Origin of the sequence: uncultured Phenylobacterium sp. (genome assembly GCF_902826855.1) — a bacterium.
Lineage (GTDB): Bacteria > Pseudomonadota > Alphaproteobacteria > Caulobacterales > Caulobacteraceae > Phenylobacterium.
In genome coordinates, this window is sequence record NZ_CADEGK010000012.1 from 1 (window position 1) to 44519 (window position 44519).

Sequence of the window (44519 nt, forward strand, 5' to 3'; positions counted from 1 at the left end):
GAGGAACAGCGGGCCCTCGACCGCGTCGGCCAGAGCGGCCACGTCATGGCCCGCCAAGTGCAGCCGCCCGTCCACGAACCTAAGGTCCGGCCGGGTCCACCAGAAGTCCGCGCCCGGCGCCGGCCCAACGCTCATTCCAGGCTCGCCAGATAGGTCCGGCCGTCCTCGTCGGGCTCCTCCGCCCGGCCGGTGATCCAGTGGCGGCAAGCCGCCGCGCCGCAGTGGCAGGCAAACTGCCGAAAGAGCACGTCCTCGGTCGCCGCGTAGTCAATGGTCAGGAGGTCGCCCGCCGCGATGTCCCGCAGCGCCACCAGTTCGGAGCGCCCCATGTCCAGCCGGCAGTCCGGGTCGCAACTGTGCGACAGGAAGCCGATCACCTTGGTTTCGGCGATATGCCGCCCTGGCGCCACCTGCAGGGTGTGCTGTTTCAGGTCCGGTCCGACCACCCCGGTGAAATGGTGGATCACCTCGCCGGCCCGCCGCGCGACAAGCGTGCGGACGCCCCGGCCGTGGGGCCCGGAGGTATGCCACACCTGAAGCTGGTCGATTTCATCCATGACGTGTGTTGTCCCACCGCCGCGCCCCCGCGGCTCTCGACTCTCTGCGACCGGAAGATGTCTGATCGGCGGTTCGTCAGGAAGCCGACCCGGGCGAATAGGTCCTCGAAAAGCGCAAGTGATTGCGCCCGGCGCTGTGCTCGTAGGCCACGGTGTCCATCAGCGTCCTGACCAGGTGGATCCCCAGACCGCCGATGGGCCTGTCCTCGACCGAGCCGGTAGTGTCCGGGACGGGCGCCGCGGTGGGGTCGAAAGCCCGGCCATCATCGCTGACCTCGACGGCGATCCGGCCGTCGGAGACTTGCAGATCGACCTTCACCGCTGGTGCGGTCCCGCCCTCGCCGCCGTGGTTCAGGAGGTTGGCCAACACCTCGTCGAGGGCGATCAACACCGGGGCGATCGCGGTGAGGGGCGCGCCGGCGGCCTCCAGGTGCGCCTCGATGGCGTCCATCAGCGCAGATAGGCCCGCGCGACCGTCGGAGAGCGTTCCGGAGAAGTCCGATTCCATACCGCCCGCCTGCCACGGGACCTTGCGGGAAGCCACCGCACAAGCTTAGTCAGGTGGCCGGATATCTCAACGTCTGGCGACGAGGTCTGGTGAGATGGACATCCGTGAAGAGACCCGCGGCGATGTCCTGGTGGTGACCGCCGCCGGTCGCCTGGATTCCAACACCGCCGCGGTGCTGGAGGCCGTGCTGCCGGCCCGCGCGCAGGCCACCCCCAAGCTCGTGCTCGATCTCTCGGGCGTGCCCTACGTCAGCTCCGCCGGCTTGCGCATCCTGCTGATGGGCGCCAAGGCGGCCCGTGCGGCGGGCCACAAGCTGGTCCTTGCGGGCCTCTCGCCCTCGGTGCGCGAGGTGTTCGACATCTCCGGCTTCACCAGCATCTTCGCCATCGAACCGGACGTGGACGCGGCCCTAGCCGGGCTGGGCTGAGGCCGCCTTCAGCACCGCCAGGACCCCGTTCGCCGCCAGCAGCGCCGCCAGGTCGTCCGCGATCGCCGCGGCCGAGAGCCCGGTCGCCTGCGCCACATAGGCGGCCGCCTTGCCGTCGTTGTCGCCATCCAGCAGGGCCAGGTTCGTCACCGGCGGTTCGCCGGCCCAGTCCGTCCAGGCCACCCGGCTGAGCGCGAAGGCGGCCTGTCCCTGCGCCACCCGCGCCCCCGCAACGCCGTCCAGCAGCGCACGTTCGAAGAACCGGCGCGCGGCCAGCGCCCGCGCCAGGGCCTCGGCCGGGGTCGCCCCGGCGCACTCGCCCAACACCAGGCCGGCGCGCCCGCCTGCGCTCGCCAGCGCGTAGAATGTTCCCGCCGGGGCCGTCCCCAGCATCCGAACGGCCAGGTCCGCGCCCCCGGCCTGCGTGGCCAGCGGCGGGAAGGCGGTCTCGCGGAACGCCGCCACCGCAACGGCCTCGTCGCGCCTGCGGTCGCGCATGGCCAGCTCGCGGGCTCCCCGGGCGAGGCGGCCGTCGACGCCGGTCCTCATCAACCGGACCGCGTGGGCCAGGTCGCGGGTCTCCCGGATGCCGAACGCGGCGTCGCTCTCCGCCACCGCTCCTTCCAGCCGGCCGTTCGCCTGGATCGCATCGATCGCGGCCCGGTTGCGGCCGAGCTCGCCGCGTATGCGGCCGGCCACCATCCAGGCGAGACCGAAGCCTACGATGGCCGCGGCTGCCACCAGGCCGGCGATCAGCCGCTCCAGGCCCGCCACCTGGGCGTACAGCGGTTCCGCGTCGATCTGGGCGATCACATAGCGGCCGCCGGAAGCCGGGGCGACGGCGGTCGCCAGGTGGCGGCCCGCGGCGTCCGTGGTGATCGGCAGAGCGGTCGGCCTGACCGGATGCGGGAGGCGGGGGGGCCCGACTGCGCCGCCACGCCCGGCGATGCGCACCGGCGGTCCTTCGCCGGCCACCACGTAGAGTCCCACCAGGCCGGCGACGTTGGTCCCGGCGGCCACGAACGCCGCATCGCGCCGTGGGTCGGCGAGGATCTTCGCCAGGTCATCGTATCCGGACGCGAAGGCCGCCGTGGTCACCGCCGCGGCGACGGCCTGATCCTCCAGGCCCTGCGCGGCCTCCGCCCGCTCCCAGAAGTAGAGCAGCGCCCCGTTGATGCCGGCCAGCAGCAGGAACAGTGGGGCCACCAACAGCAGGAAGGTCTGGCGCAGGCTCATGTCGCCGCCGCCGGGTCGCGCAAACCGACCACGAACTCCGGGCATTCGCGCGCGATGGTGAAGACGTGCGGCTTGGCGATGACGATGGCGCTCAGGCCCTGCGGTCCCGCCACGTAGTCGTCCCCCGCGGCGAGGCCGAACAGCAGCCCCGGCGCGTCGAACACCGCCGGGGCGGCCCGGCCGGCGGTCTCCGCGACGCCTTCGATCACCACGAACAGGTGCTCGGCCACCTGTCCGCCCGCCAGGATCACCCGGCCCGGCGGATAGTCGCGCAGCCGCGCGTGGCCGGCGATCAGCAGCAACTCGAGGTCGTCCAGCCGCGTGAACGGCTCGACGGTCCTCAGCGCGAAGAGGGTGCGGACGGTCTCGGCGCCGATCATCGACCGGCCTCCCAGGAGAACACCCGCTGGCCGACCTCCACGCCCCCGGCGGTCTGCGTCAGCACGACGGGCCGTTCGCCCAGCACACGGGCCGTGCGCGCCCTGCGGTCCAGCACCACCACGGTCCCCTCGGCTAGCGCAGTCCAGTCCTTGGCCAAAGCCGGTTCCGCCTCGATCCGCTCGGCGAGCGCGCGCATGGCCCGTCGCTGCAACAGCGCCGCCGCGTCGGTCCCCTCCGGCGAGATCCACACCGCCAGCAGGTCCTCGGTGTCGACCAGGGTGACCATGTCCGGTTCACCGGCCAGCACCTCGGCCAAGACCGCGAAATTCCGCCTCCGGTCCTCCGCCAGCATCTCCCCCCAGGCGGTGCGCATTCGCGCGATGAGGGCGGTGGCGAGGTCGGCCAGCGCCTGGCGCAGACCGGTCACTTCGCGCGGCGCCGCGCCGCGGCCGGGCGGGTTACGGTCGCCGGCCGCGATCCGCAGCGCATCGGCCTTCAGGGCCTCGATCGGCCGGGCCACGCCGCGCATGATCGCCAGCGTCACCAGGGCGCAGGCGAGCAGCGAACCGACGCCGATCAGGGCGCTGGCGAACAGCGCGTTCTGGGTGGCCACCTGGATGACGCCGATGTTCACGTCGGCCCCCACCGTGGCCACGATCCGCCCGTCGCTCCCGCGGGCGGGGGCCGCGGCGGTCTTCAACAGGCCCCATTGCTCCTGGTACTGGATCGGCGAGGCGTAGATCGCCCCTCGGGCGGTGACGGCGCGCAGGCCCGCCATGGTGTCGGCCGGCAGCTCATCCTCTGTGCCGATCGGCGAGTGATCCTCGCCCTGGGTGGAGTCGAGCACATAGATGACGCCCTTGGTCCCGCCGATCACCTGGGAATAGAGGTAGGTCAGGCCGAGCTCGCGGCGGATGCGCCGCATGGGTTCCACGTTGCGGAGGTAGCGCGGATCCTTCTCCACCACGTCGGGCGGCGCGCCCGCGCGCGCCTGAGCGATCAGCCAGTCATGATCGGCCGGGTCGATCAGGGCGGCGGTGAGCGCGCTGGTGGTGGTCAGCTTGCGGGCGAAGCCGTCCAGGATGGTGTCGTAGAGGCGGTTGTAGACCACCGCCCCCAGCGCGATCGCCACCACCACGATCGCCGGGGTGAACGTGCGCCACAGGAGGGCCTGGATCGTGATCCCTTCAGGCCGCATAGGCCCGCCCGTCGCGCGCCCGCAGCATGGTGAGCGCCAGGTCCGGATAGCGCGCCGCCACGTCGTCGATGTCCGCCTTCGAGAGCCACATCGAAGGGCCGGGCAGGACCAGCTCGACAGGCCGGCGGCCAAAAGGCTGCGGCATCGCCCGCTCGGCCAGCACCACCAGCGCCTCCAGGGAGGCGCTGGCGAACTCCGGGATGGCGCGGAGCGCGGCTGCCAGGTCGACCACGGTGGGACCGGCCTCCAGGGACAGGAGCGCAGCCAGGCTGTCCCGGTAGACGGCCGCCAGGCCGGGCTTCAGCGCGCCGCGCAGATGCGCGGCCAGCGCCTCGGCGGGCAGGTGATCCCGCAGCGCCTGGGCTGCGGCGACGGCCTCCAGCGCATTGCCCTCCTCGATCGCCGCTTTCAACAGCGGCGCGACGTCTCCCCCGCCCGCGAAGGCCTCCGTCGCCGGCCGGCGGGCGATCAGCGGCTCCAGGCGGTGGTAGGTGGCGTTGTCGACGCCGCTGGCGATGGCCTCAATGGCGTTGCCGCGCACCTTGGGGTTGGCGGAGTGCAGCGAGACGATCAGGAGGTCGAAGTCGGGGACCAGGCCGCCCAGGGCCAGCAGTTCCAGGGTGAAATCGACCGAGCCGGCGATCCGCTCGCGGTAGGCCCGGGCCAGCAGGGACATCGCCGGCGAGGGCTCCGGCTCGGCCTCCAGCCGCTCGGCGATACTCAGGCGCGGGCCGGTCTCGCCCAACTCCTCGTCCACCAGCCGCGAGAGCTGCGACAGGAATTGGGCGTGGCTGAGAGCGCTCAGCGCGCGGGCCGCCACGGCCCGCGCCCGATACGGCGCCTGGTAGGCGCTCAGCACCTGCATCAGGCGGGGGATCGCCGCCTCGCCGAGATCGACCATCAGCGCTTCGACGGCCCGCAACTCGCGGGGGCTGAGCCGCGCCGCCGCCGCCAGCACCTGCGGGATCGCCTCGACGTCGCCGATCTGGGCCAGCAGTTGCAGGATGGTCTGGCGGCTCTCGCGGTCCATGCGCGGGAGGTTGTCGATCAGCGGCGCCACCAGGCCGATGTCCCCCGGCCCGACCACGCTGACCAGCGCCTGCAGGGCGTACTTGCGCTGCGAGATCGACGGATCGGCGAGCTTGGCGGCGAAGGCGGCGGTGGCGTCCGACGCATCCGTCTCGATGGCGTCATGGACGCTCGGCCGCTCGGACTGCCGGTGCAGCAGGGCCCGCGCCGCCGCCGCAGTGGCCGAGTCCGTCTCGGCCGCCTTCTCGCGCAGCAGCGCCTGGCCGTCGGCGTCGAAGACCGGCGTACGCAGGTCGGCCTCGCCGAAGTTGAGCCAGCCGCGGCGCATGTTGGCCTCCATAGCCGCCGGGTAGACGGCCCGCAGCGCCACGACCACGGCCACCAGGCCCGCGGCCGCCAACAGCCCGATCCCCGACAGCTCGCGGATGTCCAGCTGCCTGGCGAACAGCAGCAGGAATGCGCCGGACACCAGGCTGGCCAGGGGCTCGCCCATGCCCTCGACGATGGTCCGGAACGGCCGCTTCACCTGGCTGGGCGCGGCGTTGAACATCAGGTTCTGGTTGTTGTAGTCGATCGAGGTCAGCACGCCGTGGTAGGCGAAGAAGGCCCCCAGCGCCGCGCCCGTCCCGCCCTGGAGGAAGAAGAACGCGAACACCGCGAAGTAGGTGACCGGCAGGATCAGGGCGACGTTCCTCACCCCCAGCCGCGTGACCAGCCGGTTGAACAGGAACAGGCAGACCAACAGGTTGAAGATGCTGGCCGCGCCGTAGAGCCGGCCGAACAGCGCCGCCAGCTCCGCCTCCGAGCGCCCGGCCTGCAGCACCGAGGAATACTGGAACTCCGCCAGGTTGGTGAGCAGCAGGGTCATGAACAGCGCCAGGGTCAGCAGCGAGGCGTAGCGCGAGGTGCGGAAGGTGCGGATCACCAGCACGAGCTGGCTCTTCACGTCGCGGACCTCGTCCTCGAGGTCGGTGTCGCTGTCGGCGATCCGCTTCCAGCGTCGCCGGATCAGCCGCGCCACCGGCAGGGTCGCCGCCGCCACGCCGGCCCAGACCAGCAGGAAGACCGGCATCGGGATGAATGCCGCGAAGCTGCCGACCACCAGCGCCCCGATCGCCGTGCCGAGGGCGCAGAAGGCGGCGAACAGCGGGAACAGCCGCTTGGCGTCCTGGATGTCGAAATAGGCGTCGGTGAAGGTCCAGAACAGCGAGTAGAGGCCGATGTACCACATGGCCAGGTACAGCTTCAGCGCATAGTAGCCGTAAGTCTTCCACTCCGCCGGCAGCGGCGCCGAGAGCAGCGCCCAGCCGATCAGCCCGCCCGCCCCCAGCAGCACCAGGGTCAGGTCGATCACCCGGCCCGGCGAAAAGCGCACCTGCAGGTAGGAGAAGATCGCGGTGTAGACGACCATCACCACCGGCGTGAGCAGGAAGATGATCGGCAGCTTGCCCGGGCCCACATTGCTCAGGAACGCCGCGTCCCCGGCGCTGAAGCCGATGCCCAGGCCCACCTGCAGCATCAGGCCGAACAGCCCGAACTGCAGCAGCTTAGGCCACTCGCCGGCCTCGACCTTGAAGAGGCGATTGAAGAGGATGTGGGCGCCCTCCGCGGGCTTTATGGACTAGCCTGGATTCGCGGATGATTGGGGCGGGCGCGCAAGCCGGATGAACGAGCTCACCGGAGAAAACCCCCTCGCAGGCGAACAGCCGAGCCACCGTCGCCGGTTCGGCTTGAAGTCCCAGCTCCTGCTCCTGCTGTTCACACTGAACGTGGTCGCCGCCGGCGCCTACTCGGCCGTGCTCTACGAGGTCGACCGCACCGAGATCATCGCCGGCATCGACGGGCGGCTGAAGACCGCGGCCCTGGCGGTCGCCGAAATGGCCCCCGGCGCCTACCACGTGCGGGTCACCGGCCCGGGCTCGATCACGACCGACGAGTATGACCGCCTGCAGCGCCAGCTCTCGCGCTTCGCCGACGGCGCGGAGCTGCAGTACGTCTACACCTACATGCGCTTCGGACGGGAGATCCGCACCGTCTCGACCAGCGCCACGCCGCGGGAGTGGCAGGCCAACACCCGCATCCGGTTCTTCGCCCACTACCGGGAGGCGCCCCCCAAGCTCCACCAGACGTTCGCCGACGGGCGGCCGAGGTTCGACGAGTACAAGGACGAGTTCGGCGCCTTCCGCTCGATCTACCTGCCCATGAAGGCCCCCGACGGGCGGACCTACGTGGTGGGCGCCGACATCCCCCTGGGCACCGTCCGCGAGCGCCTGAGTGACGCACTGAGGACCTCGATCGCGGTCGGCGTGGCCATGTTCGGCCTCTCCATGGCGCTGGGCTGGCTGCTGGTCGACCGCATCATCGGGCCGCTCATCCGGCTCACGGCCTTCACCCGCAATATCGGCCAGCGCAACTTCCAGCCGGACGAGACCGAGACCGCGGCGCTCAGCAAGATCAGCCGCAGCCGTCCCGACGAGGTCGGTAGCCTGGCCGAGGCCATGACGGCGATGATCGCGCGCCTGCAGCGCTACCTGGTGGAGATGCAACAGGCCACCGCGGCGCGCGAGCGGGTCGAGGGCGAGTTGTCCGCCGCACGCGACATCCAGGCCGGCATGCTGCCCCGGACCTTCCCGCCGTTCCCCGACCGGCGGGACGTGGACGTCTTCGCCCTGCTGGAATCCGCCAAGCAGGTGGGCGGTGACCTCTACGACTATGCCCTGATCGACCGCGACCGGCTGTTCTTCGTGGTCGGCGACGTGTCCGGCAAGGGCGTGCCGGCGGCGCTTTTCATGGCCATGACCACCACGCTGTTCAAAGCCGCGGCGCTGGGCGCGCTGACCACGGGCGAACTCATGGCCCGGGTGAACGCCGAACTGGCCCGCGACAACGCCGCCCAGATGTTCGTCACCGCCGTCTGCGGCATCCTCGACCTTGCGACCGGCGACGTGCAGTACTCCGACGGCGGCCACGAGGCGCCCTTCGTCCGCCGCGCCGATGGCCGGCTGGAGCGGCTGCCGAAGCTGCCCGGCATGGCGCTGGGCATCTTCGACGACACCACCTTCGAGACCGGCCGCTTCCAGCTCGCGCCGGGCGACGCCCTGGTCCTGTTTACCGACGGCGTCTCCGAAGCCGCCAACCTCGACGACGACCTGTTCACCGTGGGCCGCATCGAGACCGCGCTCGCGGCCACCCGCCCGGTGATCGACGCGCGCGGCCTGGCGCAGGGCCTGGCCGAGGACGTCAGGGTGTTTGTCGGCGAGGCCGCCCAGTCCGACGACATCGCCATACTGGTGGTGCGGTACGAGGGGCCGGCGCGGCGTGGCCCCTGATCAGCGGTAGATGGCGCTGCCCCGCGCTCATCAGGAACGACGCCGAGCCGCTGCTGCCAGAGGGAGAGATGCGGACCTGGCGACGGCCGCACGGGCCTACCCCCCCGGCCGGCGGATCATCGGGTAGATGCCGGGGAAGTCGCCTGGCTGGACGAAGCCCATGACCTCGAAGCCGTAGCGTTCGTAGAGCGGGACGTTCTTGGGGTTCGAGCTTTCGAGGTAGGCCATCACGCCGTCCTCGTCGCAGCGCCGCAGGGATTGCTTGAGGATCGCCGAGCCGAGACCGCGGCCCTGCCGCGCCGGGTCGACGCCGATCATCGCCAGGTACCAGTGCGGCTCGTCCGGATGGTAGGCGGCCATGGTCTCGCCCACCTCGCCCAGCACCGGCAGCTTCTCCGGCCGGGCCAGTTCGCCGATCACCGCGAGCATCGCGGCCTGGTCCGATTCGACGCCCGGCGGCAGCCACAGCGCCGCGGCCGCCCCGTCCTCGGCGAGCCACGCCGTTCCCTGCGCCAATCCGGCCCCGCCCATCGCCATCGCGAACCGACGGAAGCCCGCGAAGAGCGCCTCCGGCGTATCCAGCAGGTAGCGCAGGCACGGGTCCGAGGCGAAGGCCAGCATCAGGGTGTTGAGCACCGCGTCCTGCTCGGACGCCTCGGCGACGCGAACCTCAGGTGGGCTCATGGTTTGGCTCCCAGCTTCGCCGCCGGCCGGTCGCGGCCGTGCACTTTCTTCAGATAGAGCCGCATGTCGTCGATCACCTTGCGCAGTTCGGCGGCCGGCGTCGGCTTGGCGCTGACGGCGGCGGCGATCAGCGGGTCGGTCTCGATCTCCCAGGGCAGGAAGGCCACCTTCTCCGAGGCCGCGTGCATCCAGATGATCGGATAGGCCCGTCCGAACATCACGCCCTTCAGCGGCTCACGGCCCATCAGGTACAGCGCCGCGTCGCCGGCGTTGCGCGAGTCCAGCAGCACTTCCAGCACGTCCAGCGACAGCACCATGATCCCCGGCTTGGCGAACTTGGTGATTCGGAAGCCGAGGTCGATGTCGGGGCCGATGTAGTCGAGATAGGCCCCCTGGCCGCTGGAAAGCTCCGGCACCTCGATCTCTATGTTCGCGCCGTCGAAGTCGGCGAACCAGGCGGTGGCCTTCAGCCGCATCGGCATCTCGGCGAAGTGCCGCGCCTCGTACAGCGACATGGCGCGCAGCACGGCGATCAGGGTCGACGTCAGCTCCTCGGGCGTCTGCGGGGTGGTGACGAACAGCACCTCGTCGCCCATCACCTTCCACACGTCGATGGCCGGCGTGGCGTCGTCGTCCAGGAACTGAAAGCCGATCTGGCCGGCCACCATCAGCGGGAAACTGGTGAAGAAGGTGCGGAAGATATCCAGCCAGCCATCCGAGCTCTGGCCGGTGAACCGCGCCTTGAACTCGGTGGACCCCACCATGTCGACCGACAGGAACAGACGAAGCAAGGACGCCCCCGGGGCAGCGTGGGGCCCGCGCCGGCCCCGTTCGCGTCTGTACGCGACCACGCCGGGGCGGGCCAGCCGCAACCTCAGCGGTCGCGCTGCTCCAGTTCCAGGTAGGCCGGATCGAACTCTGCGAGCGCGACGAGACCTGGCCAGTCAAGGATCTCGATCTGCTCGCCTCGCCAGCGCACGAGGCCCCGGCTCCGCAGTTCACCGACCACCCGGTTGGCATGGACCAAGGACATACCGAGCGTGTCGCCCAGCTCGCCCTGGGTCAACGGCAGGCGGAAGCACCTGCCGTCGTTCAGCCCGCCGACCTCGAGGCGGGTCAACGCCTCGCACAGCAGGTGCGCCAGCCGCTGCAGCGCCGAGCGCTGGCCCGCGCCCAGCAGCCACTGGCGCTGGATGGCCGCGTCGATGACCGTGGTGAGCCAGAGCAGCCGGGTGAGATGCGGCAGCGTTTCGGTGATGACGCGCAGGTTGGCGTGCGGGATCACCGCCAGCCGGCAGGCCGTCAGCGCCAGGGCCGAGTAGTCCATCCGCTTCAAGGTGAAGCCCTGCAGGTCGATGAAGTCGCCACCAATGTGCAACGACTGGATGCGCCGCCGCCCGCCCCCCAGCGTCGCTGAGCGGCAGGCCCAGCCGCTCAGCAGGAGGTGCACGCTGTCGGTCACCTGGTGCTCGCGCACGATCTCCGCGTCGGCCTCGATGGTGACCTGATGGCTGATCGCCGCCGCCAGCGCCTGGCGCTCGGCCTCGGTGATGACCGGGTCGCGACGAAGCAGGCGGCGGAACAGCAGATCAGGCACCGGAACTCCGATCACGGGGCGGCGTTGGGACGAGGCGCCGTACAAAGGAGGGTTCCGATGCCGCGCGGGGATAAGTCCAAATACACCGACAAGCAGGAACGCAAAGCCGATCACATAGCCGAAAGCTACGAAAACAAGGGCGTTTCTGACAAGGAGGCCGAGCGCCGAGCCTGGGCCACAGTCAACAAGGACGACGGCGGCGGCAAGCAGCCCGGAGGCTCGGGACGGGGCAGAGACACCGGCCACCCCGCTGCCAAGAAGGGTGGCGAAAAGGGCGGCAAGGCCTCGGCCAGCCGCTCCGCCGCCGAGCGCTCCGCCTCCGCGAAGAAGGCGGCTGCAACCCGCAAACGCAACGCCGACCACCACGCATCACACTGACCAAACCCATTGGGAGAGCAGCATGGCCACCACACAGAAATCATCGTCCGCCAAGACGCGCCGCACCCGGCGCACGGGCCGCCGTGACCCGCTCGCGATCACTCTGCTGAAGAAGGATCACCGCGAGGTCGAAGGCTGGTTCGACGAATACGAGCAGCTCGAGGACGACAGTGAGAAGCTGGAGCTGTTCAACAAGATCGCCCTGGCGCTGAAGGTCCACACGACGATCGAGGAAGAGATCTTCTACCCCGAGGAGCGCGCCGATGTCGAAGAAGACATGCTGGACGAGGCTTACGTCGAACACGACGGAGCCAAGAAGCTGATCGCCGAGATCGAGGCGATGAAGCCCGCGGACCAGTACTACGACGCAAAGGTCAAGGTCCTGGGCGAATACATCAAGCACCACGTCAAGGAAGAGGAACAGCCCGGCGGCATCTTCGCTCAGGCCAAGAAGGGTGACGAAGACCTCGAGGCCATGGGCGAGCGTATGAAGGCCCGCAAGGAAGAACTGATGGCCGAAATGGGCGGCAAGAAGCCCAACTGATCCGGCGAGGGCGGCGGCGCGGCGCCGCCGCCCTTTTCGGGTGAGCCATAGTCCGCCTGGCTTCCTTGCTCACCCTGCCAGCAGATCGCGTCCCGCCCAGCACGCGTGGGTCCCCGACGAGATGCGGTGAGGCAGCAGGATCCGGCAGACCGGCCCGGCGGCGATATCCTTGGCGTCGACCACGATGCACTCGGAACGGTCTGCCGCCATATCGGTGATGAAGCTCACCAGGTAGCCGTCGTCCTCATCGCGGCCGCCCACCCGCGGCGCGAACGGCGCCTCGGAGCCATAGCGGCCCTCGCCGAAGCTCAGATCTTGCGATGCGCCGGTCTCCAGGTCGTGCTTGACGATCCCGGTGAACAGGAACCATCCCGGCTTGGCGGTGGTCGAATAAAGGTAGCGGCCCTTGGTCCCGGCGATCTTCTGGTTGAAGGTCCCGAACTCCAGGATGCGGTCGTCCAGCGGCCCTTCCTTCACTTCGCCCGTCCTCAGGTTGAAGCGCCAGCGGTACAGCCGGGGCTTCATGGAGTGCTCGTCGAGATAGGCCATCATCTGGCCGAGCTTGCGCGGGAAGCCCTCCAGGGCGGGCGGCTCCGGGTCCTCCTGGAAATAGCCGTCCAGGACGATCTCATCGCCCTCTTCGTAGGCGTTCATCCAGTGCAGCACGTAGCACGGCTTGGCCTCGAACCAGCGGATGTCCTGCGGCTGGCCGTAGCGTGGAATGATCGCGAAGCGGGTGGGCAAATCCCGGTGGAAGCGGGCGGCGTGATAGCCCTTGGGCAGGAGCTCCGGGTCCCAGAACAGCGGCAGGTCGTTCAAGATCGAATAGTTCTTCGTGAACGCCATGTCGTGCGGCAGCCGCGGCCCCGGCAGCGGGATCGGCACGTAGTGTTTCAGGCGGTTGTCCGGGCCGACGACGCCGTAGTGCATGTAGGGCGCCTGCTTGGAGTAGTTGAAGAACAGCAGCTCCCCGGTCGCCTCGTCGACTTTCGGATGCGCCGAGATGCCGTCCGCCGGGACCCAGCCCTCGGCTCCGAGGGTCTCCAGGCTGAGCGGGTCCAGCCGGTAGCCCTCGCCGCACTGGTAGAAGGTCGAGAGGATCTTGCCGGCGTGCACCACCACGTCGGTCGAGGAGGAATCCTTCAGCGACCCCTGCGCGCCCCACCCCGGCCGGGTGGACTTGCTGGGATGTTCCGCCAGGCCCGCCCACAGCGCCGCGCCCGCGGCGGCTTCGGCCTCGAAGCCTTTGGTGCGCACGAAGCGATTGCGGTAGCGGGCCTTGCCGTCGCGAAACGCCATGGCGTGGATCATCCCGTCCCCGTCGAAGGGATGGTAGAGGCCGATCGGCGCATGCACCGGGTTCTCGGTGTTGCGAACATAGACGCCCTCCAGGTCGGCCGGGATCTCCCCGATCACCGTCAGGTCGTCCGCGTCCCATTCCTCGAAGGTCGGCGTCCAGGCGCCGGTCATGTAGGGGTGGTCGGTGTCCCCGAGGGTCGATGGGACCCGGTTGACGAGGGCCATGGGCTGCTCCGCGCGACTTGCGGCGAGAGACTAGCGCAGTCCGGCTCAGGCGTCGTGGGGCCGTGGCGTGTGGGCGACGTGGAAGCTTCCGGAATGCGACAGCACGATCCAGTCGCCGACGTGGGCGACCACCGGCCCCTGGGGCGTGCGCACCTGCACGGCGGTCGCCTCGGCCACCGACTGGGCCTCTTCACCCAGCCATTGCCAGAGCACCGCCCAGTTCTTCCGGTCATGGGCCGGCGGCACCCGCAGCGCGGCGCCATGATCGAACGGAGGATGCAGTTGGATGACGCGCATGGCCTTCAGGGAATCACAAACTCTGACCGCGGCAGTTGCGCGCTGCTTCGGTCACCAAGACCTTAACCGCACGCTCTCGTATGACGAGCATGCCCCCCGCGGGAAATCGCCCGAGGGCTGAAAAAGCTTTGCGGTTCCGCGACAAAGGACTTTAGTCGACAACTTGGGCTTGCGGCGCGGAGGGGGAACACCGCGCAGGGAGGATTGAAAATGTCGGAGGTGTCCACCAAGGCGCCGGATCCAATGGACATCGCACTGGGAGCCGCGGTGCGCATTCGCCGACGGACCATCGGGATGTCGCAGGAGGCCCTGGCCGAACAGTGCGGGGTCAGTTTCCAGCAGATCCAGAAATATGAGAACGGCGCGAACCGCATCTCCTTCTCACGGCTGGTGCAGATCAGCCGCGCGCTCCGCTGCCGGGTCACCGACCTGATGGATGTGTTCGACGGGGCGGACAAGGAGACCGCCGAGGACCTCGATCTGCTCACCCGCATGCGCACGCCGGGCGCACTGGAACTGCTGTCGGCCTTTGAAAAGCTGGCCCCGGAGGTGCGCAGCTCCCTGGTCCACCTCGTTCGCACCCTGGTCGCCCAGGCTGCTGAGGCGAATGCCCGGGAACCGGTCGCGGCCTGACTCCGGGTTGCCGGCCTCAGCCTTCACTCTCCTCACCCTTCGGGGGAGGAGAGGCCGACCGCCTATCGCCCCGCCAGCGCGTTGTCGACCAGGGCCCGGGCCTCGGGGCTGGTCCAGTCGGCATCGCCGGAGACGCGCGCTTGCTCCAGGCCGTCCTTGCCATAGATCACCGTCGTGGGCGCGCCCTGGCCGTTCAGCCGGAACAGAAGCTTCATCGCGGGGTCGTGGTAGAATTTCAGCGGGTCGTTCGCCGCGATGAACAGCGCCGCCTGCGCCGCCTTCTCCGGGTTGTCGATGGAAACCACCACCACCTCGACAGGCTGGCCCTTGTAGGCGGCCGCCAGCCTGGCGAGGGTCGGCATCTCGGCCTTGCAGGGCGCGCACCAGGTGGCCCAGGCGTTCAGGACCACGACCTTGCCCTTGAAGTCGGCGATCTTCACCGGCTTGCCGGCCGCGTCGCGGAACGCGTAGTCGGGCGCCGGCCTCGGCTCGCTGGGCGTCGTCAGCTTGTCCGCGAAAGCGCTCTTCGGGATCGGCACCGTGGCCACCACCGGCGCCGTCTTGGTGGATGACTGGCCGATGATGTAGACAGCCCCCGCGACGCCCACCACAGCGGCGCCGACTATGGCCCACGTCAGCAGCCTTCCCCTGGGCTTCGCAGGCGCCTCTGGACTTTCGCTCATATGACCGACCACTCCTCTGACCCGCCCGCCCGGCCCGCGCCCAGTTCCGCGCCCGTGGGACAGGCTATGTGGGGCGGCCGGTTTTCCGGCAAGCCGGCCGAACTGATGCAGGCGATCAATGTCTCCATCGGCTTCGACCGCCGCCTCGCGCCGCAAGACCTCGCGGGGTCCAGCGCGCACGCGGCGATGTTGCAAAGCGTGGGCGTCATTTCAAGCGAGGACGCAGCCGCCATCCAGGGCGGTCTGCAGCAGATCGAGGCCGAGATCGCCGCCGGGACATTCCCGTTCCGCGAAGAGTTCGAGGACATCCACATGAATGTGGAAGCCCGGCTGCGCGAGCTGATCGGCCCGGCCGCCGGACGACTGCACACCGCGCGCTCGCGCAACGACCAGGTCGCGCTGGATTTCCGCATGTGGGTCCGTGAGGCTTGCGAGCGGTCCCTGGGCCAGGTCCAGGCCCTGCAGCTGGCGCTGCTGGCCAAGGCCGAGGCCCACGCCGACGCGGTGATGCCGGGCTTCACCCACCTGCAGCCGGCCCAGCCGGTGACCTTCGGCCACCACCTTATGGCCTACGTCGAGATGTTCGGCCGCGACGCCACGCGCTTCCAGGACGCCGCCCTGCGGATGAACGAAAGCCCGCTCGGGGCGGCCGCACTGGCGGGATCGCCGTTTCCGATCGATCGGCAGATGACCGCCGCCGCGCTCGGTTTCGCGCGGCCCACCGCCAACTCCCTGGACAGCGTCGCGGACCGCGACTTCGCCCTGGAAGCCCTGGCCGCCGCCACCATCTGCGCCACGCACCTGTCGCGGCTTGCCGAGGAGATCGTCATCTGGATGACGCCGCAGTTCGGCTTCATCAAGCTGTCGGACGCCTTCACCACCGGCTCGTCGATCATGCCGCAGAAGAAGAACCCCGACGCGGCCGAGTTGGTGCGCGCCAAGGTTGGCCGCCTCCTGGGATCGTTCACCCAGCTCACGGTGGTGATGAAGGGCCTGCCGCTGACCTATTCGAAGGACATGCAGGAGGACAAGGTCCCCACCTTCGAGGCCTTCGACGCCCTGGAGCTCAGCCTCCTGGCCATGGCCGGCATGGTCGGTGACCTGGAGCCCAACCGCGAGAAGATGGCGGCGGCCGCGGGCGCCGGCTACTCCACCGCCACCGACCTCGCCGACTGGCTGGTCCGAGAGCTGGACCTGCCGTTCCGCGACGCCCACCACATCACCGGGGCGGCGGTGAAGCAGGCCGAGGCCGCCGGCGTCGCCCTGGGCGACCTGCCACTGGCCAAGCTGCAGGGGCTGGACAACCGCATCACCGCGGCGGTCTACGAGGTGCTCACGCCGCAGGCATCGGTCGCCAGCCGCAAGAGTTATGGTGGGACCGCCCCGGACCAGGTCCGGGCGCAGGTCGCACGTTGGAAGGAGTTGCTGGGATGAGCCGTCGCTTAACCGTCATCGGATGCGCCATGGTCCTGGCAGCTGGCCTGGCCGGCTGCGGCAAGGTGGGCGACCTGGAGCGTCCGGGGCCGCTGTTCGGCGCCAAGGGCAGGGCCGCCGATGCGCCCCCGCCGCAGGACCCGACCCGCCCCGTCGAGACCGTCGACCCGCGCGACCGCTCCACCGACAACCTGCCGGCGCGCGCGGCGCCGATCCCCGGCTCCGGCGCGGTCAGGCCCCCGCCGCCCGGCGCGCTGCCCGACCCGTTCCTCAATCCGCAATGAACCACTTCGATCTGGTCGAAGGCGAGGGCGGCGGCGAACTCTACTGCGAGGGCGTTCCGCTGAGCCGGATCGCCGAGGCGGTCGGCACGCCGGTCTATGTCTATTCCACCGCCACCCTGGAGCGGCACTACACCGTCCTGCGCGACGCCCTGGTCGGCGCGGGCCTGAAGGACCCGCTGATCGCCTACGCGGTGAAGGCCAATTCCAACGTCGCGGTCCTGCGCACCCTGGGGAACCTGGGCGCCGGCGCGGACACCGTGTCCGAAGGCGAGATCCGCCGCGCGCTGGCCGCCGGCATCCCCGGCGAGCGCATCGTCTTCTCCGGCGTCGGCAAGACCGAGGGCGAAATCGCGTTCGCCCTGGCCCACGGCGTGGCCGAGATCAACGTCGAGGCCGAGCCGGAGCTCCACCTGGTCAACCGCGTCGCCCAGCGGTTGGGGACCCGCGCCGAGGTAGCTATCCGGGTGAACCCCGACGTCGAGGCGGGCGGCCACGCCAAGATCTCCACCGGCAAGGCAGACAACAAGTTCGGCGTCTCCCTGTCCGAGGCCGAGCGACTCTACGCCAACGCCGCCAACATGGCCGGCGTCCGCCCGGTCGGCGTCGCCTGCCACATCGGCAGCCAGATCACCGACCTGGCCCCCATGGAGGCCGCCTTCGGCAAGATGCGCGGCCTGGTCGAGCGCATCCGCAAGGAGGGCCTGACCGTCGAGCGCCTCGACCTGGGCGGCGGCCTGGGCGTGCCCTACTTCAACCAGCCCACCCCGCCGACGCCGGCCGACTACGCCGCCATGATCGGCCGCGTGACCCAGGGCCTGGACATCCGCTTCGCCTTCGAGCCCGGCCGGATGATCGCCGCCAACGCCGGCGTCCTCCTCGCCCGGGTGATCCTGGTCCACGAACGGCCCGAGGGCCGCCGCTTCCTGGTTATCGACGCGGCCATGAACGACCTGCTCCGCCCGGCCATGTACGACGCCTACCACGACATCCGCCCGGTCAAGCCGCGGCCGGGCGAGCCGCTCCCCTATGATGTGGTGGGCCCGATCTGCGAGACCGGCGACACCTTCACCCGCGATCGCGTCCTGCCGCCGCTGGAGGCCGGCGACCTCGTGGCCTTCATGACCGCCGGCGCCTATGGCGCGGCCATGTCCAGCGAGTACAACTCCCGCCTCCTGGTCCCCGAGGTGCTCGTGAAGGGCGACCAGTTCGCCGTGGTCCGGCCGAGACCCACCTACGACGACATGCTGGCCAGGGAGGCGCCCGCGCCGTGGCTATAGGTCGATGTGCATGAACTGGCTGAAGTCGCTGGCTTCGTAGTCGCCGAACAGCCCGCCACTCACGAACCCCCGCGCCCGATAGAGCGCCAGCGCCGGCTCGAACGACGGCCCGCGGCCGGTCTCCAGGCTGAGCCGCGCCATCCCGCGCCGCCGCGCCTCACCGATGATGTGTTCGAGGATCGTCGCGCCCACGCCTTGCCGCAGGTGGTCCGGGTGGGTGCGCATGGACTTGATCTCGCCCGCGCCGCCGTCCCCGAGGTCCTTCAGCGCCCCGATCCCGGCGATCGCCCCGCCACGCCAGGCGCTCCACAAGGTCACGCCCGGCGCCGTCAACCCCGACAGGTCGAGCGCGAACACGTGGCCGGCCGGCGTGTTCTCGTGCATTCCGGCGAGATGCAGCGCCACGAGCTCGCGCGTCGCCTCCCCGGAGAGGTCGTCCGGCCGAATCTCGAGCGCGCTCAATCCATGGCGCCCACGTACGGCAGGCCGCGCATCTTGCCGGCCACGTCCATGCCGTAGCCAACCAGGAACCGCCCCGGCGCCTCCCAGGCCACGAAGTCAGGGGCGATGGCGCGCTCAGTCGGCCAGGGCTTCGACGCGAACACCGCGGTGAGCACCTCGCTGGCCCCGGCGTCGCGGACCAGCCGCGCGGCCTCCGAGAGCGACAGGCCGGTGTCGAACACGTCGTCCACCACCAGCGCCTTGCGGCCGGCCACCGGACGCTGCAGATCCGCGCGCACCTCGCACCGCCCGCTGGACTGGCGCTCGTCCTTGTAGGAGGCCAGCCACAGGGCGTCGAAGCGCACCATCCGGCCCCTCCTGGCCAGCGCGCGCGTCAGGTCGGCGGCGAACCATAGGCCGCCGGTCAGCAGGCATACCGCCACCGTCTCGTCGTCGATCCGCGGCGCGATGCGCTCGGCCACCGCCTCCACCAGGGCCGCCACCTCGGCCTCCGAGATCAGGACGGTGGGTTGCGGCTCACTCATGGTGCGGCAGGGCGTCAGGCGAGCCGGGGGGCAGGGCCTGGGCCTCGACCGGCGCGGGGTCATGGCTCTCGGCGGCCTGGGGCGCATGGGCGTCCGCGCCATGCCCCTTGGCGGTACGATTGAAGCCGATCTCGAGATTGTCCGCCCCGAGCGGCGGATCGGGCAGGTTCCAGGCGAAGTAGCGCACGCCGCCGGGGGGCACCCGGGCGTTCGTCACACTCAGGTCGTACACGGCCAGCACAGCCTTCTCGTCGCCCAGCAGGCTGACCCGCACCGCCGGCGCGTCGATCGGCGCCTTGCTCACATTGCGGATGGCGCCCGTCACCGCCATCACCGGCCGCCCGGCCAGGAACGTCGGCTTCCACGCCACACCCTCGAACGTCAGCCCCAGCGTGTTCACCGGCAGGCCGATGGCGGCGAACAGCGGCGCCGTGGCCGGGATCAGACCCGCCACCTGCTGGCGCAGCGCCACGACCGCGCTCAGGCTGACAGCCAGCAGTCCCAGGACCGTCACCCCGATCGCAAGGCGCCGCGAACCGCCCTTGGTCTTGGGTTCGTTCTTAGGTTTGGGCGATGCCGCCGCGGGGACAAACTCCAGGTCGTCCGAGCCAGCCGCCAGCGTCGTGTCCCCGGGCTCCGGGGCCGGCAGCGGCTCGGCGAGCTCAGCGGAGGGGGCGGGCTCGACAGGCTCGGATTCGGCTTCCTCGGCGCTCTCCGGCAGGGCCCGCCAGCGGTTGCCGCAGCTGGAGCACTTCACCGAACGGCCGGCCGCCGGAATGCGGTCGTCGTCGACGAAATAGCTGGTGGCGCACTCTGGGCAGGTCAGTATCATGAGGCCGAATCGGACGCTCCAGCACCCTCACCTCCGAGGTCGCCGATTTCGGCCCCCATGTCCAGAAACGCCAACGACGACACCGGGCGCCCCGACACCGGACGCCCCGACATCGGGCGACCCGACACCGGGGACACGACCGCGGGCGAGATCCTGCGTCTCTCGGACGTATCCATGCGGTACGGACGCGGACCGGATGTGCTGAGCGACATATCGCTATCTTTGCCACGCGGCTCTTTCCACTTCATCACCGGGCCGTCCGGGGCGGGCAAGAGCTCGCTCCTGAAACTGATCTACCTTGCAGCCCAGCCCTCCTCGGGGACGGTGCGGCTGTTCGGCGAGGACGTGGCGCGGATGGACGCCAAGGACCTGCCGCGGACGCGCCGCCGGATCGGCGTCGTCTTCCAGGACCTGCTGCTCCTGGACCACCTGTCGGCCTTCGACAACGCCGCCCTGCCGCTGCGCGTGGCGGGCCACAAACCGGCGGAATATCGCGCAGACGTCACCGAACTGCTGGCGTGGGTCGGGCTGAAGAACCGCATGCACGCCATGCCGCCCACCCTGGCCGGCGGCGAGAAACAGCGCCTCGCGATCGCCCGCGCCGTCGTCAACCGCCCGGAGATCCTGCTGGCCGACGAGCCTACGGGCAACGTCGACCACGAGATGGCGCTGCGCATCTACCGCCTGTTCGTGGAGCTCAACCGGCTTGGAACGACGGTGATTATCGCCACCCACGACCAGGATCTGATCGCCCGCGCCGGCCGCCCGGTGCTCTACCTCGACAAGGGCCGCCTGAGACCCCTCCCGCCCCAGGGCCCGCAAGCCAGTGGGTCGGCCAGTGTCTGAGAGCTTCGACCCCGCAAAGTGGCGCCCCGCAGCCTTCCTCCCGGAGCAGGATGCGCGCGACCCGGCGCTGATCTTCGTGATCGCGGTGCTCTGCTTCCTGGCCTGCCTGACCGGGCTGGGCGTCATTGCGGGCGACCGCGCCGCCCACGGCTGGGCCGGGCAGCTCCGCGGCGAGGCTACGGTGATCGTCCGCGCGCGCGGCGGCGAGACCCCGGATGCGGCGGCCGCCCGCGCGGCCGAGGTGCTGGCCGGCGTGCCCGGCGTCGCCGAGGCCCGGGCCCTGGAGAAGGAAAAGGCCTACGAACTGATCAGGCCCTGGTTGGGCGACGTCACCGACCTGGAGGACCTTCCGGTTCCGCGCCTGGTGGCCGTCACCCTTGACCGCGGCGGCCCAGCCACGGCCGGCAGCTTGGACCGCGCGCTGAAAGGCGAGGGAGTCGACGCCGTGGTCGACGACCACCAAGTCTGGATCAAGGACATCCGCGGCGCGGCGTCGGTCGTGCGGGCGACCGGCGCGGCCATCTTCATGCTGATCGCGCTGGCTGCGGCCGCCATGGTCGCCTTCGCCACCCGCGCGGGCCTGGCGGCGCGCCGCGACGTGGTCGAGGTGCTGCATCTCACCGGCGCCGAGGACGGCCAGATCGCCAACCTCTTCGAGCTGCGATTTGCGCGCGTGGCCGCGGTCGCCGGCGCCATCGGCGCGCTCGCGGCGGCGATGGTCGGCGCGACCCTGCGTATGATCGGCGGCGGGGAGGGAATCACACCGGCGCTGCCGGTCGCCTGGCTGGACCTGGCGGCCGTCCTGCCCTGCCCGCTGATCGCCGCCCTCGTCGCCGCGGTCGCCGCGCGCGTGACCGCCCGGAGGCTGATAAGAGACCTCTGAGATGAAGTCCGTCGCCGCCTTCCTGGTCGTGGCGCTGATCTGGTTCAGCGGCCTCCTGGCCTTCGCCGCCCGCGTGCGCGACCAGACCCCGGCGCCCTTGCCGGCGCCGGCTCAGGGCATCGTGGCGCTCACCGGGGCCGGCTCCAGCACGCGCATTTCCGAGGCCGTAAGCCTGCTGGAGGATGGCTACGGCCGCCGCGTCCTCGTCTCCGGGGTCAATCCGGTCGCCACCCGTGACGATATCCGCGACCTCTCCCGCGCCGTGCGCCGGCTGTACGACTGCTGCGTGGACCTGGGGTTCACCGCAGCCGATACGGTCGGAAACGCACGCGAGACCACCGCCTGGGCCCAGGCCATGCGCTACGATCGCCTGATCGTCGTTACCGCCGACTTCCACATGCCCCGCGCCATGCTGGAGCTGAACGCGGTGCTGCGCGGCACGGGCATCACGGCCCAGGCCTACCCCGTGGCCACGCCGGCCCTGAAGGCCCGCGACTGGTGGCGGCGCCCCGGCGCGGCACGGCTGATGGTGGTGGAATATTGCAAGTACCTGGCAATCCTCGTCCGCGAGGGCGTGCTGGGGTTGGGTCCCCGCGCCGCCCCGGTGGCTCAGCAGAAGAGCCTGCAACAAGAGGCGACCTCGTGATCGTCCTGCGCTCCCTGACCTACGTGGCCCTGTTCTACCTCTGGACCGCGGCGGTCGCGATCATCGGCACGCCGACCCTGCTGGGCCCACGCCGCGTGACCCTGGCGATGTTTCATTTTTGGGGTCGGGGCGTAATAGGCATGCTGCGGATCTGCGGCATCCGCGTGGAAGTGCGCGGGCGCCAGTTCATCCCCACCGGTCCGGCCCTGGTCGCCCCCAAGCACCAGTGCATGCTGGATGTCTTCGCCCAGTTTACCTACCTGCCGCGCTCGGCCTTCGTGATGAAGCAGGAACTCGCGCGGATCCCCTGGTTCGGCTGGTACGCCAGGAAGGCCGGAGCCATCGTCATCGACCGTGATGGCGGCGCAACCACCATGCGCCAGGTGATCCGCGAGGGCATCGAGCTGTTCAAGAGCGGGGCGCAGGTGGTGATCTTCCCGGAAGGCACCCGCAAGGCGCCCGGCGCGCCGCCCGACTACAAGCCCGGCATTGCCGCTCTCTACCGCGAACTCGACGTCGCGGTCTCCCCGGTCGCAACCAACGCCGGCGTCCATTGGCCTGCCCACGGCTTCATCCGCCGCCCCGGCCTCATCGTCTTCGAATACCTCGAACCCATCCCACCCGGCCTGAAACGCGCCGAATTCATGCGCGTCCTGGAGGAGCGGATCGAGACAAAGTCCACGGAGCTGATGGGGCTCTAATTCCCTCCCTTAATGGGGAGGGACAGACCGCGAAGCGGTAGGGTGGGGCAGTGGGGCCGGAGCGCCGTGCCCCACTTCCATCACCCGCTTCCTGGCCGTCGCGGGTCGATCGCGACGCGTCCAAGACCAATAGGATGTGGTCCATCACCCCGCCGAGATCGCCTCGTACGTCACTGGCCCAGAAACGCAAGACGCGGAAGCCATGCCTCACCAACACCCGGTCGCGTACGAAGTCGTGCTCGGATTGCGGGTCGTCGGCATGCTGTCCGCCGTCCACCTCGATCACGACCCGCCGGGTGTAGCAGACGAAGTCCAGATAGTAGCCGCGGAATGGCGCCTGGCGACGAAAGCGGAAGCCCCGATCGCGCAGGCGTTTCAGGCGGCTCCACAGCGCGACTTCCGGCTCGCTCATGTGGGTGCGAAATTCCCGCGCTCGAACGATCTCTGGTCTCATCGCCAGACTATGTTCCTGTTTTGTTCGAAATACAAATCTACCTTTTGCCGCGCTCCGACCCCAACTTCCCCACCCTGCTCGCCTTCGGCGAGCTGTCCCTCCCCATTAAGGGAGGGAATGCTGGGGCCCCTCCACCATCCCCAGCAGCTTTTCCATCGCCACATCCCGCACGCCCATCTCGCGCAGGTGTTCCACCAGGTCGCGCAGGTAGTCGACGTTCCGGCCCGACAGCCCGGCCGCCCCGGCGATCAGCTCCGCTTGCCGGTCCAGGCTGAGCGCACCGGCCCATTGCGGGTGGCGCACGTCGGACAGGAAGCAGGTGGCCTCTACCCGCCGGCCATCGTCCAGCCGCACGTGGCGGCGGGCCTCGATGTAGGTCTCGGTCGGCTGCTCGCGCTCCAGCAGATAGGCGTAGGTCCCCGCCCAGTCGTCCTCCGCCACAAGATACGCCGCGCCCCGGCAGGCCCCGCCGGGCGCCAGCCCCAGCACCAGGCCCGGGCGCTCATAGGTCCCGCGGTGGTGGACGGAATAGATGCAGAAGGCCCGGCGTCGTCCGTGTAGGGTGGCCCCGCGCCGCTCCGTGAACGGGAAGCCCGGCCGCCACATCAACGACCCGTAGCCGAAGACCCACCGTTCCGACCCCATCCCAGCCCCAGCCACCGAACCTGCCATGTCTGTGCCTGATCCCACGCCGCCCCGCAAACTGAGCCGCTGGCCGCTGTACGGCGTGCTCGCCGCCTTGGTGGTCATCGTCGCCGGCTGGAGCGCCGCCTGGCTGTGGGCGCGCGGGGAAGCGGTCACCCGCATCGACGCCGGGGCCGTGGCCCTGCGCAAAGCCGGCTATGACCTGGCCTGGAAGGACCGCAAGGTCACCGGCTACCCTTTCCGCCTCAACGTAAGGCTCAGCGATCCGCACATCCGCGACCGCTCCGGCTGGGCGCTGGAGGCGCCGCGCCTGGAGGCGCAGGCCTTCCTGCACGCGCCTGCCAACTGGATCGTCGCCGCGCCAGACGGCCTCACCTTCACCCGTCCCGCGGGCGGCCCCGTCGTGGTGAAGGGCCGGCTGATCCGCATGAGCCTGAGCCATCTCACCGACACGCCCCCCAATATCTCGTTCGAAGGAACCGGCCTCAGCTTCCAGCCGGCAGCCGGCGCCACGCCCTTCGGCCTCACCGCCGCCGAGCGAGTCGAGATCCACGTGCGTCGCGCGCCTGCCGAACTGGGTGACGAAGCTGGGCTCTGGGTGTCGGTCAAGGACGGCAAGGCGCGACTATCGGGTCTGCTGGAGCGCATCGCCGGCGACAAGCCGATCTCCATCGAGTGGGACAGCCGGCTCTCCGAGGCCGGGGATCTGCGCGGCGCCACATGGGCCGAGGCTGTGCGCAACTGGACCAACGCCGGCGGCCGTATCAGCGTGAAGCGGGCGGGCCTCACCGCCGGTGACGCGCTCATAGGCGTGAATTCCGGCCACTTGACCGTCGGAACGGACGGGCGCTTGCGCGGCGTGCTGGATCTCTCGCTGCGCCAGGCGCCGCGCGCGTTCAGCGCGATACAGGCCACCGGCGCCGCGCCGCCGGCCGCGGCCGAAGCCGCCGCCGCCATCGTGGCGGCGCGCCAGGGCAATGAGGACATCGCTCGCGCCAGCTTGAATTTCGAGGCCGGCCAGACCACCCTGGGCCCCATCGCGCTCTGGCGGGCGCCAAAAGTCTACGAGGCGCCCTGATGGCTTCGCTCTACGACCGCTTCTTCCTGCCCCGGCTCTTAAAGTGCGCCTGTTCCGCGCCGCCGATCGCGAAGCAGCGCCAGAAGGTCGTGCCCGGCGCGCAGGGCCGCGTCCTGGAACTGGGCATCGGCATGGGCCTGAACCTGCCCTTCTACGACGTCGACCGGGTGGAAAGCGTCACCGGGGTCGACCCTGCTCCGGAATTGCGGGCCATCGCCGAGGCCGCGCCGCGAGACCCTCGTCTCACGGTCCGCGTCGAGGAGGGAACGGCCGAGGCTCTGCCATTCGGCGACGCCAGCTTCGACTGCGTGGTCTGCACCTTCACGCTGTGTTCGGTCCGCGACCCCGCCCGGGCGCTCTCCGAGGCGCGTCGCGTGCTTCGGCCTGGCGGCCGCTTTCTGTACTGCGAGCATGGCCTGTCGCCCGAACCCGGGATCGCCAAATGGCAGCGGCGCATCGAGCCGATCTGGAAGCGGATCTCAGGCGGCTGCCACCTGAGCCGGCCGGTCACCACGGCGATCGAGGCCGCGGGCTTCAACGTCGCCCGCCACGACAGCATGTACCTGCCCCGCGCGCCTCGGATCGCGGGCTGGAACGAATGGGGCGAGGCTGTTCCGGCCTAGCCGGCGACCGGGAAGGCGAAGGCGCGGAAGCGGCTGGGCAGGCGCATGGCCGCCCGGGTGGCCTCGCGGACGTTATCGAAATGAGCGGCGGCCTGGGCCACATCGGTCCACACGACCTTGGCGCCGTCCGCCAGATACTCCAGCCCGTCGATCTTCGTGCGGGCCACCACAACGGAAGTCGCCATCAGCGTCTCTCCATCGACGGTGTTCCGTTCTGGCCCACCTGAGGCGTTGCGTCCCAAGGCCCGTGCCAGCAGGGCGAATTCGCAAACCTCGCCGAATCGCCGCTGACTGAACAATGAGCCGCATAACAGAGCGAAGGGACGCGCCATGCCGCAGGTCTCCTACACGGTCGACTTCATCGAAGGCGTCTGGAAGGTCGGCCTGAACGGCAAGCACTTCGGCCCGTATTCGAGCCTCGAGACCGCTGTGGCCGCCGCCAGCAAGGCGGCGCACAAGGCCGAGGCGCAGGGCTATGAGGCGACCCTGACGATCAACACGCTGCCGGATGAGCGCGCCGAGACGGCCGGCGCGGAGCGCGGTCGCGACGCCGCATGAGTCGCGCGAGGGTCCCGTGGTGGCTGGAGACGGACTTGAACCGTCGACCTGTGGGTTATGAATCCACCGCTCTAACCAGCTGAGCTACCCAGCCGCGGCGGGGCCCTCGCGCGAGGCGCGGGTTATAGGGGCGAAGCCGCCACGCTTCAAGGGATTGGGCGCGGGCCCGCAACGGGCTAGGCTGTCGCTTGCGATGAGCGTCCTGCACCTCCTGGGAACGGCCGGCGAAGGCGGCGCGGAAACCTATTTCGTCGATCTCCTGAAGGCGCTGAAACGGGCCGGCGTCAGCGAGGCCGCGGTCATCCGCGGCAACGCCGGGCGCGAGGCGCAGCTGAAACGGGCCGGGGTGCCGGTCAAGGTGCTGCGCTTCGGCGGGCCCATCGACATCCTCACCAAGCCCGCCGCAGCCGGCTTCGCGGCCGTGCAGAAGACGACCGTGGCGCTGGCCTGGATGAACCGCGCCGCGCGCCATACGCCGCGCGGCCCGTGGGCCCGTATCGGGCGGCTCGGCGGCTACTACTCTCTCAAGTACTACAAGGGCTTCGACCACCTGGTGGCCAACACCGAGGACATCGCCGACTGGATCGTCGGCCAGGGCTGGCCGGCCGGCAACGTCAGCTGCATTCCCAACTTCGCCGCCGCCCCGCCCGAGGCTCCCCCTGTCGACCGCGCCAGCGTCGCCACGCCGCCGGACGCGCCTCTGCTGCTGGCCATGGGCCGCCTGCATGAGAACAAGGCCCACGACGTCAGCCTGCAGGCGCTCACCCAGCTCCCGGACGCGTTCCTGTGGATCGCCGGCGCCGGTCCGCTGGAGGCCAAGCTGAGAGCGATGGCCGAGGTCCTGGGGGTCGCCGCGCGCGTCCGTTTCCTGGGATGGCGCACCGACGCCTCCGCGCTCTACCGCGCCGCCGACGTCTGCGTCTTCCCCTCCCGCTACGAGCCGCTGGGCAATGTGGTGATCCAGTCCTGGGCTCACGGCCTGCCGGTGGTCGCCGCCGCCGCGCAGGGCCCCGCCGCCCTGATCCGCGACGGCCAGGATGGCCTGCTGGTCCCGGTGGACGACGCCCATGCCCTGGCGGCGGGCGTACGCCGCCTTCTGAGCGACCCGGCCCTGCGCACCCGCTTCGCCGCCGCGGGTTCCGCACGTGTCGAGGCCGAATTCTCCGAGTCCGCCGTCGTGGCGCAATGGAAGGCGCTCTTCGCCGATCATGGAGCCGCCTGATGTGCGGCATCGCCGGGATGCTGGGCGGCGACGCCAGCGTCGTCGGGCCGATGATCGGCGCGCTGACCCACCGCGGCCCCGACGGCGTCCGGATCGAGGGCGGGCTCGCCCACGCGCGGCTGTCGATCATAGACCTCGACAGCGGGTGGCAACCGCTGCGCGCCGCCGGGGCCACCGTCGTCGGCAACGGCGAACTCTACAACTACATCGAGCTGGCCGCCGAGTTCGGCCTGGGCGGCGTCCTCGCCACGGGTTCGGACTATGAGCCCTTTCTGCATCTCGCCGCCCGCGAGGGCCCGGCCGCCATCGGCCGCCTGCGCGGCATGTACGCGCTGTGCCTGGTCGGTCCTGACGGCCGCACGGTGCTGGCCCGCGACCCCTTCGGCATCAAGCCGCTCTACATCCTTGAGCAGGACAGCGCCGTCGCCTTCGCCTCCGAGCCCCGCGCCTTCTTCGCCGCCGGCCTGCTCAATCCCACGATCGACGTCGAGGCCGCCCACCAGCTCCTCGACCTCAACTACACCCTCGGCGAGCGCACCCTCTTCGCCGGGCTCCGCCGCCTGGCGCCCGGCGAGGTGGTCGAGGTGCGGGGTGGGCGGATCATCGGCAGCCACCGCAGCGCGCCGTTCGCCCGTTCTCTCCCCCGCGACGTGGGGGAGGCAGGGCTGCTTGGTCAGCTCGACGCGGTTCTCGAAGACAGCGTCCGCGTCCATCAGCGCGCCGATGTCCCCTACGGCCTGTTCCTCTCCGGCGGCATCGACAGTGCGACCATCGCCACCCTCATGGCCCGGCTCAGCGAGCGCCCGGTCACCGCCTTCACCTGCGGCTTCGACGCCCCCAGATCCCAAAGAGGGGGCGCGGCCGACGAGCGGGCCGCCGCCGAAGCCGTCGCCAAAGCCCTCAACCTCGACTGGCGCGAGACCACCTTCGGCGAGGCCGACTTCTGGCGGATCCTGCCGCAGGTGGCCTGGGCGTTCGACGACCCGACCGCCGACTACGCCACCCTGCCGACCTACAAGCTGGCCGAGGCCGCCAAGGGGACGCTGACCGTGGTGCTGACGGGCGAGGGCGGGGACGAACTGTTCGCCGGCTACGGACGCTACCGCCGCGCGCTGCGCCCTGCCTGGCTGGGCGGCCGTCCCGCCGAGCCCCGCGGCGCGTCGCCCGCCACCCTGGCCGCCTGGCGGGACGCCGCGCGCCCGCCGCCCGGTCTCACCCGCCTGCAACAAGCCCAGTGGGCCGACATCGCCACCTGGCTCCCGAACGACCTTCTGCTCAAGCTCGACCGCTGCCTGATGGCCCACGGGCTGGAGGGCCGCACGCCCTTCCTCGACCGCGAAGTCGCCGCCTTCGCCTTCGCCCTGCCCGACCGGTTCAAGATCCGCGGCGGCCACGGCAAGTGGCTGCTGCGCAAATGGCTGGAACGCGCCTGCCCCGCCGCCCGGCCGTGGGCCAGGAAGCAAGGCTTCACCGTCCCGGTCGAGGCCTGGATAGCGCCCCGCGCCGCCGACATCGCCGCCCGCATCGGCCGGATCGAGGCCGTCCGCCAGGTGCTGGGCGACGAGGCCGCCGGCCGAATGGCCGCCCCGGGCCGCCGCTGGCCGCTGCTGTTCTTCGCCGTCTGGGCGTTGATCCACCTCGAAGGCGCGCAACCGAATGGTGCCCTCGCCGCTCTGATGGGAGACGGAGGATGATCATGAAGTCCCTGACGCTCGCCGCGGCCGCCGCCGCCCTCGCCGCCTGCAATTCCGCGCCAGGCCAGGCCCAGTCCGGCAAGGCCCAGTCAGCGGGCGACGCCGCAGCGGCCGTGGAAACCAGGCCCCCCAACGGCAGGAACCAGACGCCGGCCTTCCCCGGACAGACCCGCGCGCCGCAGGTGAAGGCCAATGTGGCCTATGAGGTGACCGACGTCGTCGGCGGACTCGACCACCCCTGGGGCCTGGCCTTCCTGTCCGACGGAGGCCTCCTGATCACCGAGCGCGCCGGGCGTCTGCGCCTCTTTGCGAACGGCAAGCTGTCGGCGCCCATCGCCGGCGTCCCCGCCGTCGACGCCCGCGACCAGGGGGGTCTCCTGGGCCTCACCCTCGACCCGGCCTTCGCCGCCAACGGCCTCGTCTACCTGGCGTTCTCCGAGCCGAAGGGCGCGACCAACAACGCTGCTGTCGCCCGCGGCAGGCTCGTGACCACCGCAGGCGCGCCGCGCCTGGAGAACGTCACCACAATCTGGCGCCAGACCCCCGCCCTCGCCTCCACCAAGCACTTCGGCGGTCGGCTGGTCTTCGGCCGCGACGGGACGCTGTTCATCACCGGCGGCGAACGCTCGGACATGGAAGGCCGCGTGCAGGCCCAGCGCATGGACGGCACGCTGGGCAAGATCGTGCGCATCAAAGCCGATGGCTCGATCCCGGCCGACAACCCGTTCGCGGGCAAGGCCGGCGTACGCCCCGAGATCTTCTCGATCGGCCACCGCAACGTCCTGGGCGCGGCGTTGCACCCGCGCACCGGCGAGCTCTGGGCGGTCGAGCACGGGCCGCGCGGCGGCGACGAGCTCAACATCGTGCGCAAGGGCCGGGACTATGGCTGGACCACCATCACCTACGGCATCGAGTACCAGGGCGGCCCGGTCGGCGCCGGCATGACCCAGAAGGCCGGGATGGAGCAGCCGATCTACTACTGGGACCCGGTGATCGCGCCCGGCGCCATGGCCTTCTACGACACCGACCTCGTCCCGGCCTGGAAGGGCAGCCTATTCGTCACCGGCCTGGGCCCCAAATACCTCGCCCGCCTCACCCTGGACGGCGACAAGGTGGTGGGCGAGGAGCGGCTGCTCACCGAACTCGGCGAACGCCTGCGCGACATCGTCGTAGGCCCCGACGGCGCCCTCTACATCACCACCGACGAAGGCCGCGGCCGCGTGATCCGCGTGGCGCCGAAGTAGGTCAGGCCGGCTGGCCGACTTTCCCGTACCTGGCGCCAAGCGCCGCGGTCACCGCCTCGAACTCCTCGATGGTCTCGCGGATGATCTGCGCCACCGGCTTCACCTCGTCGATCCGCCCCGCCACCTGGCCGGACAGAGCGATCGCCGCCTCCATGTCGCCGCCGAAGTAGAGATCCAGCGCATTGCCGAACTCGGCCATGATGTTGGCCGGCGGGTTCAGCTCGAAGGCGGTGGTCTTCTGCGTACGCAGGGCCCGAAGCGCCGGCCCCGGCCCCTGGCGGTTCAGGAACACCGTGTCGGTCTCCTTGGCCCCCAGGATCATGTCCTTCCAGTTCTGGTGCACCGGGCTCTCGGCGGCTGAGACCATGCGGGTGCCCATCTGCACGCCCTCGGCCCCCAGCGCGAACGCCGCCGCCATCGACCGCCCGTCGGTGATCCCACCCGCCGCGATCACCGGCACACCCACCTTCGAGCATACCAGCGGCAACAGCACCATGGTGGCCACGTCGCGGCTGTTCTTGAACCCGCCGCCCTCGCCGCCCTCGACCACCAGCCCGTCGACGCCGGCCTCGATGGCCTTCAGGGCCGCCGCCAGCGACGGCACCACGTGGAACACCGTCAGCCCCTCGGCCTTCAGCGCCTCGCAGTACTTGTTCGGATCGCCCGCCGAAGTGGTGACGAACTTGACCCCCTGATCGGCCACGAACCGCACGATGTCCGGGTCGCGCACGAAGGCCTGGGCGACGTTGATGCCCCAGGGCTTGTCGGTCAGCCCCCGCATCTTCTTGACCTCCTCGCGCACCTCGTCGAGGCGCCCGGACGAGGTCTCGATGATCCCCAGCCCGCCGGCATTGGAGACGGCGCTGGCCAGCTGCGAGCGGGCGATCCAGCCCATCGGAGCCTGGACGATCGGGTATTTCACGCCGAGCAGCTCGGTGATGCGGTTCTTCATGCGGGTCTCCCTAAGGGGCGGAATAGAGCGCGATGCCGCCAGGGAAATCCACCACCCCTCTCTTGCCCGTCATCCCCGGGCTTGTCCCGGGGACCCATAGACTCCGGGGTCGTGGGGTTCGCGCGCGCTCGCGCGCCGCGAACCTCCAGCGCCTGCGTTTGTGGATGGCCGGGACAGGCCCGGCCATGACGAGCAGAAGGGGGGAGAAAGTTCAGAGCCCCAGCCGCCCCGCCACCTCGTCCCCGATCGCCATGGACGACGTCAGCCCCGGGCTCTCGATCCCGAACAGCGCGACCAGCCCCTCCAGCCCGTGCGCCTGCGGCCCGTCGATGCGGAAGTCCGGCTGCGGCTCGCCCGGCCCGTGCAGCTTGGGGCGGATGCCGGCGTAGTCGGGGCTGAGCGCACCGTCCGGCAGCGCCGGCCAGAACCGCCGGATGTACTCATAGAACGCCCCCGAGGCCCCCGGATCGACCGAATAGTCCGGCGCGTCCACGAAGCTGAGGTCCGGCCCGAAAACCGCCTGGCCGCCCAGGTCCCGGCGGTAGTGGGTGCCCAGCGCGCCGGGGATCGGCGGCGGATAGACCAGGTGGCGGAAGGGCGCCTTGCCGGTGAGCCGGAAGTACATGCCCTTGCCGTAGTGGCCCTGGGGGATGGTCGCCACCGGGAAGCCCTCAATCGTCGCCGCCACCGTCTGCGCCGACAGGCCCGGGGCGGTGACCAGGTAGCGGCACGTCAGCACCGTCGGATCGGCGCCGCCGGCGCGCACCTCGAAGCCGCCGCCCTCCAGCGGGGTCGCGCCCTCGAAGGGGGTCGATTTCACCACCGCGCCGCTCGCCGCCTCGATCTCGCCCTCCAGCGCGAGCATGAAGGCGTGGCTCTCGAGCACCCCGCTCTCGGCCGACAGCAGCGCCCCCTCGCAGCGCAGTTGCGGCTCCAGCGCCAGGGCCTGCGCCTTGGTGAGCCGCGACATCCCCTCGACGTCGTTTTCCAGCGCCTGGGCCCAGATGGCGTCCAGGCGCGCCACCTGGTCGGGCTCCTCGGCCACCACCAGCTTGCCGCACTTGTCGTACTCGACGTGGTGGCTGTCGCAGAAGGCGTACATCAGCCGGCGGCCCTCCACGCAAAGCCGCGCCTTCAGCGAGCCGGTCGGATAGTAGAGGCCGCCGTGGATCACCTCGGAGTTGCGCGACGAGACGCCCTGGCCGATCGCCGCATCCGCCTCCAGCACCGCCACCACCAGGCCGCGCCGGCTGAGCGCATAGCCGCAGCCCAGGCCTACGACGCCCGCCCCCACGACCACCGCGTCGAAATCGAAATCGGCCATGGCCTCCGGCCTAACGTCCGCCGGGGCGATTGGGAAGCATCGGTGCTAGAACGCGCTCTTACGACTAAGGGACGGGAGGCGCCGATGACGGTGACGGACATCCACGGCCACGTGCTGAGCGGCGCGAGCCCGCAGGCGGCCGAGCACTATCAGCAGGCGCTGGACGCCTACCACCGCTACGGCGGCAAGCCGATGAAGCACCTGGCCCGGGCGCTGGCCGACAGCCCGGGGTTCGTCATGGCCCACCTGCTGAAGACCTACATGACCGGCGTCGGGACCGACCCGCCCACTCAGGCCATCGGGCGCGCCGCCTTGGCCGACGCCCGCGGGCTGCCCGCCGACAGCCGCGAACAGGCCCACCGCGCCGCCGCCGAAGCGCTGCTGGGCGGGCGTACCCGCGCCGCCGGCCGCATTCTGGAGGACATCGCGGTCGAGCATCCCCGCGACCTGCTTGCTCTTCAGGCCGGTCAACTGGTCGACTTCCTTACCGGCGACGCGCGCATGCTGCGCGACCGCATCGCACGCGCCCTGCCCGCCTGGTCCGAGGGCATGCCGAACCATCACGCGCTGCTCGCGATGCACGCCTTCGGCCTGGAGGAGACCGGCGATTACGCGCGCGCCGAGGCGGCAGGCCGCCGCGCCATCGAACTGGAGCCTCGCAACGGTTGGGCCCAGCACGCCGTCGCCCATGTCTGTGAGATGCAGGACCGCCGGTCCGACGGCGTCGGCTGGATGCGCGGCAATCCCTGCGCCTGGAGCGACGACAGCTTCTTCGCCATCCACAATGCCTGGCACCTGGCGCTCTTCCACCTGGGGCTGGACGAGATCGACGAGGTGTTAGCCCTCTACGACGGGCCGATCTACGGCGAACGCTCCACCATGCCGTTCGACATGGACGACGCCGCCGCCCTGCTCTGGCGGCTGAGGCTGCGCGAGATCGATGTCGGCGACCGGTGGAGCATCCTGGCCGACGCCTACGCCGCCCAGCCGCGCGGCCAGTCCGCCTTCGACGACGTCCACGCGATCATTGCCTTCGTCGGCGCGGGTCGCGACGCCGAGGCCGGGGCCGCCCTGGCCGACATGTCGACCGCAACGCTGCTCACCAACGACAACGCCGCCGTCACCCGCGACATCGGCTTGCCGGTCGCCCAGGCGATGGTCGCCCACGGCCGCGGCCGCCACGGCGAGGCGGTCGATCTGCTGCGCGAGGTTCGCAACGGCGCCGCGCGCTTCGGCGGCAGCCACGCCCAGCGGGACCTCCTGGACCTCACCCTGATCGACGCCGCCCGCCGCGACGGCCAGACCGCCCTGGAACGCGCCCTGCTGGCCGAACGTGAAGCCGCAAAGCCGGTGGCCTGACGGGCTCAGCCGGCGGCGGCCCCTCGGCCGCCGGCGCTGCCCCCTGTAACGCGAGTTCGACAACCCTCAGGGGAATCTCAGCCTTCCAAGCTTGACGGTTCTCGGGGCGCACCTACCGTCGTGGTGTCTGCGCGCCACCCTTCGTTGAAAGACCACCTGTATGAAGACCCTCAAGCGCGTAGCGACGGCCATGATCATGGCCGGCGCCACCCTCGGCGCGGCCGCGTCGAACGCCGCCATCATCACCCGGACCTACGCCTTCGAACTCAGCGATTTCCAGATCGCCCTGGGCTCGAACGCGCCGCCGCTGTCGGAAGTCAGCGGCGTCGTCACCCTGACCTTCGACGACGCGCTCAGCTTCTCCGGCCAGACCACCGGCATCAGCATCGCCGACTACGTCGGCCCGGCGCTGGGCTCGACCCTGGCGTTCTCCAGCTTCGGCGGCCCGGGCGACTCGCACGGCATCGCGATCGGCGGCCTCGCCAGCGGCGTCGGGCTGATCGCCTCGGGGAGCAGCGACTTCGTCCTGCAAGTGGAGTTCGCCGACGCCAGCTACGACAACCCTTTCCTGCCGATGTGCAGCTCGGGTTTCACCTGCGGCTCGGCCGCTCCGACCACGTTCGCCAGCGGATACACGATCTCCGGGACGAGCGGCGGCTGGCTCGCCGCCGCCGGTTCGGTCAGCGTGGTCCCAGTGCCCGAACCCTCGTCGTGGGCCCTCATGATCCTGGGCTTCGGCGGCATCGGCGCGGTGCTGCGGCGCCGGCCGCAGGTCGCCACGGTCTGAGGGACGAACGCTAGGCATCCTCGCGCGACATCCTGGCCGTGTTGTCGCGCGGCCCGGTCCCTCTCTCCTCACCCGTAGGTGAGGGGGACCGCGGAACGCGGTGGAGGGCGAACGCCGCCGCAGCGACCTCTCCTGCAAGCCCGGCACACCACCCTTCGAGCGGTCCCTCCCCCTCCGGTGATGAGAACGATGGCGAGCGGCCCACGCGCCTTCTATAGCTTCGCAGGTAGCGAGGAGTGGGCGATGAGGAAGCTGTTCGGTCTGGCGGTGGCCTTGGCGGCGCTTACCGCAACCGCCCACGCCCAGGTTCCGCTCGACCCCGGCTCGGACGGGCGCATCGCCAGCATCCTGACCTGGCGAGGTGAGAAGCAGGCGGCCGGCTTCCGCAGCATCGAGACCATCTACAAGACCCACACCATCCGCCGCGGCGATCGGGTCCATCCCCTGCCGGTCGCCGCCCGCCAGATCGCGCCCACGTTCAGTTACGGCGGCCAGACCTGGAGCGTCGACGACTACATGGCCGCCTACCGCGTCTCCGGCGTGCTGGTGCTGAACGACGGGGAGATCGTGCTGGAGAAGTACGCCCTCGGCCGCAAGCCCACCGACCGCTGGACCTCGTTCTCGGTCGCAAAGTCGGTCACCTCGACCCTGGTCGGCGCCGCGGTCCAAGACGGCAGCATCAAGAGCATCGACGACCCGGTCACCCGCTACATCCCCGAACTCGCCGGCTCCGGCTACGAGGGCGTCAGCGTACGCCAGATGCTGATGATGAGCTCGGGCGTGAAGTGGAACGAGGACTACGTCGACCCCAACTCCGACGTCGCCAAGGCCGGCGGTACGGTCACCGAGCCGGGCGTCAACCCGATGGTCAGCTACCTGCGCAAGCTGCCCCGCGCCCACCCGCCGGGAACCGTCTTCAACTACAACACCGGCGAGACCGACCTGGTCGGCGTGCTGGTCTCCAAGGCCACCGGCAAGACTCTCGCCGACTACGCGTCCGAAAAGCTCTGGAAGCCCTACGGCATGGAGCAGGATGCCGTCTGGATGACCGATCCCGGCGGCCAGGAGCGCGGCGGCTGCTGTATCTCCATGACGCTGCGCGACTACGGCCGCGTCGGCCAGTTCATCCTCGATGGCGGCAGGGCGGGGGGCAAGCAGGTGCTCCCGCCGTGGTGGATCGGCCAGGCGACCACGAAGCAGATCGCCAGCCCCGGCGGCGGCTACGGCTACTTCTGGTGGCTGCGTCCCAGCGGCGCCTACGAGGCGTCCGGCATCTTCGGCCAGTCGATCACCACCTTCCGCGACGAGCGGCTGATCGTCGTGGTCAACTCCGCCTGGCCGGCGGCCGTCGGCAACGAACTCTTCGCCGCGCGCAGCGCGTTCATCGAGGCGGCGCGCCAGGCCGCGAAGGAGATGCGATGAACCTGCTCCTCAACATCCTCTGGTTCATCTTCGGCGGGTGGATTTCAGGCACGCTGTGGATCCTCGCCGGCATCATCCTCGCGGTCACCATCATCGGCCTGCCGTGGACACCGGCGGCGTTCCGCCTTGCCAGTTTCAGCTACTGGCCGTTCGGCCGGATCGTCGTCGACCGCGATGTGGGCGTTCCGAGCGGCTGCCTGAACATCCTGTGGTTCGTGCTCGCCGGCTGGTGGCTGGCCCTGCACCACATCATCCTGGCTGTCCCGCTGGCCATCAGCCTGATCGGCATCCCGTTCGCCTGGCAGCACGTGAAGCTGGCGGTGCTGTCCCTCACCCCCGTCGGCAAGGCGGTGGTGGAGGTCTAGGGCTTGCGCGTCCCTACCCCCGAGCCCTGTAGGCGATGGAGCTAGGCTGCGGCCGCCATCGCCGGCGCGCCGCGCCAGCGGAACAGGGCCAGGGGCATCTCGCGCAAGCCGCCGTCGCGCTCGCCGTTCAGCCAGACGTGGCCGGGGGTCACCTTGGCGACGCGATAGATCGGCATGCCGCCGGCGTCCACCGACACCAGGTCACCGACCGTCACCGGCTCGGCGGCCGTGTGATCCAGGAGCATCCAGTCAACTGAACGGTACATCGTCTCTGCTTTCAATCCCGACCGACTACGAGTGGCGGACGGTGATTAACGCTAGGCTATCGCGAGTGAGGGTGGCCTGAGCTTGGCCTTTAGGCGCCGTTCATGTGCAAGACCCGTGCAAGGGAAGAGACTGGACAATCGGCCGTCCTTGGGGCCGTTTGGTGCGGCGATGAGCCGCCCCCCCGTCCGATTGGCCGCCTGCCTGCTGCTGCTCGCGAGCCTCGCGTCCGCCGGAACCCTGCGCGCCCAGGACCGCGCGCCCTCGGTTCGGCTCCAGAAGGCCGGCTGGACCCTGGTGACCGCCAGCGAGGACGTGTTCGTGTACATGCGCGCCGCCGCGGCCGCCCAGGCCGGCCTGCGCCGCGTCTGGACGGTCTACGATTCGGCCGGTCCGCGGATCCGCGACGGCTTCACCTTCCGCTCTGTGCGCAGCCTGGGAGAATACGACTGTAGGCGTCGCCTCTCGCGGGTCATCCACGAGACCTTCCACGACGCGCCCGGGCTGACCGGAAAGTCCTGGCAGTCCCCGAAGTTCATCCCAACGCCCTGGGCCGCCGCCGAGCCCGAGTCCGTGGGTGCGCTCCGCATGGCGTTCGCCTGCCGCGCCCTCAACGACACCTGAGCGGGAGGACTCGTGGAACAGCGCGACACCTTCGATGCGGTGGCGGAGATCTACGCGGAGGTTCGGCCGGGCTACCCGCGCGCCCTGTTCGACGACCTCGCCGCCCTGGCCGGCCTGAGCCCGGACGCCGCGGTGCTTGAAGTGGGCTGCGGCGCCGGCCAGGCGACCGGCGACCTCGCGGCCCGCGCGCGCCGGGTCGTCGCGCTCGACCCTGGTCCGCAGCTGATCGTCCAGGCGCGGGCCAAGGTCGCGGCCGCCAACGCCGAGTTCGTCGTCTCGACCTTCGAAGCGCTCCAGGCCGAACCCGAAGCCTTCGACCTCGTCGCCTCCGCCCAGGCCTGGCACTGGGTCGATCCCGCCGTGGGGTTCGCCAAGGCCGCCCAGGCCCTGAAACTCGGCGGCGCCCTGGCCATCTTCGGCCATGTGCCGATGCCCACGCCGGCCGGGTTCGTCCCGGCCTTCGAACGCGCCTTCCAGCGCCATGCGCCCGGCGCGTGGGGCCACCCGCCGTCCCAGGCCTGGTACCTGCCGGCCGGACCGGTCGCCGGCATAATCCAGGCCAGCGGCCTGTTCGGACCGGCCATCCACCGCGCCTACCCCTGGACCTGGCGCCTCGATCCGGAGACCTACAAGCGCTACCTGCGCACCGAGTCCGGCTTCAACGTGCTGCCCGAAGGTGCGCGGTTCGCCCTGTTCGACGAACTTGCCCAGGCCATCGCCGACCACGGCGGCGTCATGGATGCGCCCTGGGAGACGCATCTCTACGTGGCCCGCAAAAGCCCGGCGTGAGCGCCGACCCCTTCCAGCCCTGGCTTGCCCGTTGGGCGCTAAAGCCCGACGGCGAGGGGTTCACCACCAACTGGGGCAGCCGCCTTCTCCCTGTTCGCCGTGAGAGGGCGCCCGCCATGCTGAAGATCGCCGGCCACGAGGAAGAGCGTCGCGGCGGGGCGTTGATGGACTGGTGGGGCGGGATTGGCGCCGCTCGTGTGCTGGCCCGCGAAGGCGACGCCATCTTGCTGGAACGCGCGATGGGGACCAGGAGCCTGGCCGCCATGGCGCGCGAGGGTCACGACGACGAGGCCACCGTAATCCTCTGTGAGGTCGCCGCCGCCCTGCACGCGCCGCGCTCGCAGGCGCCGCCCGATACGCTCGTCCCGCTCGACGCCTGGCATCGGTCGCTGCGGGTGGCGGCCGCCCGCGACGGCGGCCCCTTCGCCGCCGCCCTGCCTCGCGCCGAGGCGCTGCTGGCGGATCCCCGCGACGTGGTGGTGCTGCACGGCGACTTCCACCACGAAAACGTCCTGGACGGCGGGGACCGCGGCTGGCTGGCCATCGACCCCAAGGGCCTGATCGGCGAGCGCGGCTTCGAATACGCCAACCTGTTCCGCAATCCCGACGCCGAGATCGCGCTCGATCCCGCCCGGATGCGCCGTCGCGCGGAGATCGTCGCCGCCGCTGCCCGCCTGGAGCCGCGGCGCCTCCTGCAGTGGGTCCACGTCTACGCCGTCCTGGGCGCGGCCTGGAGCCTGGAGAGCGGCCACGACCCTGCGCCGGGCCTGGCCATCGGCGCCCTGGCCGCAGCCCAACTGGAGCCCTGAAGCGGCTGCGGAACGCGAGGCCGCCCAAAGCCTTACCGTTGGCATGACCAGCAGAGGCCGCGCCTTTCCCACCACCGCCTGGCTGGGCGCCCCGCTCGCCCGCCTGCAACGGCGCTTCGAAGCTCACCCTTGGACGGCGGTCCTCGAGGCCGCCGCCCGCGCCGGCTACCTGGCCCGCGGCGCCGTCTACCTCAGCGTCGGCGTGATCGCGCTGCTGGCGGCGCTTCGTCTCAGTCCGCGCGCCGAAGGTGCGGTGGGCGCCCTTCAGGCCTGGGGCGAGTGGCCGGCCGGCCTGGCGCTGATCTGGCTGGTGGGCGTCGGCCTCTACGGCTTCGCCGGTTGGAGGGCGCTGCAGGCGATCTTTGACGTCGACCGCTGCGGGCACACCGCCCGTGGCCTTGCGAACCGCGCCGGTCAGGCGGTGAGCGGCATCGCCTACGCCGGCCTGGCGATCTCCGTCTTCGGACTGCTCGACGCCATGGAAGATCTGCACGAGCCCGACGACCAGGCAGCCACCGGCGCCTTGGTGGCCCGCGTTCTGGACCTGCCGTTCGGGCCACTGATCGTGCTCGGCATGGGGCTGTTCATCCTGGCCTCGGGCGTCGGCAGCGTCGTGCGCGCCTCCCTGGACCACTTCCGCCGCAACCTGGACTGTGAACCGCAAACCCGAGCCTGGGCCGGGAGCCTGGCGCGGATCGGCTATTTCGGCCGAGGCGTCGCCCTGCTGCCCGCCGGCCTGCTGCTGGCCAGCGCCGGGCTGCACGCGCGGGCGTCAGACGCGCGCGGCCTCGGCGGCGCGCTCGAGCTGCTGATCACCTGGCCTTTCGGGCGCACAATGCTGGGCCTGACGGCGGCAGGCCTCATCGCGTTCGGCCTATTCGCCGTCGTCGAGGCCTGCCTGCGTCCGATGCGCCTGGCGCGCGCCCTGCCTCAGGTGGACTGAGTGGTGTCCGGAAGGCCCAGGATGCGCTTGGAGATGATGTTGTTCTGGATCTCCGAGGACCCGCCGTAGATCGACATCGCCTTGCCGAACAGCCAGCTCCGCACGCTCTCGATCTCGTCGGCTTTGAAAGCCTCGCCGCTCCAGCCCAGGCCCTGGTGGCCGTAGATCTCCAGCGTCAGCTCGGACCGCGTCTGGGCCACCGAGGTCATCGAGTTCTTCAGCACCGAAGCGGCGTTGCCCGGGTTATTGTTGCCCTTGGCCTCCGCCATCGCCCGCGCCAGCGTCAGGCTGTGCACGCGGGCATCCATCAGATGCTTCGACAGCCGCGTGCGCAGGTCGGAGTCCGCCAGCCGTCCCTGCCCGTCCACGCCGACATATTGCTTGGCGACCTCCTGAAGCGGCGTCGGCGCGGCGCCGCCCCCGCCTGCGCCCGTCTGACTGGCCCGCTCGTGCTGCAGCAGCCGCTTGCCGACCGTCCAGCCCACGTTGAGCTGTCCCAGGAGCGCATCCCGCGGCGCCTTCGCATCCGTGAAGAACGTCTCGCAGAACGGCGAGGCCCCCGCGATCAGCGGGATCGGCCGCACCTCGATCCCAGGCTGGTGCATGTCGATCAGCATGAAGGAGATTCCCTCGTGCTTCTTGGCGGACGGATCGGTACGTACAAGTGCTCCGCACCAGTCCGAATATTGCGCGCCGCTTGTCCAGATCTTCGAACCGTTGATGGTCCAGCCTTCGCCGTTGTCGACGGCCTTGGTCTGCAGGGCCGCCAGGTCCGACCCGGCGTTGGGCTCGGAATAGCCGATGCACCACTGCACCTCGCCGCGGATGATCGGCGGCAGATGCTTCTTCTTCTGGTCGTCGGTGCCGTAGTCCATGATCGTCGGGCCGACCATGGTGATGCCCATGCCGAACATCAGCGGGTTGAAGGCGCCGACCCGGTTCATTTCCTGGCTCAGCACGCGCGCCTGCTGCGGCGAGAGGCCGCCGCCGCCGTATTCCGCCGGCCAGGTCGGGGTCGCCCAGCCCTTGGCGCCGATCGCCTTGCGCCACTTGTTGAGATCGGGATCCTCGACCCGCACCTCGCTGGCGGCCAGCCCGGCCTTGCTCTTCAGTGTCGGCGGGAAATTGGCCTCCAGCCAGGTCCGCGCTTCCTGCCGGAACGCTTCCAGGTCGGTGTCTGCGCCAAAGTCGGCCATGGTCTCAGATCCTCTCGTCAGGGCCGCGAGCCTACCCCTCGCCGCCATCGCCGCAACCCTAGGCGGATGACGCCACGGGAGCGAAGACCCTTCCATCCCGCCACTGCTCGGCTCTACACAGCGCGATGAACCCCTGGATCCACCTCGACACCGCCCAGATTCCCGGCGGCGGTGAGCTGAAGCTCATGCAGCGCGGTGGCGACTACTCGATCATGTCGGGCGCCTTCGAGCTGATGAACAGCCGCCTTTACGGCTCAGAGGTCGCGCTGGCCGACCTTGCCTGGGCGAAGATGGCCGAGCGCGAGCGCCCGCGCATCCTGATCGGCGGCCTCGGCATGGGGTTCACCCTGCGTGCGGCGCTTGCCGCCCTCCCCAAGGCCGCGAAGATCGTCGTCGCCGAACTGGTCCCCGAGGTGATCGACTGGGCGCGAGGGCCTCTGGCAAGCCTCTACGGCGACAGCCTCGACGACCCGCGAGTCAGGCTCTTGCAGACCGACGTCGCCCCCCTGATCCGCGACGCGAACCCGCCCTATGACGCCATCCTGATGGACGTCGATAACGGCCCCGACGCCCTGGGCCGCGACGCCAATGACGACCTCTACTCCATGGCAGGTCTCGCCATGACCCGGCGTGCGATCAAGCACGGCGGCGTCCTGGCCGTCTGGTCCGCCGGCCCCGACCAGCCCTTCGCCGGCCGCATGCGTCGCGCCGGCTTCGCCGTCGAGGAACACCGCGTCGGCGCCAGCCCCTCGGGCAAGGGGCCGAGGCACATCATCTGGGTGGGCATGGCGCGTTAGGGGCCGTAGCTCACCGCCATCCCCGCCCGCACGTCCTGCTGCACGCCGTACTGCGGGAACGGATAGCGAAAGCCGTTCTTGCTGAGCGCCCGCATCCCAGTAATCGCTTTCACGAGATACTCGGGCGGCAACGCCATCAGCATCTCGTCGTCCAGCACCCGGCCATAGCGGCGCTCGGCGAAGCAGGGGATCGAGAGGCTAGGCTCACGCTTGCTCAGCGCCCGGCCCCAGCTGTCGGCGCAGGCGCTCTCGCCGACTACGCCCCAGTCGAACTTCTTGTAGCCCGACCACTGCAGCCCGTTGATGAAATAGATCATCGCCCCGGGCGTGGCGTAGAACAGCGCGATGTCGGGGTCGCCCAGCTTGCCCGCCGCCAGTGGTCCGATGGCCAGGGCGTCGTACTGGCCGTCCGGCACGCAGTGCATCGCCGCCTGGTGGGCCGAGGCGTCGTCGATCGTCTCGAACCACACCCCGGTCATGTGCTTGCCGGACTTCCATTCGTCGGTCTTGGCGCCGCCGAGGCCGACCACGGCCCTGCACTGCGACCCCACGAGATCCTCCGAGGTCACCCCCACCGTCCAGCCCAGCCGCGAGGCCTGGCCGACCAGCTGGTCCAGGGTGTGCACCGCCGTGGGCCGGCGGATGCGCGGGATGGCCTCCATGTCGGCGCGGTCGGCATAGAGCTTCATGCCGAATGGGATCGAGCGCAGCTTCAGCAACTGCTCCAGATCGGCGACGATCGTGGGCCAGTCAAAGTCCATCGGGGCATCCTCCATCGCCGCATGGCGCCCACACGCTGCGACCTGCCGCGGCGGAGCGCAAGGCCTCGACCCAGTCGAACGCCAAGCGCTACTATACCGCCGTGATCCGGGAGGAGACGATGAGCGAAACGTTGCCGCGCCGCGCGCGCAGTCCCGCCGAGATGGGCGCGCTGTCCGGCAAGATGTTCGTCCCGGCCGAAATCAGTGCGTCGATCGCCGCCTACCGGCCGCGCCCGACCGACGTGGTCATCTCGCCCTATGGCAAGTGCGGCACAACCTGGCTGCAGCAAATCTTCCACACCCTGCGCACCGGCGGCGACATGGACTTCGACGACATCTCCCGCGTCGTGCCGTGGATCGAGACCGCCACTCTGCTGGGTATCGACCTGGAGGCGCCGCAGCGGGCCGAGCCGCGCGGCTTCAAGAGCCACCTCGCCTATGACGCCATCCCGCCGGGCGCCAAGGCGATCTGCAGCCTGCGAGACCCCAAGGACGCCCTGGTCTCCTTCTATCGCTTCATGGAAGGCTGGTTCTTCGAGCCCGGCGCGGTCTCGATCGACCAGTTCGGGGAAGGGTGGGTCAGCCGCCCCATGCTGGGCTCCTACTGGGGCCACCTGCTCAGTTGGTGGAAGGTCCGCCACGACCCGGCGGTCCTGCTGCTTTCCTATGAGCAGATGGTCGCCGAGCCCGAGGCCAGCATCCGCCGGGTCGCCGCCTTCTGCGACATCCCGTTGGACGACGCCCTCCTGGCCACGACGCTGGAGCGCTCCTCCATCGGCTACATGCTGGCCCACAAGGACGTCTTCTCCGACCCGATGATGCGCCGCGCATCTGAGGTCCGCTGCAATCTCCCGCCCGGCAGCGACTCGGCCAAGGTGCGCAGGGGCGGCGTCGGCGGCCACGCGGACGAACTGTCGCCCGAGCTTTCCGCCGCGCTCGACGTCAAGTGGCGGGAGCTTGTCACGCCGGTGACGGGCTTCGCCGACTACGCCGCTCTGGAGGCGGCGCTGCGGGCGGGGGCCTAAGCCGAGGTCGCCGCGGCGTTGGCGCGCCTGTACACGGGGTCCATGGCGAACCGCCCGAAGTCCTGCGGACCCTGCAGCCTGTGCTGCAAGGTCTTCGCCGTGGAAGAGCTCCAAAAGCCGATGGGCGTGATGTGCGCCCACTTCGGTCCGGGCCGCGGCTGCACGATCTACGCGGACCGGCCGCGGGCCTGCCGCTCGTTCGAATGCGTCTGGCTGATGGACCCGGAGATGCCGCACCGCTTCCGCCCGGACCAGACCAAGGTGGTCCTCGACCAGGACGCGGACGGGACCCGCCTGATCGCACGCTGCGACCCGGCCAACCCGCAGGCGTGGCGTCGCAATCCGATGTACGCCGCGTTGAAGGGCTACGCGGCTCAGACCTGGGGGACCGGCAAGCTGGTGCTGGCGGTGGCCGGGCGACAAACATGGCTCGTCGCGCCGCAGGAGAATGTGGACCTCGGCGAGATCGATCCGGACTCGGCCCTGCAGGTCGTGGAGACCGACGGCGCGATCAAGGTCAGCGTCCTGCCAGCTCCCTGATCGGCGGCTACCTCGAACCGCTAGGCTTCTGCCTTCGCGGGCCCGACGGACGCGTCCTTCACGTGACCCGCCGCGAATCTGTTGGGTGACCCGTGGGCTAGGCGGACACTGTCTCCCGCGCCTCCAACTTCTCCCAGTCCTTCCACAACC

At 70.4% G+C, this 44519-nt stretch carries 52 protein-coding genes and 1 tRNA gene; 29 read left to right on the plus strand and 24 right to left on the minus strand.

All coding sequences use genetic code 11. The features are described from left to right. Positions 1–131: 131 nt before the first annotated feature. The gene (locus QZV94_RS03290; protein ID WP_293676374.1) at positions 132–557 is read right to left on the minus strand and encodes an SET domain-containing protein-lysine N-methyltransferase; all 426 of its coding nucleotides are present in this window, start codon (positions 555–557) and stop codon (positions 132–134) included. 76 nt (positions 558–633) lie between these two features. Next, a complete protein-coding gene (locus QZV94_RS03295; protein WP_293676375.1) occupies positions 634–1065 on the minus strand; it encodes an ATP-binding protein in 432 nt (143 codons plus the stop codon). A 94-nt stretch (positions 1066–1159) separates the two neighbouring features. On the opposite strand from QZV94_RS03295, the gene QZV94_RS03300 reads away from it, so the two are divergent. Further along, positions 1160–1492, plus strand: coding sequence for an STAS domain-containing protein (locus tag QZV94_RS03300; protein WP_293676376.1), 333 nt, complete (start codon positions 1160–1162; stop codon positions 1490–1492). Here the strand turns inward: QZV94_RS03300 and QZV94_RS03305 are convergent. Genes QZV94_RS03305 through QZV94_RS03320 form a run of 4 tightly spaced genes read right to left on the minus strand, consistent with a single transcriptional unit; the run spans position 1475 to position 6855 of the window. Further along, positions 1475–2728, minus strand: coding sequence for a hypothetical protein (locus QZV94_RS03305; RefSeq protein WP_293676377.1), 1254 nt, complete (start codon positions 2726–2728; stop codon positions 1475–1477). The genes QZV94_RS03300 and QZV94_RS03305 overlap by 18 nt on opposite strands. Next, positions 2725–3108 carry a hypothetical protein gene (locus tag QZV94_RS03310; protein ID WP_293676378.1) on the minus strand — a complete coding sequence of 128 codons (384 nt, stop codon included), beginning with the start codon at positions 3106–3108 and terminating at the stop codon, positions 2725–2727. The genes QZV94_RS03305 and QZV94_RS03310 overlap by 4 nt, the downstream gene beginning before the upstream one ends. Next, positions 3105–4307 carry a hypothetical protein gene (locus QZV94_RS03315; RefSeq protein WP_293676379.1) on the minus strand — a complete coding sequence of 401 codons (1203 nt, stop codon included), beginning with the start codon at positions 4305–4307 and terminating at the stop codon, positions 3105–3107. Before QZV94_RS03315 ends, QZV94_RS03310 begins: the two co-directional genes overlap by 4 nt. Continuing rightward, the gene (locus tag QZV94_RS03320) at positions 4297–6855 is read right to left on the minus strand and encodes a hypothetical protein (RefSeq protein ID WP_293676380.1); all 2559 of its coding nucleotides are present in this window, start codon (positions 6853–6855) and stop codon (positions 4297–4299) included. Before QZV94_RS03320 ends, QZV94_RS03315 begins: the two co-directional genes overlap by 11 nt. Before the next feature lie 145 nt (positions 6856–7000). On the opposite strand from QZV94_RS03320, the gene QZV94_RS03325 reads away from it, so the two are divergent. Then, positions 7001–8665, plus strand: coding sequence for a SpoIIE family protein phosphatase (locus tag QZV94_RS03325; protein ID WP_293676381.1), 1665 nt, complete (start codon positions 7001–7003; stop codon positions 8663–8665). 96 nt (positions 8666–8761) lie between these two features. On the opposite strand, the gene QZV94_RS03330 is transcribed toward QZV94_RS03325, so the two are convergent. From QZV94_RS03330 to QZV94_RS03340, 3 genes are all read right to left on the minus strand, one after another. After that, positions 8762–9349, minus strand: coding sequence for an N-acetyltransferase (locus tag QZV94_RS03330; RefSeq protein ID WP_293676382.1), 588 nt, complete (start codon positions 9347–9349; stop codon positions 8762–8764). Beyond that, positions 9346–10140, minus strand: coding sequence for a hypothetical protein (locus QZV94_RS03335; RefSeq protein WP_293676383.1), 795 nt, complete (start codon positions 10138–10140; stop codon positions 9346–9348). The genes QZV94_RS03330 and QZV94_RS03335 overlap by 4 nt, the downstream gene beginning before the upstream one ends. 83 nt (positions 10141–10223) lie before the next feature. Next, positions 10224–10946 carry a Crp/Fnr family transcriptional regulator gene (locus tag QZV94_RS03340; protein WP_293676384.1) on the minus strand — a complete coding sequence of 241 codons (723 nt, stop codon included), beginning with the start codon at positions 10944–10946 and terminating at the stop codon, positions 10224–10226. A gap of 57 nt (positions 10947–11003) precedes the next feature. On the opposite strand from QZV94_RS03340, the gene QZV94_RS03345 reads away from it, so the two are divergent. Continuing rightward, complete coding sequence (locus QZV94_RS03345) at positions 11004–11324, plus strand: plasmid stabilization protein (RefSeq protein WP_293676385.1); 321 nt, start codon at positions 11004–11006, stop codon at positions 11322–11324. Between the two features lie 22 nt (positions 11325–11346). Further along, positions 11347–11868, plus strand: coding sequence for a hemerythrin domain-containing protein (locus tag QZV94_RS03350; RefSeq protein ID WP_293676386.1), 522 nt, complete (start codon positions 11347–11349; stop codon positions 11866–11868). Positions 11869–11937: 69 nt separating this feature from the next. Here QZV94_RS03350 and QZV94_RS03355 read toward each other — a convergent pair whose 3' ends face one another. Beyond that, positions 11938–13392 (minus strand): carotenoid oxygenase family protein, encoded by a 1455-nt coding sequence (locus tag QZV94_RS03355; RefSeq protein WP_293676387.1) that lies wholly within the window; start codon positions 13390–13392, stop codon positions 11938–11940. 45 nt (positions 13393–13437) lie between these two features. Then, positions 13438–13689, minus strand: coding sequence for a hypothetical protein (locus QZV94_RS03360; RefSeq protein WP_293676388.1), 252 nt, complete (start codon positions 13687–13689; stop codon positions 13438–13440). Between the two features lie 210 nt (positions 13690–13899). Here QZV94_RS03360 and QZV94_RS03365 point away from each other — a divergent pair, with 210 nt between their 5' ends. Further along, positions 13900–14322 (plus strand): helix-turn-helix transcriptional regulator, encoded by a 423-nt coding sequence (locus QZV94_RS03365; RefSeq protein WP_293676389.1) that lies wholly within the window; start codon positions 13900–13902, stop codon positions 14320–14322. 62 nt (positions 14323–14384) lie between these two features. On the opposite strand, the gene QZV94_RS03370 is transcribed toward QZV94_RS03365, so the two are convergent. Continuing rightward, positions 14385–15005: a TlpA disulfide reductase family protein gene (locus tag QZV94_RS03370; protein ID WP_293676390.1), complete on the minus strand. Its 621-nt coding sequence runs from the start codon at positions 15003–15005 to the stop codon at positions 14385–14387. Between QZV94_RS03370 and argH the strand changes: the two genes are divergently transcribed. Genes argH through lysA form a run of 3 tightly spaced genes read left to right on the plus strand, consistent with a single transcriptional unit; the run spans position 15006 to position 18000 of the window. Further along, positions 15006–16439: an argininosuccinate lyase gene (gene argH / locus QZV94_RS03375; RefSeq protein ID WP_293676391.1), complete on the plus strand. Its 1434-nt coding sequence runs from the start codon at positions 15006–15008 to the stop codon at positions 16437–16439. Then, positions 16436–16723, plus strand: coding sequence for a hypothetical protein (locus tag QZV94_RS03380; protein WP_293676392.1), 288 nt, complete (start codon positions 16436–16438; stop codon positions 16721–16723). Before argH ends, QZV94_RS03380 begins: the two co-directional genes overlap by 4 nt. After that, positions 16720–18000, plus strand: a complete 1281-nt coding sequence (lysA, locus tag QZV94_RS03385) for a diaminopimelate decarboxylase (protein WP_293676393.1) — start codon at positions 16720–16722, stop codon at positions 17998–18000. Before QZV94_RS03380 ends, lysA begins: the two co-directional genes overlap by 4 nt. On the opposite strand, the gene QZV94_RS03390 is transcribed toward lysA, so the two are convergent. Genes QZV94_RS03390 through QZV94_RS03400 form a run of 3 tightly spaced genes read right to left on the minus strand, consistent with a single transcriptional unit; the run spans position 17995 to position 19818 of the window. Continuing rightward, positions 17995–18462, minus strand: coding sequence for a GNAT family N-acetyltransferase (locus QZV94_RS03390; RefSeq protein ID WP_293676394.1), 468 nt, complete (start codon positions 18460–18462; stop codon positions 17995–17997). The two genes, lysA and QZV94_RS03390, sit on opposite strands and share 6 nt — an antisense overlap. Beyond that, positions 18459–18986 carry a phosphoribosyltransferase gene (locus tag QZV94_RS03395; protein WP_293676395.1) on the minus strand — a complete coding sequence of 176 codons (528 nt, stop codon included), beginning with the start codon at positions 18984–18986 and terminating at the stop codon, positions 18459–18461. Before QZV94_RS03395 ends, QZV94_RS03390 begins: the two co-directional genes overlap by 4 nt. Then, a complete protein-coding gene (locus tag QZV94_RS03400; RefSeq protein WP_293676396.1) occupies positions 18979–19818 on the minus strand; it encodes an MJ0042-type zinc finger domain-containing protein in 840 nt (279 codons plus the stop codon). Before QZV94_RS03400 ends, QZV94_RS03395 begins: the two co-directional genes overlap by 8 nt. A gap of 150 nt (positions 19819–19968) precedes the next feature. On the opposite strand from QZV94_RS03400, the gene ftsE reads away from it, so the two are divergent. The 4 genes from ftsE to QZV94_RS03420 are packed head-to-tail and all read left to right on the plus strand — an operon-like array spanning position 19969 to position 22894. After that, positions 19969–20664 (plus strand): cell division ATP-binding protein FtsE, encoded by a 696-nt coding sequence (gene ftsE / locus QZV94_RS03405; RefSeq protein WP_293676423.1) that lies wholly within the window; start codon positions 19969–19971, stop codon positions 20662–20664. Further along, on the plus strand, positions 20657–21547 hold the full coding sequence (locus QZV94_RS03410) for an FtsX-like permease family protein (RefSeq protein ID WP_293676397.1): 891 nt from the start codon (positions 20657–20659) through the stop codon (positions 21545–21547). Before ftsE ends, QZV94_RS03410 begins: the two co-directional genes overlap by 8 nt. A 1-nt stretch (position 21548) precedes the next feature. Then, positions 21549–22193 (plus strand): YdcF family protein, encoded by a 645-nt coding sequence (locus QZV94_RS03415; protein WP_293676398.1) that lies wholly within the window; start codon positions 21549–21551, stop codon positions 22191–22193. Next, on the plus strand, positions 22190–22894 hold the full coding sequence (locus QZV94_RS03420; RefSeq protein ID WP_293676399.1) for a 1-acyl-sn-glycerol-3-phosphate acyltransferase: 705 nt from the start codon (positions 22190–22192) through the stop codon (positions 22892–22894). Before QZV94_RS03415 ends, QZV94_RS03420 begins: the two co-directional genes overlap by 4 nt. On the opposite strand, the gene QZV94_RS25085 is transcribed toward QZV94_RS03420, so the two are convergent. Both QZV94_RS25085 and QZV94_RS03425 read right to left on the minus strand, forming a co-directional pair. After that, positions 22836–23348, minus strand: a complete 513-nt coding sequence (locus tag QZV94_RS25085; protein WP_367253855.1) for an endonuclease domain-containing protein — start codon at positions 23346–23348, stop codon at positions 22836–22838. The two genes, QZV94_RS03420 and QZV94_RS25085, sit on opposite strands and share 59 nt — an antisense overlap. Before the next feature lie 105 nt (positions 23349–23453). After that, complete coding sequence (locus tag QZV94_RS03425; RefSeq protein WP_293676400.1) at positions 23454–23993, minus strand: gamma-glutamylcyclotransferase; 540 nt, start codon at positions 23991–23993, stop codon at positions 23454–23456. A 25-nt stretch (positions 23994–24018) separates the two neighbouring features. Here QZV94_RS03425 and QZV94_RS03430 point away from each other — a divergent pair, with 25 nt between their 5' ends. Together QZV94_RS03430 and QZV94_RS03435 are read left to right on the plus strand one after the other, a co-directional pair. Beyond that, complete coding sequence (locus tag QZV94_RS03430) at positions 24019–25071, plus strand: DUF2125 domain-containing protein (RefSeq protein ID WP_293676401.1); 1053 nt, start codon at positions 24019–24021, stop codon at positions 25069–25071. Then, positions 25071–25694: a class I SAM-dependent methyltransferase gene (locus QZV94_RS03435; RefSeq protein ID WP_293676402.1), complete on the plus strand. Its 624-nt coding sequence runs from the start codon at positions 25071–25073 to the stop codon at positions 25692–25694. Before QZV94_RS03430 ends, QZV94_RS03435 begins: the two co-directional genes overlap by 1 nt. Here QZV94_RS03435 and QZV94_RS03440 read toward each other — a convergent pair. Then, positions 25691–25879 carry a hypothetical protein gene (locus tag QZV94_RS03440; RefSeq protein ID WP_293676403.1) on the minus strand — a complete coding sequence of 63 codons (189 nt, stop codon included), beginning with the start codon at positions 25877–25879 and terminating at the stop codon, positions 25691–25693. The genes QZV94_RS03435 and QZV94_RS03440 overlap by 4 nt on opposite strands. A gap of 145 nt (positions 25880–26024) precedes the next feature. Between QZV94_RS03440 and QZV94_RS03445 the strand changes: the two genes are divergently transcribed. Continuing rightward, a complete protein-coding gene (locus QZV94_RS03445; protein WP_293676404.1) occupies positions 26025–26252 on the plus strand; it encodes a hypothetical protein in 228 nt (75 codons plus the stop codon). Between the two features lie 17 nt (positions 26253–26269). Here QZV94_RS03445 and QZV94_RS03450 read toward each other — a convergent pair. Beyond that, positions 26270–26346: transfer RNA gene (locus QZV94_RS03450), tRNA-Met, on the minus strand. Positions 26347–26445: 99 nt separating this feature from the next. Here QZV94_RS03450 and QZV94_RS03455 point away from each other — a divergent pair. From QZV94_RS03455 to QZV94_RS03465, 3 genes are read left to right on the plus strand one after another with little or no spacing between them, the layout of a single operon-like run. After that, positions 26446–27474, plus strand: a complete 1029-nt coding sequence (locus QZV94_RS03455) for a glycosyltransferase (protein WP_293676405.1) — start codon at positions 26446–26448, stop codon at positions 27472–27474. Beyond that, positions 27474–29168, plus strand: coding sequence for an asparagine synthase (glutamine-hydrolyzing) (asnB, locus tag QZV94_RS03460; RefSeq protein ID WP_293676406.1), 1695 nt, complete (start codon positions 27474–27476; stop codon positions 29166–29168). Before QZV94_RS03455 ends, asnB begins: the two co-directional genes overlap by 1 nt. Before the next feature lie 2 nt (positions 29169–29170). After that, positions 29171–30412, plus strand: coding sequence for a PQQ-dependent sugar dehydrogenase (locus QZV94_RS03465; RefSeq protein ID WP_293676407.1), 1242 nt, complete (start codon positions 29171–29173; stop codon positions 30410–30412). A gap of 1 nt (position 30413) precedes the next feature. Here QZV94_RS03465 and QZV94_RS03470 read toward each other — a convergent pair whose 3' ends face one another. Together QZV94_RS03470 and QZV94_RS03475 are read right to left on the minus strand one after the other, a co-directional pair. Then, on the minus strand, positions 30414–31364 hold the full coding sequence (locus QZV94_RS03470) for an NAD(P)H-dependent flavin oxidoreductase (protein ID WP_367253861.1): 951 nt from the start codon (positions 31362–31364) through the stop codon (positions 30414–30416). Between the two features lie 211 nt (positions 31365–31575). Further along, positions 31576–32688, minus strand: coding sequence for an NAD(P)/FAD-dependent oxidoreductase (locus tag QZV94_RS03475; protein WP_293676408.1), 1113 nt, complete (start codon positions 32686–32688; stop codon positions 31576–31578). 84 nt (positions 32689–32772) lie between these two features. Here QZV94_RS03475 and QZV94_RS03480 point away from each other — a divergent pair, with 84 nt between their 5' ends. The 4 genes from QZV94_RS03480 to QZV94_RS03495 all read left to right on the plus strand — a co-directional run bounded on the left by QZV94_RS03480 (position 32773) and on the right by QZV94_RS03495 (position 36621). Next, the gene (locus tag QZV94_RS03480) at positions 32773–34047 is read left to right on the plus strand and encodes a tetratricopeptide repeat protein (protein ID WP_293676409.1); all 1275 of its coding nucleotides are present in this window, start codon (positions 32773–32775) and stop codon (positions 34045–34047) included. A 160-nt stretch (positions 34048–34207) separates the two neighbouring features. Then, positions 34208–34834: a PEPxxWA-CTERM sorting domain-containing protein gene (locus QZV94_RS03485; RefSeq protein WP_293676410.1), complete on the plus strand. Its 627-nt coding sequence runs from the start codon at positions 34208–34210 to the stop codon at positions 34832–34834. A gap of 243 nt (positions 34835–35077) precedes the next feature. Further along, positions 35078–36256, plus strand: a complete 1179-nt coding sequence (locus QZV94_RS03490; RefSeq protein WP_293676411.1) for a serine hydrolase — start codon at positions 35078–35080, stop codon at positions 36254–36256. Further along, positions 36253–36621: a YccF domain-containing protein gene (locus QZV94_RS03495; RefSeq protein WP_293676412.1), complete on the plus strand. Its 369-nt coding sequence runs from the start codon at positions 36253–36255 to the stop codon at positions 36619–36621. The genes QZV94_RS03490 and QZV94_RS03495 overlap by 4 nt, the downstream gene beginning before the upstream one ends. 41 nt (positions 36622–36662) lie before the next feature. Here QZV94_RS03495 and QZV94_RS03500 read toward each other — a convergent pair whose 3' ends face one another. After that, a complete protein-coding gene (locus tag QZV94_RS03500; RefSeq protein ID WP_293676413.1) occupies positions 36663–36887 on the minus strand; it encodes a hypothetical protein in 225 nt (74 codons plus the stop codon). Positions 36888–37056: 169 nt separating this feature from the next. On the opposite strand from QZV94_RS03500, the gene QZV94_RS03505 reads away from it, so the two are divergent. Genes QZV94_RS03505 through QZV94_RS03520 form a run of 4 tightly spaced genes read left to right on the plus strand, consistent with a single transcriptional unit; the run spans position 37057 to position 40050 of the window. Further along, positions 37057–37509 (plus strand): surface-adhesin E family protein, encoded by a 453-nt coding sequence (locus tag QZV94_RS03505; RefSeq protein WP_293676414.1) that lies wholly within the window; start codon positions 37057–37059, stop codon positions 37507–37509. Between the two features lie 12 nt (positions 37510–37521). After that, positions 37522–38298: a class I SAM-dependent methyltransferase gene (locus tag QZV94_RS03510; protein WP_293676415.1), complete on the plus strand. Its 777-nt coding sequence runs from the start codon at positions 37522–37524 to the stop codon at positions 38296–38298. After that, a complete protein-coding gene (locus QZV94_RS03515; protein ID WP_293676416.1) occupies positions 38295–39107 on the plus strand; it encodes an aminoglycoside phosphotransferase family protein in 813 nt (270 codons plus the stop codon). Before QZV94_RS03510 ends, QZV94_RS03515 begins: the two co-directional genes overlap by 4 nt. 43 nt (positions 39108–39150) lie before the next feature. Beyond that, on the plus strand, positions 39151–40050 hold the full coding sequence (locus QZV94_RS03520; protein ID WP_293676417.1) for a DUF1206 domain-containing protein: 900 nt from the start codon (positions 39151–39153) through the stop codon (positions 40048–40050). On the opposite strand, the gene QZV94_RS03525 is transcribed toward QZV94_RS03520, so the two are convergent. Then, positions 40038–41246 carry an acyl-CoA dehydrogenase family protein gene (locus tag QZV94_RS03525; protein WP_293676418.1) on the minus strand — a complete coding sequence of 403 codons (1209 nt, stop codon included), beginning with the start codon at positions 41244–41246 and terminating at the stop codon, positions 40038–40040. The genes QZV94_RS03520 and QZV94_RS03525 overlap by 13 nt on opposite strands. A 125-nt stretch (positions 41247–41371) precedes the next feature. On the opposite strand from QZV94_RS03525, the gene QZV94_RS03530 reads away from it, so the two are divergent. Continuing rightward, positions 41372–42043, plus strand: coding sequence for a spermidine synthase (locus QZV94_RS03530; protein ID WP_293676419.1), 672 nt, complete (start codon positions 41372–41374; stop codon positions 42041–42043). Here QZV94_RS03530 and QZV94_RS03535 read toward each other — a convergent pair. Beyond that, positions 42040–42804 (minus strand): DUF169 domain-containing protein, encoded by a 765-nt coding sequence (locus tag QZV94_RS03535; protein WP_293676420.1) that lies wholly within the window; start codon positions 42802–42804, stop codon positions 42040–42042. The genes QZV94_RS03530 and QZV94_RS03535 overlap by 4 nt on opposite strands. Between QZV94_RS03535 and QZV94_RS03540 the strand changes: the two genes are divergently transcribed. Both QZV94_RS03540 and QZV94_RS03545 read left to right on the plus strand, forming a co-directional pair. Then, positions 42738–43829, plus strand: a complete 1092-nt coding sequence (locus QZV94_RS03540; RefSeq protein ID WP_293676421.1) for a sulfotransferase domain-containing protein — start codon at positions 42738–42740, stop codon at positions 43827–43829. The genes QZV94_RS03535 and QZV94_RS03540 overlap by 67 nt on opposite strands. Before the next feature lie 42 nt (positions 43830–43871). Next, positions 43872–44369: a YkgJ family cysteine cluster protein gene (locus tag QZV94_RS03545; RefSeq protein ID WP_293676422.1), complete on the plus strand. Its 498-nt coding sequence runs from the start codon at positions 43872–43874 to the stop codon at positions 44367–44369. Positions 44370–44519 lie beyond the last annotated feature (150 nt).

Coding starts and splice junctions, on each gene's coding strand:
- QZV94_RS25085 (WP_367253855.1), bottom strand. CDS start 23,348: ATGAGACCAGAGATCGTTCGAGCGCGGGAATTTCGCACCCACATGAGC.
- QZV94_RS03300 (WP_293676376.1), top strand. CDS start 1,160: ATGGACATCCGTGAAGAGACCCGCGGCGATGTCCTGGTGGTGACCGCC.
- asnB (WP_293676406.1), top strand. CDS start 27,474: ATGTGCGGCATCGCCGGGATGCTGGGCGGCGACGCCAGCGTCGTCGGG.
- QZV94_RS03295 (WP_293676375.1), bottom strand. CDS start 1,065: ATGGAATCGGACTTCTCCGGAACGCTCTCCGACGGTCGCGCGGGCCTA.
- QZV94_RS03305 (WP_293676377.1), bottom strand. CDS start 2,728: ATGAGCCTGCGCCAGACCTTCCTGCTGTTGGTGGCCCCACTGTTCCTG.
- QZV94_RS03475 (WP_293676408.1), bottom strand. CDS start 32,688: ATGGCCGATTTCGATTTCGACGCGGTGGTCGTGGGGGCGGGCGTCGTA.
- QZV94_RS03485 (WP_293676410.1), top strand. CDS start 34,208: ATGAAGACCCTCAAGCGCGTAGCGACGGCCATGATCATGGCCGGCGCC.
- QZV94_RS03365 (WP_293676389.1), top strand. CDS start 13,900: ATGTCGGAGGTGTCCACCAAGGCGCCGGATCCAATGGACATCGCACTG.
- QZV94_RS03325 (WP_293676381.1), top strand. CDS start 7,001: ATGAACGAGCTCACCGGAGAAAACCCCCTCGCAGGCGAACAGCCGAGC.
- QZV94_RS03445 (WP_293676404.1), top strand. CDS start 26,025: ATGCCGCAGGTCTCCTACACGGTCGACTTCATCGAAGGCGTCTGGAAG.
- QZV94_RS03380 (WP_293676392.1), top strand. CDS start 16,436: ATGAGCCGTCGCTTAACCGTCATCGGATGCGCCATGGTCCTGGCAGCT.
- QZV94_RS03530 (WP_293676419.1), top strand. CDS start 41,372: ATGAACCCCTGGATCCACCTCGACACCGCCCAGATTCCCGGCGGCGGT.
- QZV94_RS03545 (WP_293676422.1), top strand. CDS start 43,872: ATGGCGAACCGCCCGAAGTCCTGCGGACCCTGCAGCCTGTGCTGCAAG.
- QZV94_RS03345 (WP_293676385.1), top strand. CDS start 11,004: ATGCCGCGCGGGGATAAGTCCAAATACACCGACAAGCAGGAACGCAAA.
- QZV94_RS03455 (WP_293676405.1), top strand. CDS start 26,446: ATGAGCGTCCTGCACCTCCTGGGAACGGCCGGCGAAGGCGGCGCGGAA.
- QZV94_RS03350 (WP_293676386.1), top strand. CDS start 11,347: ATGGCCACCACACAGAAATCATCGTCCGCCAAGACGCGCCGCACCCGG.
- QZV94_RS03435 (WP_293676402.1), top strand. CDS start 25,071: ATGGCTTCGCTCTACGACCGCTTCTTCCTGCCCCGGCTCTTAAAGTGC.
- QZV94_RS03495 (WP_293676412.1), top strand. CDS start 36,253: ATGAACCTGCTCCTCAACATCCTCTGGTTCATCTTCGGCGGGTGGATT.
- QZV94_RS03500 (WP_293676413.1), bottom strand. CDS start 36,887: ATGTACCGTTCAGTTGACTGGATGCTCCTGGATCACACGGCCGCCGAG.
- QZV94_RS03465 (WP_293676407.1), top strand. CDS start 29,171: ATGAAGTCCCTGACGCTCGCCGCGGCCGCCGCCGCCCTCGCCGCCTGC.
- QZV94_RS03360 (WP_293676388.1), bottom strand. CDS start 13,689: ATGCGCGTCATCCAACTGCATCCTCCGTTCGATCATGGCGCCGCGCTG.
- QZV94_RS03290 (WP_293676374.1), bottom strand. CDS start 557: ATGGATGAAATCGACCAGCTTCAGGTGTGGCATACCTCCGGGCCCCAC.
- QZV94_RS03505 (WP_293676414.1), top strand. CDS start 37,057: ATGAGCCGCCCCCCCGTCCGATTGGCCGCCTGCCTGCTGCTGCTCGCG.
- QZV94_RS03320 (WP_293676380.1), bottom strand. CDS start 6,855: ATGCTGCAGGTGGGCCTGGGCATCGGCTTCAGCGCCGGGGACGCGGCG.
- QZV94_RS03310 (WP_293676378.1), bottom strand. CDS start 3,108: ATGATCGGCGCCGAGACCGTCCGCACCCTCTTCGCGCTGAGGACCGTC.
- QZV94_RS03425 (WP_293676400.1), bottom strand. CDS start 23,993: ATGGGGTCGGAACGGTGGGTCTTCGGCTACGGGTCGTTGATGTGGCGG.
- QZV94_RS03490 (WP_293676411.1), top strand. CDS start 35,078: ATGAGGAAGCTGTTCGGTCTGGCGGTGGCCTTGGCGGCGCTTACCGCA.
- QZV94_RS03525 (WP_293676418.1), bottom strand. CDS start 41,246: ATGGCCGACTTTGGCGCAGACACCGACCTGGAAGCGTTCCGGCAGGAA.
- QZV94_RS03480 (WP_293676409.1), top strand. CDS start 32,773: ATGACGGTGACGGACATCCACGGCCACGTGCTGAGCGGCGCGAGCCCG.
- QZV94_RS03395 (WP_293676395.1), bottom strand. CDS start 18,986: ATGAGTGAGCCGCAACCCACCGTCCTGATCTCGGAGGCCGAGGTGGCG.
- QZV94_RS03440 (WP_293676403.1), bottom strand. CDS start 25,879: ATGGCGACTTCCGTTGTGGTGGCCCGCACGAAGATCGACGGGCTGGAG.
- QZV94_RS03535 (WP_293676420.1), bottom strand. CDS start 42,804: ATGGACTTTGACTGGCCCACGATCGTCGCCGATCTGGAGCAGTTGCTG.
- QZV94_RS03400 (WP_293676396.1), bottom strand. CDS start 19,818: ATGATACTGACCTGCCCAGAGTGCGCCACCAGCTATTTCGTCGACGAC.
- lysA (WP_293676393.1), top strand. CDS start 16,720: ATGAACCACTTCGATCTGGTCGAAGGCGAGGGCGGCGGCGAACTCTAC.
- QZV94_RS03330 (WP_293676382.1), bottom strand. CDS start 9,349: ATGAGCCCACCTGAGGTTCGCGTCGCCGAGGCGTCCGAGCAGGACGCG.
- QZV94_RS03315 (WP_293676379.1), bottom strand. CDS start 4,307: ATGCGGCCTGAAGGGATCACGATCCAGGCCCTCCTGTGGCGCACGTTC.
- QZV94_RS03415 (WP_293676398.1), top strand. CDS start 21,549: ATGAAGTCCGTCGCCGCCTTCCTGGTCGTGGCGCTGATCTGGTTCAGC.
- QZV94_RS03355 (WP_293676387.1), bottom strand. CDS start 13,392: ATGGCCCTCGTCAACCGGGTCCCATCGACCCTCGGGGACACCGACCAC.
- argH (WP_293676391.1), top strand. CDS start 15,006: ATGACCGACCACTCCTCTGACCCGCCCGCCCGGCCCGCGCCCAGTTCC.
- QZV94_RS03520 (WP_293676417.1), top strand. CDS start 39,151: ATGACCAGCAGAGGCCGCGCCTTTCCCACCACCGCCTGGCTGGGCGCC.
- QZV94_RS03430 (WP_293676401.1), top strand. CDS start 24,019: ATGTCTGTGCCTGATCCCACGCCGCCCCGCAAACTGAGCCGCTGGCCG.
- QZV94_RS03470 (WP_367253861.1), bottom strand. CDS start 31,364: ATGAAGAACCGCATCACCGAGCTGCTCGGCGTGAAATACCCGATCGTC.
- QZV94_RS03540 (WP_293676421.1), top strand. CDS start 42,738: ATGGGATCGAGCGCAGCTTCAGCAACTGCTCCAGATCGGCGACGATCG.
- QZV94_RS03370 (WP_293676390.1), bottom strand. CDS start 15,005: ATGAGCGAAAGTCCAGAGGCGCCTGCGAAGCCCAGGGGAAGGCTGCTG.